We start from the raw sequence: 56735 nt of genomic DNA on the forward strand, positions 1-56735 counted from the left end.
GGCGTCGGCAAGACCTCGCTCGGCCGCTCGATCGCCAAGGCCACCGGCCGCGAGTTCGTGCGCGTCTCCCTGGGCGGCGTGCGCGACGAGGCCGAGATCCGCGGCCACCGGCGGACCTACATCGGCTCGATGCCCGGCAAGGTCATCCAGTCGATGAAGAAGGCCAAGTCGACCAACGCCTTCTTCCTGTTGGACGAGATCGACAAGATGGGCGCCGACTGGCGGGGCGACCCGTCCTCGGCCCTGCTCGAGGTGCTGGATCCGGCGCAGAACTCCACCTTCGCCGACCACTATCTGGAGGTCGATTACGACCTGTCGCCGGTGATGTTCGTCACCACGGCCAACAGCCTGAACATGCCCCAGCCGCTGCTGGACCGCATGGAGATCATCCGCATCCCCGGCTACACCGAGGACGAGAAGGTGGAGATCGCCAAGCGGCACATCCTGCCGAAGGTGACCAAGGACCACGGGCTGAAGCCCGAGGAGTTCGTGGTGCCCGATCAGGCGATCCGCGACCTGATCCGCTACTACACTCGCGAGAGCGGCGTGCGGTCGCTGGAGCGGGAGCTGGGCAACCTGGCGCGCAAGACTGTTCGGGACATGGCGCGCGAGCACCTGCTGACCATCACCGTCGACGACGAGCGGCTCGGCAAGTACGCCGGCGTGCGCAAGTACAAGTATGGCGAGATGGACACCGAGGATCAGGTCGGGATCATCACCGGCCTAGCCTACACCGACTTCGGCGGCGACATCCTGACCATCGAGGCGGTGAAGATGCCGGGCAAGGGCCGCATGACGGTCACCGGCAACCTGAAGGACGTGATGAAGGAGTCGATCTCGGCGGCGAACAGCTATGTCCGCAGCCGCGCGACCAAGTTCGGGCTCGAGCCGCCGATGTTCGAGAAGACCGACGTCCACATCCACGTGCCGGACGGCGCCACGCCCAAGGACGGCCCGTCCGCCGGCGCGGCCATGGCCACCGCCATCGTCTCGGTGCTGACCGGCATCCCGATCAAGAAGGACATCGCCATGACCGGCGAGGTCACGCTGCGCGGCCGGGTCACCGCCATCGGCGGCCTGAAGGAGAAGCTGCTCGCGGCCCTGCGCTCCGGCGTCAAGACCGTGCTGATCCCGACGGAGAACGAGAAGGACCTGGCCGAGGTGCCGGACAATGTGAAGTCGGAGATGAAGATCGTTCCGGTCTCCACCATGGACGAGGTGCTGAGCCACGCGCTCACGCGGATGCCAGTGGCGATCGAGTGGTCGGAAGCCGATGCGCCGCCGGTTTCGATCCCGGACGACACCGATCAGGAGTCCATGCTCACCCACTGATTGGCGATCACCCGATCGTGCTGATCACAAGTTGTGTCATCGGGCGGCGCGGGAGCGATTCCCGCGCCGCTGCCGTTTGACGGCCACGCTCGGACATGCGTTGATTCGAATTTGGTGAGGGGCTGCCGGGGGGCCTTTCCGCCTAGAACAAGAACCGGGTGGGAGAGACGGACATGACCAAGGCCGAACTCGTCGCTGAGGTGGCCGACAAGACGGGCTTGAATCGGGCGCAGGCCAAGGCGGCCATGGACGCCTTCATCGCCTCGGTGTCGACCTCGCTCAAGGCGGGCCAGGAAGTGCGGCTGGTAGGCTTCGGCAGCTTCGTGCCGATCAAGCGGCCCGCCGGCACCGCGCGCAACCCGCGCACGGGCGAGACTGTGAAGCGCAAGGCCCAGCAGACCTGCCGCTTCCGGGTGGGCGACACGCTGAAGGAGACGCTGAACTCGTAGGGCCGCCCCTCTTCCGCCAGGGCTTCGAAGGGCATCCTGCTTCGCCAACAACTCGAGGATCTGTCCTGCGAAGCCCGCGGGGCGAAGCAGGATGGTGGGCGGCGAGGGATTCGAACCCCCGACCCTCTCGGTGTAAACGAGATGCTCTAACCAGCTGAGCTAGCCGCCCGTCATCGCGGCTTCTAGACCAGACCCGCCACGATCTGAAGACGGACGGAGCGACACATGCTCAGGTGGGCGACGCTGCTTGGGATGCTATTGAGCGCGACCATGGCCGCCGCCGAGCCCGCTTCGCTCAACGACTACATGCGCCAGCCGCGCCATGCGCCCGACGCGCAGGTGCGCTACGGCCCTGCGCCGGCGCAGGTCGCCGAACTCTTCCTTCCGAAGGCGAAAGGCCCGCATCCGGTCGTGATCCTGCTGCACGGCGGCTGCTTCCTGAAGCAGTACGAAGGCTTCCCGCAGACCAGCGCCATCGCCGCCGACCTGGCGGGCCACGGCTATGCGGTCTGGAATGTCGAGTACCGAAAGCTGGGTGAGGCCGGTGCGGACTATCCCGGCACCTTCCTGGACGTGGCCGCCGCGATCGACGGCCTGCGCGACCAGGCGGCGAAGTACGACCTCGACTTGAAGCGCGTCGTGGCGGTCGGCCACTCAGCGGGCGGGCACCTGGCGCTGTGGGCGGCGAGCCGCGCGCGTATCCCGGCCGCAAGTCCGCTGCACGCCGCGAACCCCCTGAAGATCGGGGCCGTCGTCAGCCTGGCCGGCATCGGCGACCTGGACGGGCAGGGCCGCGTGTTCGCCTTGCCCTGCGGCGACGACACCATCGCACGGCTGGTGGATTCCGCGCATCGCCGCGACCCCTTCGCCGACACCTCGCCCGCGGCCCTGCTGCCCAGTGGCGCGCGGACGGTGATGGTCCACGGCGCGTTCGACGCGGTGATGCCGCCCTACACCGGACGCGACTATGCGTTGCGCGCGCGCCAGGCTGGTGACGCCGCCGAGGTGGTGGTGATCCCCGACGCGGCCCACTTCGACCTGGTGATCCCGACCACGGCCGCATGGGCGCGGATCGTCGGCGTCATCGACCGTGAAATGAAGGCGCTCGCGCCCTGAGGGCTGGAGGCGCGCCTAAGAATGCACACTTCCGCTCACCTCAGCTTTCATGCCTAACTCCCGGCGTCGCGAGGGGATTCCATGAGCGAAGTTACCTCCGTAACGGACGACACTGCCTTCTTCGGCCATCCAAAAGGCCTGGCCTATCTCGCCTTCACCGAGGCCTGGGAGCGGTTCTCCTACTACGGCATGCAGACCCTGCTGGTGCTCTACATGATCCACCAGCTGCTGCTCCCCGGGCATGTGGAGAACATCGCGGGCTTCGTTCCTTTCCGCGCGGCCATCGAACACGGCCATCCGATGAGCGACCAGGCGCTCGCCTCGGCGGTATTCGGCATCTACACGGCGCTGGTCTATCTCACGCCCTTCTTCGGAGGGCTGCTGGCCGACCGGGTGCTGGGCCGCACGAAGACCATCGTGCTGGGCGCCTGCCTGATGGCGCTCGGTCACTTCCTGATGGCTTTCGACCAGTCGTTCCTGGCGGCGCTGCTCTGCCTGATGCTGGGCACCGGCTGCTTCAAGGGCAATATCGCAACCCAGGTGTCGCAACTCTATTCCGAGACGGACGGCCGCCGCGCCGACGCCTTCCAGATATTCTACATCGGCATCAACGCAGGCGTGATCGTCGCGCCGGCGGTGACCGGCTTCCTGGCCCATGAGGTGGCTTGGCACTGGGGCTTCGGAGCCGCCGGTGTCGGCATGCTGATCTCGCTGGTGATCTACCTGTCTGGGCGCCGCTTCCTGCCGCCAGACGAGGCGCGCAAGACCCGCGAAACCCGGGTCGCGCGCGCGCCGCTGACCGGACGAGAAATCGGTGTTTCGGTCCTGCTGATCGCCCTGTTGCCGGTGCTCTCGGCCTCGGTCGTCGGGAACCAGGAAATTTTCAACGCCTATCTCGTCTGGGCGGAGCGCAGCGCCGATCTGCAGATCTTCGGACACAAGATCCTCACAGAGCTGCTGATCTCGGTGGACGCCTTCGTGTCGGTCTCCACGATCGCCTTGATGGTGGTGTTCTGGCGGTGGTGGGCGAAGCGCTGGGCCGAGCCCGACGAACTGGGAAAGCTGATCATCGGCTGTCTGATCGGCGCCTTGGGACCTATCTGCCTCGCCCTAGGCGCTTCGTTGACGCCGGCGGGCGGTAAGACGTCTCTAGGCTGGCTCCTGGCCTTCCATCTGTTCAACGACATTGGCTTCGCCAATGTCCTGCCGGTCGGGCTTGCCTTCTATGCCCGCTCCGCGCCGCGGGCGATCGCAGGTTCGATCGTCGGCCTCTACTATCTGCACCTCTTCGCCGGGAACCTGTTCGTGGGCTGGCTGGGCGGTCAGTTGGAGAAGATGCCGGCGGCGCAGTTCTGGCTGGTGCATGCCGCCCTGGTCGCCGGCGCGGCCGTCGTCTTCCTCGTGGTTCGGTTCGCGTTCGGCCACCTCCTGCGGCCCGCCGCCTCCTTCGAGGACGATCTGGCGACCGATCTCGCCCAACCGACAGCGCGCTAGGGGCCATGCTCTACCGCCCGCTCGGCCGGACGGGGCTCATGGTCTCCGAGATCGGCTTCGGCGCCGCGAGCTGGTGGGGCAAGCCGCAGTTCTCCGAGCGCGAGGCCCTGGGCCTCGTCCACGCCGCCATCGACGGCGGCGTGAGGTTCTTCGACACCGGCGCCAGCTATTCCGGCGGCCATGCCGAGCCGCGCCTGGGACGGGCGCTGAAGGGGCGCGACGTCTCCGGCCTGGTGGTCGCCACCAAGGCCGGCACCTTCGCGAAGGGCGGGCGCGTGGGCCGCGATTTCTCGCCCGCCGCCATCATCGCCAGCGCCGAGCGCAGCCTGAAGGCCCTGGGCCTGGAAGTCCCGCCGCTGCTGCAACTGCACGGGCCATCGGTCGAAGAGCTCGACCGGCTCGCCGACACCATGGCGGGCCTGAAGGGCAGGGGCGTGGCGCGGGCGGTGGGGGTCAACAGCTTCGACCCGGCGGTGATCGACCAGGCGCTCGGCCTGCCGCAGATCGACGTGGTGATGGTCGACTACAACGTCCTGCGTCCGGAGCGCGAGCCGCTGATCGCCCGCGCGGCGGCGGCGGACAAGGGCGTGCTGGCCGGCATGCCGCTGGCCATGGGTCACCTGACGCCGCGAAAGGTCCGCGCGCCGCGCGACCTCTGGTACGCCGCCCGCGGCCGGCTGCGGCATCGACGGGAGATGGAGGCCGCCGCCCGCTTCGGGTTCCTGAACGGCTTGCCGCAGATGACCGCCGCCCAGGCGGCGCTGGCCTATGTGCTCGCCAATCCCGGCGTCGCCTGCGCCGTGGTCGGCGCGACGCGGCTGGGGCACCTGCGGGAGAACCTGGCCGCCAGCGGCCTGGCGCTGCCGCCGCAGGCCCGCGAGGCGATCCGGGCCGCCCAGCGCGCGCTTTCGAGGTGACATCCGCCGCGGGCCGGAGTCATGGTTGTGAACAACGATAACCTGGCGGGAAACGACCATGAGCAGCGATCTCGATCAGGCCCTTGAAACCGCCCACCTGCCGGCCTTGCTGGCGGCTCTGGTGCATGTGACGGGCGACGCCTCGTGGCTGAAGCCAGAGTGGACGCCGGTCTATGTTCCGCTGTCGCGCGGCGACACGGGCCTGCCGCCGCAAATGCAGGATGAAATCCGCGCGAAGGCCAAGGCCGCCATCGAAGCCTACCTGAAGGACGGCCTGGTGAAGGCTGCGACCCCCGACCTTCCCACCCTTCGCAAGATGATGGACTTCGTGGCCGGCGCCCCGATCCCGGAGGAATATGCCGACTTCCTGCTGGACGAGCTCGCGATCTCCGGCCGCTCGAGCAAAGACCCGCAATTCGACCAGCCGCAGTTGCGGGCCGCCGCGCGCAAGCTGAAAGTCCTGGTGATCGGCGCCGGCATGTCGGGCCTTTTGGCCGGCATCCGCCTCAGCCAGGCCAGCGTGCATTTTGAGATCGTGGAGTCGAACCCCGACGTCGGCGGCACTTGGCTGGTCAACACCTACCCGGGCTGCCGGGTGGACAATTCCAACCACCAGTACAGCTATTCCTTCGAGCCGAACCACAACTGGCCGCAGCACTTCTCGCCCCAGCCGGAGCTGCTGAAGTACTTCCGTGGAATCGCCGACAAGTACGACCTGAAGAAGCACATCCGCTTTGAGACGACGGTGGAGCGTCTGGCCTGGGACGAGGCGCACGCCGCCTGGCGCGTGGAGCTGAAGCACAAGGACGGGCGGCGCGAGACGGTCGAGGCCAATGCGGTGATCACCGCGGTGGGCCAGCTCAATCGGCCGCGTATCCCGCAGATCGAGGGCGTCGGGACTTTCGAGGGGCCGGCCTTCCACTCCGCCGAATGGCGTCACGACGTCGACCTGACCGGCAAGCGCGTCGCGGTGATCGGCACGGGCGCCTCGGCCTATCAGTTCGTGCCGGAGATCGCGCCCAAGGTGGCCCACCTGACCGTCTTCCAGCGCACCCCGCCTTGGGGCCTGCCGGTGCCGCACTATCATGAGGACGTGCCGCCCGGCATGCCGTGGCTGCTGGAGAATCTGCCCTACTACGACAAATGGTACCGCTTCTGGCTGTTCTGGATGACCACCGAGGGCTTCCTGCCGATGGTCAAGGCCGACGAGGGTTGGAACGGCCCGTCCACCGCCGTGGGCGCCATGAACCTGGGCCTGCGCGAGATGGCCGCCGCGGCGCTCGCCGCCCAGGTGGAAGACCGCCCGGACCTGTTGCCCAATGTCGTGCCGACCTATCCGGTCGGCGGCAAGCGCGCGGTGCTGGACAACGGCGTCTGGCTGGGCGCGCTGAAACGACCCAACGTCGCCCTGGTCACCGAGGCGATCAGCAAGATCACGCCGAAAGGCGTGGTCACCGCAGACGGCGTCGAGCACCAGGTCGACTTGCTGATCTACGGCACCGGCTTCACCGCCTCGAAATTCCTGTCGGGGCTGAAGGTCGTCGGGCGCGGCGGAACGGAACTGCACGAGGCCTGGTCGGGCGACGCGCGCGCTTACCTGGGCATGACGACGCCGGGCTTCCCGAACTTCTTCATGATCTACGGGCCCAACACCAACATCGTCGTGAACGGCTCGATCATCTTCTTCTCGGAGTGCGCGGTCCGCTACATCGTGGGCTGCGTCAGGCTGTTGGCCGAGACCGGCGCGCGGGCGCTGGAGGTCAAGAAGGGCGTGCACGACGCCTTCAACGTCCGGGTGGACGAGGCCAACAAGGGCTGGGCCTGGGGCTCGGCTGGCGTGACAAGCTGGTACAAGAACGAGTTCGGGCGGGTGAGCCAGAACTGGCCCTTCGGCCTGATTGACTATTGGCGCGCCACGCTCGCGCCGAACCCCGAGGACTTCGTGCTGATGAAACAGCCCGAGCCCGTGGCCTGAGGACGCTGCGATGAGCGCTTCGCGCCACCGGACCCGCGGGTTTTACCCGCAGGCCTGATTCCGCACCGCCCCTTCGGGCGGCCTGCCGGGCCAACCGGCGGTGTCACAGGGCTCGATTCCGATACCTGAGGGACCGCGGTTATGTCTCTTTGGCGCCACGCTCGATTGCGCCTGTCACGCGAAAGGTTTCCGTAGCGAAACACGGTCCTTGCCAAGCACGAGCTTGTCTGTACGCTTCTCCCTCTAGGCGCCATTGCCTACTGTTCCATCAGGACTTGGCCTGAGAGCCGAGCCGGAACACAAAGGGAGGATAGGGGAATGAAGCACAGCCATTTCTGTGGCGGCTCGGCGTTGGTGCTGGCCGCGAGTCTCTTTTCGGTCCAGGCCTATGCCCAGTCGGCGCCGGCGAAAGCCGCCGCCGCGGACGCTGCGACCACCACCACATTGTCCGACCTCGTCGTCGTCGCGCAAAAGCGTGAAGAGAAGCTGGAGTCCGTGCCGGTCGCGGTCACCGCGTTCAGCGCCGAGCAGCGCACCCTGGTCGGCATCGAGTCGGTTCAAGACCTGACCAACTTCACGCCGGGCTTCTCGTACAACGCCAACACCGACCGCCCGTACATGCGCGGCATCGGCCGCAACACCGACAACCTGGCCGTCGCCTCGGCCGTGGCGACCTACTACAACGGCGTCTACGACGGTGCGAACGCCACCATCCTGCTGCAGCACTCCGACCTGTTCATCTCGACGGTTGAAATCGATCGTGGCCCGCAGAACACCCTGCACGGCGCGAACGCCGACGGCGGCTCGATCAACTACACCTCCCAGAAGCCCACCAAGGACTACTACGCCGAGGGGCGCGTGGGCGTCGCCAACAACCAGCGGTACTGGGGCGAGGCGGTCGTCTCCGGCCCGATCAACGACTGGCTGCGGTTCCGGCTGGGCGGCAATGTCACCCAGGAGAACGGCGGCTACTTCAAGAACCTCGACGGTCCCCGCCAGGGCGGCGGCCTGCCGCAGCTCGGCGCCGGCCAGTCGCAATACTGGGAAGCGCAGCTCGACGCGAACCTCGGCGAGCACCTCGACGCCTGGGCCATGGCGTCCAGCGGCCGGTTCGAAGCCGACTATCACCAGCTCGCCAACCGCGCCTCGATTCCGAACAACTACCAGCTGAACGGCGCCTTCTCGCCGAGCAACTTCTTCGGCCTCTGCGGCTTGCCTGGCGTGGCGACGAGCCCGGGCGGCGCGGCGGGTTGCACGGGCGCGACGGCGCTGGGCCAGTCGGTCGTCCCGGGCTCCGTGACCGGCGGTCCGGTGTTCGCCAACGCCTTCCCGGGCAACAACCCGACGATCGGCGACCCGCGGACCTTCATCCAGGAAGCGACGTCGACCAATAAGCAGCATGGCGACATCGCGCTCGCCACCAACCTGACCTACCACTTCCCGAGCTTCGACCTGACCTACCTAGGCGGCTATCAGAAGTTCAACTACGTGCTGAACTTCACCGGCTACGCCGACTCCGGGGTCACCTCATACCAGCTGGCGGGTCAGCCGGCCGGTACGGTGGGGCTCTGCGAACTCGACGCCGCCGGCGGCGGCTACAGCGCTGCGGCCTGCAGTCAGCCGCTCACCATCCACGCGCCGCCCACCACCACGTTCTTTCAGGAGAACGACGCGTTCTTCAGCCACGAGATCGACCTGACCTCGACGGACCAGAGCCCGCTGCAGTGGATCGCCGGCGCCTACTACTATCACGAAGCCTATGACCAGCCGGTCGATGCGGGCGTGCAGCCCAACCAGCCCCAGTTCGCCCATCCTGACCTCCTGAACCTGGCCACGGGCGCGCTGACACCGGCTCCGGTCAACCCGATGAGCGCGGCGTCGACCTCCGACACCCGGCTTCTCTACGACTCCGTCGCCGCCTTCGGTCACATCGACTACAAGTTCAGCGACGAGTGGAAGGCCCACGTCGGCGTCCGCTACACCTACGACCACAAGTTCGGTGAGCAGTTCTGGCGTTTCGAGCAGTTCGCTGTCCCGCTGGGCGGCGGCACCACCTTCATGCCGAGCAATTTCGGCGCGGCGACGCCGGCGCTGGACATCACCTCGCTCGCCGCAGCCGCCAGTTTGGGGGTCAGCTTCCCCGGCGCGGGGCCTGCGTCGATCAATCCTGCCACCGGCTTCGCCCACCGCCTGCTCAATGCGCAGTGGAACGCCTGGACCGGCGATCTGGGCGTCGACTGGACGCCGGACGCGAACACCCTGGTCTACGCCAAGTACAGCCGGGGCTATAAGGCCGGCGGCTTCACCACCTTCACGATCGGGGCCAATCCCGAGACCGGGTTGGAGACGGTGGACGCCTATGAGATCGGCCTGAAGAAGACCTTCGCCAATCAGTTCCGACTGAACGCGGCGATCTTCTATGACAACTACAAGAACGACCAGATTCCCCTGAACGTGCAGAACGCCCAGGGCCTGATCTCGGCCCAGCTGTTCAACCTCAAGGACGTTCACATCAGCGGCGAGGAGCTGGAAGCCACCTGGCAGCCGAACGACGCCTTCGTCCTCAGCGCCCAGTACGCGCACCTCGACGCCGAGGTGAACGACGCCGGCGCCTGCTTCGAAGACACGGTCGACCCGGCGGCGGCTCTGCCCGGCGCGAACACCTCGGGCTGCAACAACGCAGTCGGGGCGACGGCGGTCACCCAGAACCTGAAGGGTGAGAAGCTTCCGGAATCGCCGCCGAACAAGGTGTCGGTCAATGCGATCTACACCTGGCAGTTCGATCCCGGGAAGCTCGCGCTTTCGGGCACCTACGTCTGGAAGGACGCGACCTACGGTGGCCTGTTCAACCGGTCCTATGACCTCGCGCCGGCCTACACGCAGGTCAACCTGCGGGCCGTCTGGACCGACGCGAAGAACCGCTACAACGTGATCGGCTACGTCAACAACGTCTTCGACAGCAACGGCTTCGATGGCGCCGTTGGGGCCCTGGTGGCGCCGGGGAACATCGGCACCAGCTTCAGCCTGCTGAACCCGCGCACCTTCGGGGTCGAGTTCCGCTACCGCTGGCAATAAAAGGCGACGGCCGCGTCTCTCGGGGCGCGGCCGCCCTTCCTGGCGCGGCGCGTGAGGCGCTACCATCGGCTCATGCCTCGCAGGCCCGTCAGATCATGACATCCTCCCCACGGCCGGGTTTGCGGCGCGGGCGGCGCGGGTCGCCGTCCGAACCCGCGGATCCGGCTACTTTTTCGCGGGCGCTGGATGAGGCCGCGGCGCACTTCCGAGCCGGCCGCCTGGACGTCGCCGCCCAGGTCTACCGCCGCCTGGAGCGCGAAGCCCCCGACGACCTGCGCGCGCCCTATTCCCTGGCGGTCATCGACCTGAACCAGGGTCGGCTGGAGCGCGCGCGCGCGCGGCTGGAGGCCCTGGCTCAACGCGCGCCGGACTTCGCGCCCGCCCAGCACAACCTGGCCGCCGTGCGCCAACAGCTGAGCGACTGGGCCGGTGCGGCGGAGGCCTATGCCCGCGCCGTCGACCTGCAGCCCGCCGCCGAAAGCCGAGTGGGACTGGCGGGAGCCCTGGCGGCGCTCGGCCGGTCCGCCGAGGCCATCGCCCAGAACCGCGTCCTGGCCGCCGAGCCGCTGCAGCGCTGGGCGGCGCTCACCCGCATCGCCCTGATCGATCCGGCCGCCGTCGATGACGCCGACCTGGCCGCCATGCAGGCCGCGGCCGCCGACCCGACGACGGAAACCGGCGCGCGGATCGGGCTCTGGTTCGCCCTGGGCGAGGTCCTGGGCGGCCGAGGCCGCGAAACCGAGGCCTTCGACGCCTACGAGGCCGGCAACCGCGCCCAGTGCGCGCGGCTGGACGTGGCCGGCGCGGCCCGCGCCAACGCCCAGGCGTCCGACCAGGTCCGCGCCGCTGCGACGCCCGAGCTGATCGCGCGCCTGAGAGGGCAGGGGAGTGCGACCGCCGCGCCGATCTTCATCGTGGGTTTCCCTCGCTCGGGCTCGACCCTGGTCGAACAGATCCTGGCCAGCCATCCGCAGGTCCAGGGCCTGGGCGAGACCGGCGTCCTGCCCCGCCTGCTGGAGACCGGCTACCCGAAGACCGCCGCGGCCGCCCGAGGTCTCGCCGTCCGCTACCTGGAGGCCATGCGGGCTCGCGGCTGGGACGGGCGTTCGCGGTTCGTCGACAAGACGCTGGAGGACTATCTGCACGCCGGGGTGATCGGCGCCCTGTTCCCGAACGCCGTCATCCTGCACAGCCTGCGAGACCCGATCGACACCGGCTTCGCGTGCTGGCGCCAGCTGTTCGCCCGCGGCGAGGAGACCCTCTACGACCTGGCCGACATTGGCGCCGAATATGTTCGCTACCGGGCGATCATGAACCACTGGGCCGCCCTCACGCCGGGGCGGGTGGTCGAAGTGAGCTATGAGGCCCTGGTCGCCGATCCCGAATCCACGAGCCGCGCCCTGCTGGCGGCCGTGGGCCTGGCCTGGGACCCGGCCGTGCTGGACTTCCATACGCGCCGGGGCGCCGTGGCCACCGCCAGCGCGAGCCAGGTGCGACGGCCGATCTACGCCAGTTCGGTCCGCCGCTGGGCGCGCCACGCCGAACGCCTGCGGCCGCTGATCGACGCCCTGGGCCCCTATGCGCGGTCCGGCCCCTAGAAGGCGGTGACGGCTGCGGCGATCCTCATGACTTGGCCATCCCGCTCCACCGTGAGGGTTCGCCGCTCGCCCGGGCGACCGTGAAGGGCGGTGAAGATGGCCCCCCATGAGGCGTCTTTCAGGGCCATTCCGTCGACAGCCAGCAGCTTGTCGCCGACCCGCGCGGCCGGGACGCTGAGGCAGTCGTTCCGCCTGGCGACCGCAGCGATCAGATAGTCTGCGCCCCGCCGCCGCAACGTCACGCCGACCTGATCCAGTTCATGCCGGTCCGGCGGCGACTCGGCCAGCCAGTAGAGTTCGCGGTGCGGATAGTCGATAGTCAGGCGGTAACGCTTCAGGACATTGCCGCCCAGCCAGCCCAGCACGGGCCGGGCGTTCTTCCGCGAATACCAATCGAAGAGCTCGAACGGGAAGGCGGTGGTCGGTCCAGGACCCAGGACATCGACACTCGTCAGCGAAACGGCGCCCACCGCCATCGTCGGCACCCGTGCGAGCAGGCCCGTCGCCTCGAGATCGCCGACCATCATCATGTTGCTGGCGCCGACGGCGCCAACTCCGTGGGCCCAGGTGGGATGCCGGCTTTCCCAGTCTCGCACCGCGTCCTGCCGCAGCCAGGTCCACGCCGAGCCGTTGTCGATCGTCAGCGCGTAACGGCTTCCGTCGATAATGGCGTCAACCGAGATGATTCCAGTCGCCTCATTGATCCGGAACGGCGTCGCCACCCCAACCGGCTTGAGCACGCCGGGCCGGGCGAGCGTCAAACGCCGCGCGCGATAGTCGATCACCACCTGGTAGGTCTGCAGCACGCTGGCCGGCAGCGTCGCCTCCACGCTCTCGCCGGCAAGACCCTGCGGCCGGCCATGGGTCTGCTGCACCGAGGACGCTGGGACCCTGACAGTCAGGCCGCCAACTTTGAAAGCCAGCGGTTGATCAGCGCCCAGGTGGAGATCTTCGTGCAGCGCCTCATTCACCGTCATGTCCGGCGCGCCCATGTCCACAAAAGCCAGGGCTCGATGCACCGACCCATCCGGCCTCAAGAAGTCCAACTCGGCGTAGACCCGGTTGCCGTCGAGTATGAACCGCGTCGTTCCAGACGCCGGCTCCGCGGCGGCCGTGTGAGAGGACAGGATGGCGGCGCATCCTGCGAGGATTCCGATCGCCTGCCGGACCGCCTGCATCGCTGCGCCTCCCAGGTTGACCTCGGGGCAGCTTAGCAGGGCGAGGCTATCGCGTGACCAGGCTTGATTGTCGGGATCTGGGAGGGTGGCGCGAATGACGGGACTTGAACCCGCGACCTCCGGCGTGACAGGCCGGCGCTCTAACCAACTGAGCTACATCCGCACATGTAGAGGCCCGCGCCGAAACGCGAGGCGCGTCTGATATGTCCCGGGTGGAATCGTGTCAACGGAAGATGCTGTCGCAGGCCGCGTAACACCGGCATTTTTCGTGAGCCTGCGGCGACGCCTCCGTGAGCTTTCCGCGCCGCAACACGCCCCTGTTTGAAACCGCCGGATGTGTGGTCTAGAACGGCCCGCGACTCCCCGACCGCCTCCCTTGTAGGGAGCTCCGACTCGGGGCTGCAAGGACCACCATGAACGCCTTCCTGCTCCAGTACCTGCCCATCGTGATCTTCCTGGGGATCGCGGCGGCGCTGGGGGTCATCTTCATCCTGTTCGCCGGCGGGCTGGCGCCCAGGGCCCCGGACCCTGAGAAGCTCTCAAGCTACGAGTGCGGCTTCAACGCCTTCGACGACGCCCGGATGAAGTTCGACGTCCGTTTCTACCTGGTCTCCATCCTGTTCATCATCTTCGACCTCGAAGTCGCCTTCCTGTTCCCCTGGGCCGTGGCGCTGATGAAGCTGCCGGCGGCGGTGGGCCAGTTCGCATTCTGGTCGATGATGAGCTTCCTGGGCGTGCTCACGGTGGGCTTCATCTATGAGTGGAAGAAGGGAGCCCTGGAATGGGAGTGACCGTCCCGCCGGGCTCCGGCGCCATCGTCCCTGCGGGTTCCGCCGGGCGCACCACGGTCGAGGGCTACAATCCGCAGGCGCATGACCCGTTCTTCGACGGCGTCAGCCAGCAATTGGCCGACAAGGGCTTCATCACCGCCGGCGTCGACGATCTGATCACCTGGGCCCGCACGGGCTCGCTGATGTGGATGACCTTCGGTCTGGCCTGCTGCGCCGTGGAGATGATGCAGGCGTCGATGCCGCGCTACGACCTGGAACGCTACGGCTTCGCCCCGCGCGGCAGCCCGCGCCAGAGCGACGTGATGATCGTCGCCGGCACGCTGGTGAACAAGATGGCTCCGGCGCTGCGCAAGGTCTACGACCAGATGCCGGAGCCCCGCTATGTGATCTCCATGGGCTCCTGCGCCAACGGCGGCGGCTACTACTACTTCAGCTACTCCACCGTTCGCGGCTGCGATCGGATCGTGCCGGTGGACGTCTATGTGCCTGGCTGCCCGCCCACCGCCGAGGCCCTGGTCTACGGCGTGCTGCAGCTGCAGAAGAAGATCCGCCGCACCGGGACGATCCTGCGATGACCTGGCCAGCCACTCCGGCCGCCTTGGACAAGCTGGGCAAGGGCCTCGTCGCCAAGGGCAAAGGCCCCTTCACCCGCCATCAGGTCGCGTTTGGCGAGCTGACCCTGTGGGCGAGCCCGGACACCGTCGTGGCCGCGCTCACCCGCCTGCGCGACGATGAGGCCCTGCGCTTCTCGATCCTGATCGATGTCTGCGGCGCGGACTATCCGGAGCGGGCGAAGCGCTTCGACGTGGTCTATCACCTGTTGTCGATGACCCGGAACCTGCGCTGTCGGGTGAAGGTCGAGACCGACGAGGACACCGCCGTCCCCTCGGTGACCGGTGTCTTCCCGAGCGCCGACTGGTTCGAGCGCGAGACCTTCGACATGTACGGGGTGTTCTTCGACGGCCACCCGGACCTGCGGCGCATCCTCACCGACTACGGCTTCCACGGCCATCCGCTGCGGAAGGACTTCCCGATGACCGGCTACGTCGAGGTCCGCTACGACGACGAGCTGAAGCGGGTGGTCTATGAACCGGTTAAGTCGGTGGAGTGGCGCAACTGGGACTTCCTGAGCCCCTGGGAAGGCGCCGAGCCCGGCTATGCGCCGCTGCTTCCCGGAGACCAGAAGGCGCTCCCTGCCGCGAAGGAGCCTGGCAAATGACCGGCGCGGCTTCCCCGGCTGAGGACAGCGACTTCTTCGCCCCGGAACACCCGGGCGAGACCAAGGTCCGCAAGTTCAACATCAACTTCGGCCCTCAACATCCGGCGGCGCACGGCGTGCTGCGCATGGTGCTGGAGCTGGACGGCGAGGTGGTCGAGCGCGTCGACCCGCACATCGGCCTGCTCCACCGCGGCACCGAGAAGCTGATGGAGGCCCGGCCCTATCAGCAGACGATCCCCTATTTCGACCGCCTCGACTACGTCGCCCCGATGAACCAGGAGCACGCCTATGTGCTCGCCATCGAGAAGCTGATGGGCGTCGAGATCCCGATCCGCGCCCAGCTCATCCGGGTGCTCTATTCGGAAATCGGGCGGATCCTGAACCACATCCTGAACGTCACGACCCAGGCCATGGACGTCGGCGCGCTCACGCCTCCGCTGTGGGGCTTCGAAGAGCGCGAGAAGCTGATGGTGTTCTACGAGCGGGCCTCGGGCGCGCGCATGCACGCCAACTACTTCCGCGTGGGCGGCGTGCGCCAGGATCTGCCGCCGGAGCTGGTTCGGGACATTGCGGACTGGTGCGTCAAGGTGCCGAAGGTGTTCGACGACATCGAAGGCCTGATCACCGGCAACCGCATCTTCAAGCAGCGCAACGTCGACATCGGCAAGGTGACCAAAGACGAGGCCCAGGCGTGGGGCTTCTCCGGCGTCATGGTGCGCGGCTCGGGCATCGCCTGGGAGCTGCGCCGTTCCCAGCCCTACGAGTGCTACAACGACCTGGAATTCGACATTCCGCTGGGCGTACACGGCGATTGCTACGACCGCTACCTCTGCCGCATGGAGGAGATGCGCCAGTCGGTGAAGATCATGGCCCAGTGCTGCGAGCGGCTGATGAAGACGCCGGGCCCGGTGCTCGCGCCCGACAACAAGGTCACCCCGCCCAAGCGTGGCGAGATGAAGCGCTCAATGGAGTCGCTGATCCACCATTTCAAACTGTTCACCGAGGGCTATCGGACCCCGCCCGGCGATGTCTACGCTTGCGTCGAGGCGCCCAAGGGCGAGTTCGGGGTCTATCTGGTCTCCGACGGGACCAACCGGCCCTATCGCTGCAAGATCCGCGCGCCGAGCTACCCCTTCCTGCAGGCGATGGACTGGATGAGCCGCGGCCACATGCTGGCCGACGTCTCCGCCATCCTGGGTTCGCTGGACATCGTGTTCGGGGAGATCGACCGTTGAGCGTCCGCCGCCTGGCCCAGGTCCAGCCCGCCAGCTTCGCCTTCTCCCCCGCGAGCCTGAAGCGCGCCCGCGAGGTGATGGGTCATTTCCCGGCCGGCCGGCAGCAGTCGGCGGTGATCCAGATCCTGTGGCTGGTGCAGAAACAGGAGGGCTGGGTCTCCGAGCCGGCCATCCGCGCCACAGCCGAACTGCTCGGCATGCCGGTGATCCGGGTGCTGGAGATCGCCACCTTCTACACCATGTTCATGCTGGAGCCGGTGGGAAGCGTCGCCCTGATCCAGGTCTGCGGCACCACGCCCTGCCAGACCCGCGGCTCGGAGGGCCTTCTGGCCGTCTGCCGGCGCAAGTTCGGCCCGTCGAACCATCGCAGCAAAGACGGCAAGTTCTACTGGCAGGAAGTCGAGTGCATGGGCGCCTGCGCCAACGCACCGATGGCCGCCATCAACGACTACTACTACGAGGACCTGACGCCGGAGAGCTTCGAGAAGCTGCTGGACGACTTCGCGGCCGGCAAGAAGCCGAAGCCCGGTTCGGCGATCGGCCGCCAGGGCTCGGCGCCGGAGGGCGGCGCCACGACCTTGACCGACGCCAGGCTCTTCGACGGCTCGCTGGCCAAGAAGATCAGGATCCCGAACCTGCCCGAGAAGCCCTCCAAAACGAAGGCCCCGGCATGAGCGCGGATATCGCCAAGATGAAACAGCGGCTGGCGCTGATGCTGGTGGTCAGCGCCGTGGTCTTCGTGGCGGCCGGCGCGGGCTTCTACCTCTACTTCGGACAGGGGCAGAGCTGGGGCCGGTGGGTCGCGGTTGTCGCCCTGGCCATTGGATTTGCCGGACAGATCGGGCTCGTCCTGAGCCTGCGCCGTGACAGTAAGGGGGCGTGACGGTGGCCGGTTTGCTCGCGGACAAGGACCGCATTTTCCTCAACATCTACGGCGTCCACGACTGGGGCCTGGAGGGCGCCAAGGCGCGCGGCTGCTGGAACGGGACGGCAGACATCGTCGCCCAGACGCCGGAGTGGATCTGCGACCAGGTCAAGGCGTCGGGCCTGCGCGGCCGCGGCGGCGCCGGCTTCGCCACCGGCCTGAAGTGGACCTTCATGCCCAAGCAGGAGAGCGAGCGGCCGCACTACCTGCTGGTCAACGCCGACGAGAGCGAGCCGGGCGCGTGTAAGGACCGTGAGATCCTGCGCAACGACCCGCACCTGCTGATCGAGGGCTGCCTGATCGCCTGCAAGGCCATGCGGGCGCGCACGGCCTACATCTATATCCGCGGCGAATACGTCTTCGAACGTGAGCGCCTGACGGCGGCGATCAAGCAGGCCTATGACGCCAAGCTGATCGGCAAGGGCAACGTCCACGGCTGGGACTGCGACGTGCGCGTGACGCATGGCGGCGGCGCCTACATCTGCGGCGACGAGACCGCCTTGATGGAGAGTTTCGAGGGCAAGAAAGGCCAGCCGCGGCTGAAGCCCCCGTTCCCGGCCGGCGCCGGCATCTATGGCTGCCCGACGACGGTCAACAATGTCGAGACCATCGCGGTCGTGGGCACCATCCTGCGCCGCGGCGCGGAGTGGTTCGCGGGCTTCGGCACGGAGAAATCCACCGGCACCAAGCTGTTCGCCGGCTCCGGCCACCTGAACAAGCCCTGCGTGGTCGAGGATGCGGTCGGCATCAGCGTCAAACAACTGATCGAGGACCACTTCGGCGGCGTGCGCGGCGGCTGGTCGAACCTGAAAGCGGTGATCCCGGGCGGCATCTCGGTGCGCATGATCCCGGCCGACCAGTGCGACGAAGCGATCATGACCTACGAGGACCTTCAGGCCCGCGGCTCGGGCCTCGGCACCGGCACCATGATCGTGTTCGACAAGGACGCCGACCTGGTGAAGGCGATCGCCCGGGCGGCCTATTTCTACAAGCACGAGAGTTGCGGCCAGTGCACGCCTTGCCGCGAAGGCACCGGCTGGATGTGGCGGGTGATGGAGCGGATGGTCACCGGCGAGGCCGAGATGGCCGAGATCGACCTGTTGCTCGACGTCGCCAGCCAGGTCGAGGGGCACACCATCTGCGGCCTGGGCGACGCAGCCGCCTGGCCGATCCAGGGCCTGTTCCGCCATTTCCGCCACGAGGTGGAGGAGCGGATCAACCTCTACCGGGCCGGCAAGCCCCATGTGCAGGGCCATTCCCTGCAAGCGGCGGAGTAGGGCGCATGCCGATTTGCAAGGTCGACGGCGTCGAGGTCGAGTTCGAGCAGGGCATGAACGTCCTGCAGGTGGCCGAACTCGCGGGCAAGGAGATCCCGCGCTTCTGCTACCATGAGCGGCTCTCCATCGCCGGCAACTGCCGCATGTGCCTGGTGGAGGTGAAGCCTGGCCCGCCGAAGCCGCAGGCCTCCTGCGCCCTGCCGGCCGCCGAGAATATGGAGATCTTCACCGACACGCCGATGGTGAAGAAGGCCCGCCACGGGGTGATGGAGTTCCTGCTCATCAACCACCCGCTGGACTGCCCGATCTGCGACCAGGGCGGCGAGTGTGACCTGCAGGACCAGGCCATGGGCTATGGCCGCGACGATAGCCGCTATGCCGACAACAAGCGGGCTGTCGAAGAGAAGTTCATGGGTCCGCTGATCAAGACAGTGATGACCCGCTGCATCCAGTGCACGCGCTGCGTCCGCTTCATCACCGAAGTGGCGGGCGTGCCGGAGATCGGCCTCATCTCCCGCGGCGAAGATGTTGAAATCACGACCTATCTCGACAAGGCGGTGACGTCGGAGCTTTCGGCCAACATCATCGACCTGTGCCCGGTGGGCGCGCTGACGTCGAAGCCCTACGCCTTCAACGCCAGGCCGTGGGAACTGAAGAAGACCGAGAGCGTCGACGTGATGGACGCCCTGGGCTCCGCGATCCGGGTGGATGCGCGCGGCGCGGCCGTGCTGCGGGTGCTGCCCCGGGTCAACGAGGACGTCAACGAAGAGTGGATCTCCGACAAGACGCGCTATGCGGTCGACGGCCTGGCGCGCCAGCGGCTGGATCGGCCCTACGTCCGCGAGGGCGGCAAGCTGCGGCCCGCGACCTGGAACGAGGCGCTGAGCCTCGTCGCCGACAAGCTGAAGGCCACCGCGCCTGATCGCGTCGGGGTCATCGCCGGCGACCTGCAGGACACGGAGTCCATGAAGGCGGCGCTGGACCTCTTCCGGTCGCTGGGCGTGCGGTCCACCGACTGCCGCCAGGACGGCATGCAGCTGGGCGCAGGCCCGCGGGCGAGCTGGCTGTTCAATTCGTCGATCGCCGGGATCGAGGCGGCCGACGTGGTGCTTTTCGTGGGCGTCAATCCGCGCCTGGAGGCGCCGGTGCTGAACGCGCGGCTGCGCAAGCGCTGGCTGGCCGGTGCGCTGAAGGTGGGCGTGGTCGGCGAGGCGGTCGACCTGACCTATCCCTATGAGCACCTGGGCGCGGGGCCGAAGAACCTGGCGGGCCTCGGCAAGGCCAAGAGCGATTTCAACCACGCCCTGCGCGGCGCGAACTCGGCGGCTATCGTCATCGGCGCGGGTGCGCTCAACCGCCCCGACAGCGCCGCGGTGCTGAAAGCGGCAGGCGCGCTCGCCAAGACCTTCAAGATGAGTTGGAACGTGCTGCACAGCGCGGCGTCCCGCGTCGGCGGCCTGGACCTGGGCTTCGTCCCCGTCGCCGGCGGCAAGACCGCGGGCGAGCTGGCCGCCAAGGGCGGCGCGGACCTGCTGTTCCTGCTGGGCGCCGACGAGATCGACACTGCCGCGTCGAAGGCCTTCAAGGTCTACCTCGGGACCCACGGCGACCGTGGCGCGCACGGCGCCGACGTGATCCTGCCGGGCGCCGCCTACACCGAGAAGGATGGCCTTTACGTCAACACCGAGGGCCGGGTGCAGCGAGGCTTCCGCGCCGTCTTCCCGAAGGGCGAGGCGCGCGAGGACTGGGCGATCCTGCGGGCGCTCTCCGAACGCCTCGGCCACAAGCTGCCCTATGACAACCTCGACCAGCTCCGCGCGAAGCTGTTCGCCGACCACCCGACCTTCGGCCGCATCGACCACGTCGACGGCCCGGCCGGCGCGGACGGCTTTGACGTCTCGACGCTGGGCGGGAAGGGCGAGGTTTCCGACGCTCCGTTCAAGAGCGCGGTGGCCAACTTCTACATGACCAATCCGGTAGCCCGGGCCAGCGTCACCATGGCCGAATGCGCCGCCCAGGCCGGCGTCTCAACCAAGATCGCGGCGGAGTGAGCATGCCCACACACGCCGTAATCAACGCCGACAATCCGCTGATCTGGTTCCTGCTGACCGTCGGCCAGATCCTGGTGATCACCATCCCGCTGCTGCTGGTGGTGGCGTTCGTGATCTACGCCGACCGCAAGATCTTCGCCGGCGTGCAGATGCGCAAAGGCCCCAATGTGGTGGGCCCGTTCGGTCTGCTGCAGTCCTTCGCCGATCTCGGCAAGTTCCTGATCAAGGAGCTGGTGGTCCCGGCCGGCGCCGACAAGTTCGTCTTCCTGCTGGCGCCGTTGATCAGCGTGACCCTGGCGCTGGGCTCCTGGGCCGCGATCCCGCTGGCGCCCGGCTGGATCGTGTCGAACATCAACGTCGGCATCCTCTACCTGTTCGCCGTCAGCTCCATGGGCGTCTACGGCATCATCATGGGCGGCTGGGCGTCGAACTCGAAGTACCCGTTCCTGGGCGCCCTTCGCTCAGCGGCGCAGATGGTTTCCTACGAGGTCTCCATCGGCTTCGTGATCATCACGGTGATCCTGCTGTCGGGCAGCCTGAACCTGACGACCATCGTCGAGAAGCAGGGCGGCGGCTTCTGGAACTGGAACCTGCTGGGCGGCGCGGGGCTGCACAACCTGCCGCTGGCGCTGGTGATGATCCCGATGTGCGTGATCTTCTTCATCTCCGGCCTGGCGGAGACCAACCGCCCGCCATTCGACCTGCCCGAGGCGGAGAGCGAGCTGGTGGCCGGCTACGCCATCGAATACGGCTCGACGCCCTACATGTTGTTCTACCTGGCGGAGACATCGAACATCATCCTGATGTCGAGCCTGCTGGCGGTGCTGTTCCTGGGCGGCTGGCAGGCGCCGTGGCCGACGCCCTATCTGGACCACCTGCCGAACTGGGTGGCCAGCGTGCATGGCCTCATCATGCTGATGGCCAAGGCGTTCTTCGTCTTCTTCATGAACGCCATGGTCCGCTCGGTCGTGCCGCGCTACCGCTACGACCAGCTGATGCGCCTGGGCTGGAAGGTGTTCCTGCCGACCTCGCTTGTGGCCGTGGCCCTGGTGGCCGGTTGGCGCGTCTACGCCAACGGGGTCATCGGGTGAGGGCGGTCCTCGCCATAGGCCTGACGGCCCTGCTGCTCGGAGCCTGCGAGACGGCCGGCAACAACGTCGCCGGCACCGCCGACTACGACGCCCTGAAGCAGGCGCACGACAAGTGTGCGGCCCAGGGCGGCGAACTGGTGCTCAAGGACCAGGGCGACCCGACCTACATCCAAGACTACGTCTGCAAGGTGAAATGATGTTCAACCGGATCGGCCAGGCGATGAAGGGCGCGGCGTTGATGGACTTCGCCGGCGCCCTGGGCCTCGGCCTGAAGTACATGGTCCGCCCCAAGGCGACCGTGCAGTATCCCCACGAGCGCAACCCGCAGAGCCCGCGCTTCCGCGGCGAGCATGCGCTGCGCCGCTATCCCAACGGCGAGGAGCGCTGCATCGCCTGCAAGCTCTGCGAAGCCATCTGTCCGGCCCAGGCCATCACCATCGAGGCCGAGCCGCGCGAAGACGGGTCGCGCCGCACCACCCGCTACGACATCGACATGGTGAAATGCATCTACTGCGGCCTGTGCCAGGAGGCCTGCCCGGTGGACGCCATCGTCGAGGGACCGAACACCGAGTTCGCGGTCGAGACCCGCGAGGAGCTCTACTACGACAAGCAGCGGCTGCTGGATAACGGCGACCGCTGGGAACGCGAGATCGCGAAGAATCTGGAACTGGATGCGCCCTATCGCTAAGACCCGCCCGGGGTCTTTCGAAGACGCGAATCCGCAAGAGTTTGGACGGGAGCTGACCCAGCCGATGGCCCTGCAGGCGATCGCATTTTACCTGATGGCGGCCACAACGATCGCAAGCGCGATCGCCGTGGTCTCCGCGCGCAACCCGGTGCACTCGGTGCTGTTCCTGATCGCGAGCTTCTTCTCCGCGGCCGGGCTTTTCGTGCTGCTCGGGGCCGAGTTCCTCGCCATGCTGCTGGTGGTCGTCTACGTGGGCGCCGTCGCGGTCCTGTTCCTGTTCGTGGTGATGATGCTCGACGTGGACTTCGCCGAGCTGCGCCAGGGCTTCGCCCGCTACATGCCGCTGGGCGGGCTGATCGCCGGCGGCCTTGCGGTCGAGATGGTGATCGTGTCCACGACCGTCGCCACCAAGGGCGCGGCCCGGCTGTCGGAGACGCCGATGGCCTCGGGCGCCTCGGGCCCCAGCGTGCCCAATGCCGAGGCGATCGGCGGGGTGCTCTACACCGACTACGTCTACTTCTTCCAGGCGGCGGGGATGGTGCTGCTGGTGGCGATGATCGGCGCCATCGTGCTGACCCTGCGCCACAAGCCGGGCGTGCGCCGCCAGGTGATCATGGACCAGGTGCTGCGCACGCCGAAAAGCGGCATGCGCATGGCCCAACCCAAGCCCGGCGAAGGGGTCGACCTATGAGTATCGGGCTTCCCCACTATCTCGCGGTGGCGGCGATCCTGTTCACCATCGGGGTGTTCGGCATCTTCGTGAACCGCAAGAACATCATCGTCATCCTGATGTCGGTGGAGCTGATCCTGCTCGCCGTGAACATCAACCTGGTGGCGTTCTCGGCCTACCTCGGCAACGTCACCGGCCAGGTGTTCGCCATGTTCGTGCTCACCGTCGCGGCCGCCGAGGCCGCCGTAGGCCTGGCGATCCTGGTGACCTTCTTCCGCAACCGCGGCGACATCGCCGTGGACGACGCCTCGATGATGAAGGGCTGAGCATGGACGCGAAGCTCCTCGTCACTATCATCCTCTATGGCCCCCTGCTGGGCGCGATCGTCGCCGGCCTGTTCGGCCGCCGCATCGGCAATGTCGCCTCGCAGACGATCACCACGGGTCTGCTGTTCCTGTCGGCGATCCTGTCGTGGGTGGTGTTCGCCCAGTGGACCTGGGGCGGCTTGCAGCCCTTCACCAACACCTATGCGCCCTTCATCCAGGTGGGGAATTTCGTTTCCAACTGGTCGTTCCGCCTGGACGGCCTGTCGGCGGTGATGCTGGTGGTGGTGACCACGGTCTCCAGCCTCGTGCACCTCTACAGCTGGGGCTACATGGCCGAGGATCCGGGCAAGCCCAGGTTCTTCGCCTACCTGTCGCTGTTCACCTTCGCCATGCTGAGCCTGATCAGCGCGGCCGACTTCATGCAGCTGTTTTTCGGCTGGGAAGGCGTCGGCCTGGCCAGCTACCTGCTGATCGGCTTCTGGCACCACAAGCCCAGCGCCAACGCCGCGGCGATCAAGGCCTTCGTGGTCAACCGGGTGGGCGACTTCGGCTTCGCGCTCGGCATCATGACCGTGTTCTGGTCGGTAGGCTCGATCCAGTTCGCCGAAATCTTCCCTCAGGTGGCCGCCCACGCGGACAAGACCTGGCTGTTTATCGGTCAGGACTGGCGGCTGATGGACCTGGCCTGCACCCTGCTGTTCGTGGGCGCCATGGGCAAGTCGGCGCAGTTCTTCCTGCACACTTGGCTGCCCGACGCCATGGAGGGCCCGACGCCGGTCAGCGCCCTGATCCATGCCGCGACCATGGTCACCGCCGGCGTCTACATGGTCTGCCTGCTGTCGCCGATGTTCGAATACGCGCCGGTCGCCAAGGACATCGTGGTCGCCATCGGCGCCATCACCGCCCTGTTCGCCGCCACCGTCGCCCTGGTGCAGAACGACATCAAACGGGTGATCGCCTATTCGACCTGTTCGCAGCTCGGCTACATGTTCATGGCCGCGGGCGTCGGCGCCTACCAGGCCTCGATGTTCCACCTGTTCACCCACGCCTTCTTCAAGGCGCTGCTGTTCCTGGGCGCCGGCTCGGTGATCCACGGCATGGCCCACGAGCAGGACATGCGCCGCTATGGCGGCCTGATGAAATACCTGCCGATCACCTGCGCAGTGATGGTCGTCGGCACCATCGCCATCACCGGCCTGGGCATCCCCGGCGTGGAGCTGGGCTTCGCCGGCTTCTACTCCAAGGACTCGATCATCCATGCCGGCTACATGGCCGGGCAGGCGGGCGACCCGATGGGCTACTTCGCCTATGTGATCGGGGTCCTGGTGGCGGGCCTGACGGCCTTCTACTCCTGGCGTCTGGCGTTCTTCACCTTCAACGGCCACGCCCGCTGGACGAGCGAGGATCTCGAGCACCACTGGCACAACCGCGACCACGACCACGCGGCGGACCAGGAGCCGCAGGCGGCGCACCCGGACGCCCACGCCCATGAAGACCACGGGCATGACGACCACGGGCACGGCCACCATGGCCCGGCCTTGCCGCACGAGAGCCCCTGGAGCATGCGCCTGCCGCTGCTGCTGCTGGCGCTGGGCGCGATCGCCTCGGGCTTCCTCTTCGTGGAGAAGTTCATCGGCGCGGAGCAGCACGAGTTCTGGCGCGGCGCGATCTTCACGGCCGCCAACAATCACGTCCTGAAGGAATCCGAAGCGCCCTGGTACCTGGCCCAGGCGCCGCTGATCTTCTCGCTGGCCGGCTTGGCCTTCGCCTTCTGGGTCTACATCACGAAGGAAGGCATCGCCGCGCGCTGGGCGGCGAACAAGGGCCCAGTCTATCTTTTCCTCTACAACAAGTGGTTCTTCGACGAGTTCTATGACGCGACCTTCGTGCGCGCGGCCAAGTTCCTCGGTGACCTGTTCTGGAAGGGCGGCGACCAGAAGATCATCGACGGCCTCGGGCCGGACGGGGTCTCGGCGGTCTCCATGCAGGTGGGCAAGGGCGCCGGCAAGCTGCAGACCGGCTTCCTCTACCACTACGCCTTCGTGATGCTGCTGGGCGTCGCGGCCATCCTGACCTACGCCCTCTGGGCCTGGAACGCCTAGGGAGCGACGGACACATGCCCATTCTCTCCCTCATCACCTACGCCCCACTGATCGGCGTCGCCGCGATCCTGGCGCTGCGCTTCTTCGGCAAGGCCGAGGATCCCGGCACGGTGCGCGCCGCCAAGTGGATCGCGCTCGTCACCACCATCGCGACCTTCGCGCTGTCGGTGCTGCTGGTCGTCCAGTTCAACCCGGCGACCTCGGGCTTCCAGTTCGTGGAGGAGGCGCCATGGTTCGCCGGCCTCCACTATCGCATGGGCGTGGACGGGATTTCCGTCCTCTTCGTCTTGCTGACCGCCTTCCTGATGCCGCTCTGCATCGCGGCGTCCTGGACCTCGATCCAGAAGCGAGTGCTCGAATATCTGATCGCCTTCCTGATCCTCGAGACCCTGGTGATCGGCGTGTTCTGCGCGCTGGATATCATCCTGTTCTACATCTTCTTCGAGTTCGGCCTGGTCCCGATGTTCCTGATCATCGGCATCTGGGGCGGCCAGCGGCGCGTCTACGCGGCCTTCAAGTTCTTCCTCTACACCTTGCTGGGTTCCGTGCTGATGCTGGCCGCGATCCTGGCCATGATCGGGGTGAGCCACACCAGCTCGATCCCCGAGCTGATGACCTATCACTTCAGCCCAGGGCTCCAGACCTGGCTGTGGCTGGCCTTCTTCGCCTCCTTCGCCGTGAAGATGCCGATGTGGCCGGTCCACACCTGGCTGCCCGACGCCCACGTGGAGGCGCCGACCGCGGGCTCAGTGATCCTGGCGGGCATCCTGCTGAAGCTCGGCGGCTACGGCTTCATGCGCTTCAGCCTGCCGATGTTCCCGCAGGCTTCGCAGATGTTCACCCCGCTGATCTTCGCGCTCAGCGTGATCGCGGTCGTCTACACCTCGCTGGTCGCCTTCCGGCAGGTCGATATCAAGAAGCTGATCGCCTATTCGTCGGTCGCCCACATGGGCTTCGTGACCATGGGTATCTTTTCCGGCACGGCGGTCGGCGAACAGGGCGCGATCTTCCAGATGCTGAGCCACGGGGTGATCTCCGGCGCGCTCTTCCTCTGCGTCGGCGTGGTCTATGACCGTATGCACACCCGCGAGATCGCCTTCTACGGCGGGTTGGTGAACCGCATGCCCTGGTACGCGGCGACCTTCATGCTGTTCACCATGGGTAACGTCGGCCTGCCGGGCACCTCCGGTTTCGTGGGCGAGATCCTGACCATGACCGGGACTTATCACGTCTCGACCTGGACGGTGTTCGTGGCCGCCACCGGGGTGATCTTCTCGGCGATGTACGCGCTCACCCTCTATCGACGCGTGGTGTTCGGCACGATCACCAACCCGAAACTCCAGACCATTGCCGACCTCGACTGGCGCGAGGTGGCGATCTTCGCTCCGCTCATCGCCTCCACCCTGGTGCTGGGCGTGCAGCCCGGGACCGTCTTCAACCTGACCCAGGCCTCCGTCGACCATCTCGTTGCGGCCTACCAAGCGGCCATCGGAGGCTGATGCAGATGGGGTTTTCCGCCGATCTCGGCCTCGCCGCTCCGGAACTGGTCCTGGCGATCGGAGCCCTGGTCCTGCTGGTCGCCGGCGCCTTCGCCCCCAAGGCCAGCCAGGCCGTGGGTTGGGCGTCGGTGCTGGTGCTGGCCGCCGCCGCCTTCGAGGCCGCCACCGGCCCGTTTGGCCGGGCCTTCACCGGCGGGCTGATCGCCGACCAGGCCTCGGCCTTCGCCCAGGTGGCGATCTTCGCCTCCAGCGCCATTTCGATCCCGCTCGGCCAGCGCTGGTTCAAGCGCCAGGGCGTCGACAATTTCGAGTTCCCGGTGCTGATCGTGCTGGCCGCGCTTGGCATGGGCATGATGGTGTCGGCCGGCGACCTGATCTCGCTCTACGTCGGCGTCGAGCTGCATTCGCTGGCGCTCTACGTCCTGGCCGCCATGCACCGTGACAACGCCAAGGCCTCGGAAGCGGGGCTGAAGTACTTCGTGCTGGGCGCGCTGTCCTCGGGCCTGCTGCTCTATGGGGCGAGCCTGGTCTACGGCTTCGCCGGCTCGACGGTGTTCAGCGACATCGCGCTCGCCGTAAAGGGCGGCGCCTCCACCGGGGTGCTGTTCGGCCTGGTGTTCCTGATCTGCGGCCTGGGCTTCAAGGTCTCCGCCGCGCCGTTCCACATGTGGACGCCGGACGTCTACGAGGGCGCGCCGACCCCAGTCGTGGCCTTCTTCGCCGCCGCGCCGAAGCTGGCGGCCATGGTGCTGTTCGCACGCCTGCTGAGCCAGGGCTTCGGCGGGGCGATCGTCCAGTGGCAGCAGGTGCTGGTCGCGCTGGGCCTGATCTCGGTGGGCGTCGGCGCGTTCGCGGGCCTGGCCCAGAGGAACCTGAAGCGCCTGTGGGCCTATTCCTCCATCGCCAATGTCGGCTACGCGATCATCGGGCTTTCGGCGGGCACCGCCGACGGCGTCCAGTCCATGCTGATGTTCATGATCCTCTACATGATCGACGTGACCGGCTTCTTCGCCTGCCTGACCGCACTAACCCGCAAGGGCCGGGCCATGGAGACGATCGACGACATGGCGGGGTTGTTCAAGGAACAGCCGGGAATCGCGCTGGCCATGACCGCCTTTTCGCTCTCGGCGCTCGGCCTGCCGCCGTTCTCCGGCTTCTTCGGCAAGTTCTACGTCTTCAAGGCGGCGCTGGAGGCTGGCGTGCTGGACGAAGTCGCCGCGGTGATCGGCCTGGTGGGCTCCGTCGTGGCCGCCTTCTACTACCTGCGGCTGATCAAGGTGATGTGGTTCGATGAGGCCAAGTCGGCCACCGACGCCCCGCCGGTCGAGGCCAAGGCCATCGGCGTGGGCTTGGCGCTGTTCACCTTCCCAGTGGTGATGATCGCGCTGCACTGGCTGGACGGCGCCGCGGTCAACGCCGCCCACGCCTTCGGCCTCACCTAAGCGCTTGGCGGACCACCCGCCGATCGAGGCGTACGAAGAGCTCGACTCCACCAACGCCGAGGCCCGCAGGCGCGCCGAGGTGGGGCAGGGCGGCCCGGTCTGGATCACCGCCAGGCGGCAGACCGCCGGGCGCGGCCGTCGTGGGCGGGCTTGGTCCACCGAGACCGGCAACCTGGCGGCCACCTTGCTGACCACCACCGACGTCACCGCCGCTGAGGCCGCCCAGCTCTCCTTCGTGGCCGCGCTCGCCGCCTGCGATCTGGCCGACGCCTGCCTGGGCCCGGGCGCAGCGCGGCTGAAGTGGCCCAACGATGTGCTGGTGTTCGGCAGGAAAGCCGTCGGCATCCTGGTGGAAAGCGGATCGCGCCCGGACGGGCGGTTGTGGCTGGCTGTGGGCGTCGGGGTGAACCTGGCGCACGCACCTGCCGACACCGAGCGGCCGGCCACTAGCTTCGCCGAGCACATGGCCGCCCCGCCGCCAAAGCCCGCCGACGCCGTCGAGATCCTGGCCACTCGTTTCGAATCCTGGCGCCGGCTGTGGGCCACCCAGGGCTTCGCGCCGATCTCCGAGGGTTGGACCGAGCGCGCCCAGGGCCTGGGCCAGCGCTGTGAGGCGCGCCTGCCCAACCGCACCCTCCTGGGCGTCGCCGAGGGCATGGATCCGGACGGCGCCCTGCGGCTTCGGCTGGACGACGGCGGCCTGGAGCGGATAACGGCAGGCGACGTCTTCTTCGGCGCGGGAGTCTAGGCGATGCTGCTGGCCATCGAGCAGGGCAACACCAACACCCTTTTCGCCGTCTATGACGGAAAAACCTGGATCGCCCAGTGGCGCACGGCGACCCATTCCACCCGCACCGCCGACGAATACGCCGTGTGGCTATCGCAGCTCCTGGGCATGGCCGGACTGCAGCTGGGCGTGTTCAACGGCTGCATCATCTCCAGCGTCGTGCCGCAGTCGATCTTCAACCTGCGCAACCTGGCGCGCCGCTACCTCAGGGTCGAGCCGATGGTGATCGGCGAGAACGTCGACCTCGGTATCGAGGTGCGCATCGACAAGCCGTCGGAGGCGGGCGCCGACCGCCTGGTCAACGCCGTGGGCGCGCACGTGGAATACCCGGGCGACCTGATCGTCATCGACAGCGGCACGGCCACCACCTTCGACATCATCGCCGGCGACGGCGCCTTCGAGGGCGGTGTGATCGCGCCCGGCATCAACCTGTCCATGGAGGCGCTGCACCAAGCCGCCGCGCGCCTGCCCCGGGTGGCGATCCAGAAGCCGCAGCAGGTGGTCGGCAAAGACACGGTGGTGGCCATGCAGTCTGGCGTCTTCTGGGGCTATATCGGCATGATCGAGGGGCTGGTGGCCCGCATCAAGGCCGAGTGGGACAAGCCGCTTACCGTCATCGGAACCGGCGGCGTCGCCTCGCTGTTCCACGGGGCGACGATGTCCATCGACAAGTTCGATCCTGACCTGACCATCCGCGGCCTGCTCGAAATCTGGCGGCGAAACACCAGATAGAGGCCCATGCCCAAGAAAAAGGACGACGAGCTCGTCTTCCTCCCGCTCGGGGGGTCGAACGAGATCGGGATGAATTTCAATCTCTACGGCTATGGCCCGGCGCACGATCGGCGCTGGATCGTGGTCGACCTGGGGATCACTTTCGGCGACCAGACGACGCCCGGCGTCGAGATCATCCTGCCGGACCCCGAGTTCATCGAGCAGTACGCCGACCGGATCCTGGGAATCGTGCTGACCCACGCCCATGAAGACCACATCGGCGCGGTGGCCTGGCTGTGGCCCAGGTTGAAGGCGCCCGTCTATGCGACGCCCTTCACCGCCTTCATCCTGCGCGAGAAGCTGCGCGAGGCCGACCTGCTGAACGAGGTGGAGATCACCGAAGTGCCGTTGGGCGGGCAGATCTCGCTGGGTCCTTTCGAGCTTGAGCTGATCACGCTCACCCATTCGATCCCGGAGCCGAACGGCCTGGCGATCCGCACGCCGCTCGGGACCATCCTGCATACCGGCGACTGGAAGATCGATCCTGACCCGCTCTTGGGCGCGCCTACCGATCGCGACGCCATCGAGCGCCTGGGCGACGAAGGCGTGCTGGCCATGGTCTGCGATTCGACCAATGTCTTCGTCGACGGCCACGCGGGGTCCGAGGCCGGGGTGCGCGCCACGCTGACGCCGCTGATCGCCAGCCTGAAGGGCAAGGTGGCCACCGCCTGCTTCGCCTCCAACGTGGCGCGGATGGATAGCATCTGCCGCGCAGCCGAGGCGGCGGGGCGACGCGTCTGCCTGGTGGGCCGCTCCATGCACCGCATGTCTTCGGCGGCGAAGTCTGTGGGCCTGATGCAGGGCCTCCAGCCCTTCCTGGACGACGGCGAGGCGCGCCACCTGCCGCCGGAACGCGTGCTCTACCTCTGCACCGGGAGCCAGGGCGAGCCGCGCGCGGCGCTCTCGCGCATCGCCGACGGTTCGCACCCGCTGGTCAATCTGGGCGCCGGCGACGCCTGCATCTTCTCCAGCCGCGTGATCCCCGGCAACGAGATCCCGATCCGCAACCTGCAGGACCGGCTCGCCGACCGCGGCGTGCGGCTCTACACCGAGCGCGACCACCCCGGCATTCACGTCAGCGGCCACCCGTGTCGCGACGAACTGGCGGAGATGTACCGCTGGGCCCGGCCGCAGATCTCGGTGCCGACCCACGGCGAGCGCCGTCACCTGCTGGAGCACGCCGCCTTCGCCCGCGACCTGCAGGTGCCGCAACAGGTGACTCCCCGGAACGGCGACATGGTGCTGCTGGCGCCCGGGCGCGCCCAGATCATCGACGAGGTTCCGGCCGGCCGGCTCTACGTCGATGGCGGCATGGTCACGCCGGAGAACGGCGATGCGCTCCGCGAGCGCCGCCACGCCGCCTATAACGGCATGCTCAGCGTCTCCGTCGTCCTGGACGGCAAGAACAAGGTCGCCTCTGGGCCGCAGGTGCGGGCGCTGGGCCTGCCCTCGGAGCCCGACTATCCGCTGGAAGACATCCTCGACGACCTGGCCGAGGAGGCGGAACGCGCGCTGGAGCGCCTGCGCGGCGAGGAACGTGAGTTCGATGAAAGTGTCGAGTCCGCCATCTCGCGGGCCGTGAAAAAAGCCAGCCACCGCATCTGGGGCAGGCGGCCCGTGGTGGAGACGACGGTGCTACGGCTCTGATCAGAAGAGCTCTAAGACCTCTCCGACCACATAGGGCTCGCGATGCGTCAGGCTGAACCGGTAGCCGACGTCGATGCACGGATATTCGACCATTCCTCCCCAGCGGCCGTTTCCATGTCCGTTCGCTTCGCGCAGCCAGGCAAAATCGCGGACGAAAAGGCGCTTGAAGGAGAGGGCGAGCGAGTGGGCGTACTCCTTGAAGAGCACGCCATCGATGTCTTCGGCCTGGACAATCTGCAGCCTGGTGCGCACGCCGATGGAATTCAGACGGTCAGCCAGCCGCTGCTTTTCCTCCGGCGGCGTTATCTCGTCCTTCGCGCAGTTCACCATCGAGACGGCCATGGCGGCGCCGTCGGCGGCGTCAGCCATGATCTTCAAATGCCGAGGGTAGGCGATGTCGCGGATGAGGTCCCGGTTCCGATCGTAGAAGTTCCGGTCCAGCCGGTGATCGTATGACCACGCCCCCTCCACATGGCACATCAAGGTGACGCCGTTGTAGTTGGCGGCGTATTCGGCCCTGGCTCCAAATCCCAGGTAGCTGATCGGAGGTTGGGTGTAGCCCGAGTTGTCGACAATGCCGGCCAAGACGCCCGGGGCCATCTTGGCGATCATGTGCGCGATGTAGCCTCCGTGCGAACCGCCAAGGGCGAAGATCTGGGTCGTGTCGAACGCTCCGCCCTGCGCGATCAGGTGCCCGACGACGGCCAGATGATCCATCGCCTGCAAGACGCCGAAATTCTGGTACTCGCCGCGGCCTGGCTTGATCTTGGCGTAGGCCGCGACCGCGTTTCCAGACTTTCCCAGCGCCGTCGTCAGAGCGCCGATATCCGTGGCGTTCTGGAGCGGAAGACCCGCCACAGCGGCCATACCGATAAGCGCATAGTGTTCCTTGGCGTTGATATCGATCGAGCCGCCGTTCCAGGTGCGGGTCTGGATGCAGTGATAGTCGACGGTGACCGCGGCCAGGCCGCAATTGGCGGTGATATATTCTCGGGTATTGCGGCTGCGGCCTTCGGACGTCTCACCATCTCCGCCGCAACCGCCGATCACCAGCGCAAGCCCCGGCGCGGGCAGGATATCCGGCCAGGTGATCGTATAGGTCAGAGGGTGATCGCGGTCCCGATCCAGCTCGAAGTCCCGGGGGCCTTCAATCGTGACCGTTTCCTGCCGCATGCCCAGAGGGTAGCTGATTCCATCTGAGCGTGGTTTTAAAGAATTATCGTTTTGCAGAAATAAATTGATGCGATACGGTTAGTCTGCCTTCTTAGGGAGACCGCGTCATGGCCTCTGTCGTCGATATCGCGCCGCCGCGTCCGGCGCCCAGCCCGAGCGTCCGCAAGATCCGCGGGACCAGTCGAGCGTTCGAGGTCCTCTTCACCGCTCTGTGCGCGCTCAACGTCGCCTTCGTCATCTTCAGTCTCTGGGTGATCTTCTTCTATCGGGGGGAGAATTTCGCCGTAGGCCCGCGCGGCGGCCTGATCACCAGTGAGCCGCTGCCGCCGGATTTCGTCCCGTTCCATACGTGGCGGCTCGCCCAGAAGCTGGCCTATGTGCCGGACGTGATCGTCAGAGGCCTCCCGGTGATCGTGCTGTTCTGGGCGCTGCGTGAACTCTTCCGTCTCTATGGGCGCAGCCAGGTGTTCACCGCGCGCAACGCGCAGCTCATCCAGATCATGGGCGTCTGCCTGATCGCCGACGCCGCCGCGCCGTTCCTCTGCCACCTGGTGCTCAGCGCCACGGGCTACGAGATCGACAAGATGTGGGCCCACATGACCTCGGTGCAGGAACTGATCCTGGGCGCGGTGGTCTTCGTGATCGCGCTGGTCATGCAGGCAGGTCACGAGATCGAGGAAGACCGCGAAGGGTTCATCTGATGGCCATCGTCCTGCGGCTCGATGTGGTGATGGCCCGGCGCAAGGTGCGTTCGAATGTCCTGGCCCGCGCCATCGGCATCACCGAGGCGAACCTCTCCCTGCTCAAATCGGGCAAGGTGAAGGGACTGCGGTTTTCGACCCTGGAGGCGATCTGCCGGTTCCTGGACTGCCAGCCCGGCGACATCCTCGAATTCATCCCCGACGAACGCGCTGAAGGCGCGGAGCCGCTGCGCGAAGCCAGCTGATCTGATCCACCTCTGAGACCGTACGAAGGAGAACGACCGATGATCGGGCGAATGATGGCGCTTGGGTTAAGCCTGGCGCTGGCAGCGGGCGCGGCGCGGGCCGCCATGGTCGACGTGGACGGCGGCCAGATCTACTACCAGACCTGCGGCAACGGACCCCAGGCCATCGTCCTGATCCACGACGGGGTGGTGAATTCGGCCAGCTTCGACGACATGTGGCCGATCCTATGCAGCGACTTCCGCGTCGTCCGCTACGACCGGCGCGGCTATGGCAGGTCGCCGGCCGCCAAGTCGCCCTATTCGCCGCAGGAGGACCTGGCCGCCGTGATGGCGGCGGCGAAGATCGACCACGCCAGCCTGGTCGGCTTCTCGTTCGGCGGTGGCCTCGCGGTCAGCTACGCCATCCTGCATCCGGACCAGGTCGACCGGCTGGTGATCTCCGGGCCCTCCTTGAACGGCTTTCAGCCCACCAAGGCCTTCAGCAAGGCGGTCACCCACATCATGATGCCAATGATCCTCGGCAACTTCGACGCGGTGGTCGACAACGCCGCCAAGTCCGGCTGGGTGATGGCGCCCGGCCACGACGCCGCCAAGGCCAAGGCGCTGGCGATCCTGAAGGCCAGCCCCCAGGACCTGCGCCACCAGATGAAGGATCCGATCAAGCCGTGGCCGTCGGACTTGCCGAAGATGCAGGGCCTGAAGGTCCCGACCCTGATCCTGATCGGCGACCACGACATCGCCGACAACCAGGCGACCAGCGGCGCGGCCCAGGCGCTGATCCCAGGGTCGCGGCGTGAGGTGATCGAAGACGCCGGCCACCTGATGCAGTTGGAGCACCCGAAGGAGATCGCCGAATTGGTCGCCGAGTTCGTGAAGAAGGGCCGCTAGGCCTTGGCCAGCCCCAGGGCGTCGATCGCGGCGACCTGCGCCGCCTCCAGCGGGCCGGCGGCTTCCCCGGCCAGGCACTGTGTGAGCTCGGCGCGGTTCTTCACGCCGAGCACCACGGTGTCGATGTTGGGCATGCCCAACGCATAGCGATGCGCGACGACGGCCGGATCCTCGCCCCATTGGACGCAGAGGGCGCGAAAGCCGGCGGCGCGGGCGAAGTCGGTGTTGTCCGGATTGTTGGGCGACAGCGGCCGGTCGACGCCGGCGGTCAGCGCCCCGGCCTGCACTGCACGGATGCCCATGACGCCGATCCCGCGGGCCTTGGCCGCGGCGGCGATCTCCCGCGGCCGGGCCGGCTCGGCATAGCGCCGCAGCGCGCCGGGACTGTCCATCAGGTTGGCGATGGCCTGGACGGCGTCGGGCCGGGGCGAATGGTCCAGGGCCGCCAGCGCCGCGGTCGGAACCCCGATGCCGGTGATCCCCCAGGCGCCGATCCGCCCCTGCGTCTTCAGCCGCTCCATCGCCGGCGCCACCTCATCGGCATAGAGCGACCAGGCGGTGGAAAAGGCGTCCTTGTGCGCATCGCCATGGGCGTAGCTGAAGCCGTCCAGGTGGATGTTGGAGTGCAGGAAGAACAGGTCCACGCGCTTGAGCTTCATAGCCGCCAGGCTCTCGGCCAGCGATGCTTCCAGCCGCGCGCCCACCTCCGGCGCCGGCGGTGAGCCCAACTGGTGCTTGGTGGTGATCTTCACACCCGCCGGCAGCCGCCCGCCAAACACCTCGCCGATGAATGCCTCGCAATTGCGGTACATGGGCGCGGCGTCCAGCACGGTGATCCCGCCGTCGATGGCGGCGGCGAGCGTGGCCAAGGCCTCATCCTTGGTGTTCTCGCCCCAGATCTGGCCGATGCCGCCGCCGCCCAGGGTCAGCCGGCTGACCTCGCCCAAGGGGCCCAATGTCGCGGTTCTCATGGCGGCTGGTCCCTCGATCCGTAGGCAGTAGGGCTTGTCGATCCGCCCCGTCCTGGCTTTCATAGCCGCCGGGTCAGGGAGGCCCAAGCTTTGTCCGCCTATCGAGGACTCCGCGTCGCTGACTTCAGCCAGGGGATTTCCGGCCCCATGGCGGCGATGTTCCTTGGCGACTTCGAGGCCGAGGTGGTCAAGCTCGAACCGCCCGGCGGCGACCGGCTGAAGGACCATCCCGGCTACCAGGTTTTCAACCGCAACAAGCAGGTCGCGACCCTGGATCTCGACACGCCGCGCGGCCTGGCCGACGCCCTCGATCTGATCGCCGGCGCCGACGTCGCGATCTTCAGCGATCCGCCTGGCCGGCTGGAGACGCTGGGCCTGGACGCTACGACCCTGACCAAGACCCATCCCGGCCTGGTCCATGCCTGGTTGCCGCCCTATGGCGTGCGCGGCGAATGGAGCGGGATCGCGCCGCACCACAGTCTGCTGACCGCGCTGAGCGGCGTCGCCTTCCGGCAGGGCGCCTATTCGGACCAGCCGATCCACCTGGTCCTGCCGCTGATCTGGTATGGCCAGGGCGTGCTCGGCGCCGCGGCGATCGGCGCGGCTCTGCTGGAGCGCCGAAAGAGCGGCAAGGGCCAGGCGGTGACCGTCAGCGGCCTCAACGCCCTGTCCGAGGTCTCCGGCCCTGTGCGTGTCCTGGCCGCGCCGCCGCTGCCACGCGGCCAGCCGCTCGGAGCCTCGCCCAGCTACCGGCTCTACGAATGCGCCGACGGCCAGTGGTTCTTCCTGGGCTGCCTGTTCGCCAGCTTCTACCTCAAATGCTTCGAGGCTGTCGGCCTCGCCGATCACTTCGAGGCGCTGGCGCTCGATCCGCCACGCGCCCGCGAACTGCTGCAAACCGTCTTCCACGCCAAGCCGCGCACCGAATGGCTGCAGATCCTGCAGGATCACGGCGTGCCCTGCGCGCCCGTCGGCTCGCGCGAGGCCTGGTTCGCCGGCGAGACCATCGCCAGTGGCGAGCTGCGCCAAGTGTTCAGCCACCCGACTCTGGGCGAGGTGGCGATCCCTGCGCCGCCAGCCCGGCTCTGCGAGACGCCGGGCTCGATCCGCGGCCTGGCCCAGCCGATCGACAAGCCACCCGAATGGCCGCCGCGCGATCCGCCGGTGGCCAGTGGGGAGGGCGAGGCCGCGACCCCGCTCGATGGCGTGCGTGTGCTGGACCTGGGCACGGTGATCGCCGGCGCCCATGGCGGCGGCGTGCTGGCCTGCCTCGGCGCCGACGTCATCAAGGTCGAACCGCCGGAGGGCGACCCGTTCCGCTCCGAGAACGGCGGCTTCATGGCCTACAACCGCGGCAAGCGCGGCCTGGGCCTCGACCTGAAGCAGCCGGCGGCGCGCGAGCTGTTCTACGACCTCGTCCGTCAAGCCGACGTGGTGCTGGACAACTACCGTTATGGCGTCCGCAAGCGACTGGGCGTCGACTACGCGACCCTTAAGGGTATCAACCCGCGGATCATCTCCTGCTCGATCAATGCCTATGGCGACAAGGGACCGCGCATGACCCTGCCGGGCTTCGACCCCCTCCTACAGGCCGAGGGCGGAATGCAGCAGGCGCAGGGCGGCGACGACGAGCCGATCCTGCATACCGTCCCGGTGAACGATGTCGCGACCGCGGCCGTCGTTTCGATGTCGGTCGTGGCTGCGCTGAACGCCCGTGAGCGCACCGGCGAGGGCCAGGAGATCATCACCAGCCTGATGGCCCAGAGCCTGACCTTCCAGCTCGCCGAGGTGGTGGACTACGCCGGCCGGCCGCCGAACGACCTGGGCGGCCGCGACTGCCTGGGCCCGCGCGCCCTGCATCGCTTCTACGAATGCGCCGACGGCTGGCTGGCGCTGGTCTGCGACCGCGCCGAGGCGGCCCGCGCGCTCGGCAAGACGCTCGGGATCGATCTCGGCGACGACCCCTTGACCGCGCCGCGCGATGGGGAACTCGCCGGCGTCATCGCCCGCGCCCTGATCGCCTGGCCGCGGGACATCGCGGTCCAGAGCCTGCTCGGGGCCGGGGTCGCCGCCGCGCCCGCCCTGCGCGCCGCCGAGGCGCTGGAGAGCGAGTGGCTGTGGGACAATGGGACTTTGGAGATTTGGCGCCACCCACGGCTGGGCGATATCTGTGGGGTGCGGAGTTACGCCGACTTCTCCCGCACGCCCGCCGGCTTCCGCCGCCCGACGCCGGACCTGGGCGAGCACTCCTCCGAGATCCTGCGCGAGCTGGGTGTGGCCGAGGACCGGATCGAGGCTCTTTTCGCCACCGGCGCGGTCTTCGAGCCCTTTCACATCGATCCCAGCCGCGCCAAGTCCGCCCGGGCCGGCAACGACAACGCGGCGCTTTCGACCCAATGACGGTGGCGCAGTAGCGGCCGGCGGACAGCGGGCCTATACCCGCCTCATGATCGGCAAATTGAACCATGTGGGCGTCGCCACGCCCTCCATCGGCGCCTCGGTCGCCATGTACCGCGACGTGCTGGGCGCGACCTCCTTTTCCGACCGCTTCGCCATGCCGGAGCAAGGCGTCTGGGTCTGCTTCGTCAACCTGCCCAACAGCCAGATCGAACTCATCGAACCCTACGGGGACGCATCTCCGATCACCGCCTTCCTGGAGAAGAACCCGAAGGGCGGCCAGCACCACGTCTGCTTCGAGGTGCCCGACATCATCGAAGCGCGCGACGCCATGCGGGCGAAGGGCGCGACCGTGCTGGGGACCGGAGAGCCGCGCATCGGCGCCCACGGCGTGCCGGTGATCTTCCTCCACCCCAAGGACATGGGCGGCGTGCTGGTCGAACTCATGGCCGAGCCGAAAGCGAGTCACTGATGGGCGGCCCGATCACTCTCATCGCAATCTACTTGACCATCTGGTGGACAGTGCTGTTCGCCATCCTGCCGATCGGGGTGCAGAGCCGCGCCGACGCCGGCCTGCCCAACGACGGCTCCGATCCCGGCGCGCCGGTCGATCCCAAGCTGAAGCGCAAATTCATCACCACCACCTGGGTCTCGGCCATCGTCTTCGCCGTGCTGTGGCTGGTGGTCCACTTCCACCTGGTCGACCTCAGCAAGCTGCCGGGACCCCACAGCTAAGCTCAGGCGTTACGCCTCAAGCCGTTTGCAAAGCCGCCAACCCGTTTGCAAAACAAGGGGGGCGAAGGCTATCAGGACCGTCCGCCTAAGGTTCTTCCTGGCCCAAGCGTCCTATTTGGAAAGCGTCTGACCCCATGCGCCTGTCGCGCTACTTCATGCCCACCCTGCGCGAGGCGCCCGCCGACGCCCAGATCGTCTCCCACCAGCTGATGCTGCGCGCCGGCCTGATCCGCCAGGAGGCGGCCGGCATCTACGCCTGGCTGCCGCTGGGCCTGAAGGTGCTGAAGAAGATCGAGCAGGTGGTGCGCGAGGAGATGAACCGGGCCGGCGCCATCGAGGTGCTGCTGCCCACCCTGCAACTCGCCGACCTGTGGCGCGAAAGCGGCCGCTACGACGACTACGGCGACGAGATGCTGCGCATCAAGGATCGCCACGACCGCGACCTGCTCTACGGCCCCACCGCGGAAGAGGTCATCACCGAGATCTTCAGAGCTTACATCAAATCCTACAAGGACTTGCCGAAGAACCTTTACAACATCCAGTGGAAGTTCCGCGACGAGCGGCGTCCCCGCTTCGGAGTCATGCGCGGCCGCGAGTTCCTGATGAAGGACGCCTACAGCTTCGACATCGACGAAGCGGCGGCGCGCAAATCCTACAATCGGATGTTCCTGGCCTATCTCAATGTCTATGCGCGGCTGGGGTTGAAGGCGATCCCGGTGAAGGCCGATCCCGGCCCGATCGGCGGCGACCTCAGCCACGAGTTCATCATCCTGGCCGACACCGGCGAGAGCGAGGTCTTCGCCCACGGCGATCTCGTGGAGATGGGCGCGCCGGGACCGGATATCGACTGGGACGGCGACCTGGAGCCCCTGGTGACCCAGCGTTCGAGGCTCTACGCGGCCTCCGACGAGATGCACGATGCCGCCCGCTTCGAGGCCGAGGTTCCGGAAGCCAAGCGGATGACCGCTCGCGGCATCGAGGTCGGCCACATTTTCTACTTCGGCGAGAAGTACTCCAAGCCCATGAAGGCGCTCGTCACCGGCCCGGACGGCAAGGACGTCCCGATCCACGGCGGGTCCTATGGCGTCGGCGTCTCGCGCCTGGTGGGCGGCATCATCGAGGCCAGCCATGACGAGGCCGGGATCGTCTGGCCTGACGCAGTGGCGCCGTTCGGCGCGGCGGTCGTCAACCTGCGGGTCGGCGACGGCGCTTGCGACGAGGTTTCCGAGCAGGCCTACAAGGCGCTGACCGACCTGGGCCTGGACCCGCTCTACGACGACCGGGACGATCGGCCGGGCGCAAAATTCGCCAGCCTCGACCTGGTGGGCATCCCATGGCAGCTGATCGTCGGCCCCAAGGGCGTCGCCGAGGGCGTCGTGGAGATCAAGCGCCGCGCCACCGGCGAGCGCCTGACCCTGCCGCTCGACGCCGCCTTGAAGGCGATCGCGGGTTGAGCCAGGCCCAGGGGGTAGCTTCAGGGCCAACAGGCTCCGCGCCGCCCTTCGGCCTGTGGGAGCGGATGCTGGCCGGCCGCTATCTGCGCGCCAAGCGCAGCGAAGGCGGCGTAGCCCTGATCTCGATCATCTCCTTCGTGGGGATCACCCTGGCCGTGGCCGTGCTGATCATCGTCATGTCGGTGATGAACGGCTTCCGCGACGAACTGCTGGGCAAGATCCTGGGCTTCAACGGCCACGTCTTCGTCACCGGCGGCCTGCTGGACAACGCCCAGGCGCGCGACCTCGCCGTCGAAAAGATCGCCAGGGTGCCCGGCGTGGTGCAGGACTTCCCGGTGATCGACGCCCAGGCCATCGCCATGGGCCCCAGCCAGGTCACCGGCGCCATGGTCCGGGGCCTGACGCCCAAGGACCTGGCGCGGACGAAGATCGTCGCCGGCAACATCACCAAGGGTTCGATCAAGGGCTTCGGCGCCGGCGACTATGGCGGCGACGTGGTTGTGGTGGGCGACCGGCTGGCCGAGCAGCTGGGCGTGCGGGTAGGCGACAATATCACCCTGATATCGCCCAGCGGCGGCGCCACGGCCTTCGGCGGCACGCCGGTCCAGAAGGTCTATCAGGTGGGCGCGCTGTTTTCCGCCGGGATGAGCCAGTACGACCAGGCCTACATCTTCATGCCGCTCGCCCAGGCCCAGCTGTTCTTCGGCCGCGAAGGCTCCGTCGACGCCATCGAGATCCGCGTGACCGATCCGGACAAGGCGCCCGACATGAAGGCCGCGATCAACCGCGCCGCCGGCCCAGCGGCCCTGGTCAACGACTGGACCCAGCGCGACGCCTCCTACTGGGGCGCGCTGAAGGTCGAGCGCAACGTCATGCGCCTGATCCTCATGCTGCTGGTGGTGATCGCGGCGCTGAACATCATCTCCAGCCTGGTGATGCTGGTGAAAAACAAGGGCCGTGACATCGCCATCCTGCGCACCATGGGCGCGGGGCAGGGCGCCATCCTGCGCATCTTCGTCATGGCCGGCGGCGCGATCGGCGCGCTGGGCACGGCGGCGGGCCTGGCGCTAGGGGCGCTGGTCTCGATCTACATCACCCCGATCCAGGACTTCGTGGAGTACGTCACAGGCCAGTCGGTGTTCTCCTCCGACGTCTATTTCCTCAATCACCTGCCGGCCAAGGTCGACTGGACCGAGGTGTCGATCATCGTCGCCTTCTCGCTCGCCGCCTCCCTGCTCTGCACCCTGCCGCCGGCGCTCAGGGCCTCGCGTCTCGATCCGGTGGAGGCGCTCCGCTATGAGTGAGCCGGTCCTGTCGATCCGCGGCCTGGAGCGGACCTATGTCACCGCCGCGGGCGGTTTGCCGGTGCTGCGCGGCGTCGATCTCGATGTCCAGCCGGGAGAGATCGTGGGCCTGATCGGCCCTTCGGGCTCCGGCAAGTCCAGCCTGCTGCACGCCGCGGGCCTGCTGGAGCATCCCAACGCCGGGCGGATCACCATCCTCGGCCGCGACTGCTCCGACATGAACGACCGCGACCGCTCGCGCGTGCGGCTGGGGGCGATCGGCTTCGTCTACCAGTTCCATCATCTGCTGCCCGAGTTCAGCGCGCTCGACAACGTGGCCTTGCCGCTGATGATCGCCGGCATCCAGCGCGCCAAGGCGCAGGGGAGGGCGGCGGAGATCCTTGCCGAGCTGGGCCTGGCCGGGCGCGTCCAGCATCAGCCGGCTCAGATGTCCGGCGGCGAGCAGCAGCGGGTGGCCGTGGCCCGGGCGCTGGCCAATTCACCGCGGCTGCTGCTGGCCGACGAGCCCACCGGCAACCTCGACCCGCACACCTCCGACGCCGTGTTCCAGAGCCTCTACGGGCTCGCCAAGCGCACCGGCGTCGCCGCGCTGATCGCTACCCACAACCTCGATCTGGCCCGCCATATGGACCGGGTTTTCGCGCTCAGGGACGGCCATCTCGAGGAACGTGAGCGGACTGTTTCGCCGGCGTAACGCTGTAAGCCCAATTGTGACGGAACCCTTTGTAAGAAAGTGGCTTTTCCGATAGGCCGAGCCGTCTTATCTTGGCTATGGGACGCTGAACCGTTGGCCTCGAAGGCCTCGGCCTCTGTAGGAGGTCATGTTGAAGATCATTATTGCGGCGCTTGGCAGCGTCTCGCTTCTGACCGCCGCGGTCCCGGCGGCTGCGGAATCCTCACAGCATGGCGGCTGGTCCCACGCGGGCGGCTCCAGTTCCAGCGGCGGCGCGCCGTCATCCGGTGCATGGAGCCACGGCGAATCGAGCCACGGCGGATTTGGTCATAGCGGTTTTGGCCATAGTGGTTTTGGGCAGAACGGTCTCGGTCGCGCCGGCTTCGCGCCGGGCTTCGCCGGCCATCCCGGCTTCAACCACTTCCACCACGGCAGGCCGTTCTTCCCGTTCTATGGCGCGAGCTTCGGCCTGGGCCTGGCGGTGGGGCTCAGCTTCTATGATCCGTGGTTCTACGGCTTCTATGACGGGCCGTACCCGTACTACGGCTACTACAGCGCCTACCCGCCCTATCCGCCGCCGGGATATGGACCGCCGCCGCCCGGCGGGCCGCCGGTCGCCGGCCCCTCCGGCGCGCCACCGGCCGCCGCCCCTGGCGCAGCCCCGCCGGCCGCGGCCTGCGGCTCCTGGTCATGGGACTCCGCCAAGCAGGTCTACAACTGGATCCCCTGCGCCGCGCCGTCGGCCTAGCCACCGACTGAAAGCCGAGAAAATGCCCCAGGCTAGCGCCTGGGGTCGTCGTCCGTCGGCAGGGTGTCGCGGTCGAACACCTTCTGCTGCTCAGGGGTGAGCTTGCCGTAGAAGGCCTTCACCGCCTCGCCCTGGCGGCGGAAATCCATATCGTCCTGCTGCATGGTCGCCTCGATCAGGGCGATCCGGCGCGGGGTCGGCACCATGGGCAGAAGCTCCTGCGTCGCCCTGTGGCGCGCCTCGACGTTCGGGTCGGGGGCCACCGCCATCACATAGTCATGCCACGCCGGCTCCTGGCCGGGGTTGAGGCGCAGGTCGTCATGCAGCCGGATCAATTCGGCGTTCACCGGCTCGGTCGCAGCCGCCGCCAACCCCGCCGCGCCCACCATCGCCGCGGCCACAGAAAACCCAAGAACAATCCGACGCATAACCAGGAACCCTAAGGACGCATCCCTCTCGCCGGCGATTATCGCACGCGGATGTTCGGCTGGGAACGAGTCAAGACCTCGCGCGAGGGACAGGGCTTGACTATGAGAACAAAAGGCGAATAAGAACGAAAACGGAACGAGTGAGCGCTATCCACAGCGCGCCCACAGGAAGGATGCGAGCGATGGTTCGTCTGGCCCGGGAATCACTGGCCTTTGTGTCGGTGGCGAGCTTTGTCTGGATGGTGTGCGCCGTGGCGGCTCACATGGGATGACGCCGCCATGCGAATGGGAGAGGCGGCGATCGTGGCGGATGGAAGCCCAGCCGGGCCTGGCGACGGCGTCTCTGGCGGCGGCTTCGTCCACCTCCGGGTCCGTTCCGCCTATTCGCTGCTGGAGGGCGCCATCAAGGCCGACAAGATCGGCGCGCTGGCGGCGGCCAGCGGCATGCCGGCCGTGGCGATCGCCGACCGGGCCAACCTGTTCGGGGCGCTCGAGTTCTCGGTCACGGCCAAGGAGGCCGGCGTCCAGCCCATCCTGGGCTGCGCGCTGCCCGTCACCGGGATCGGCGAGGGTTCGTCCGAGCGCTGGGCGCGCACGCCCACCGTCGTGTTGCTGGCCCAGAATGCGCAGGGCTACGCCAACCTCTCCGAACTGTCCTCGGCCGCCTACCTGGAAGTCGATCCCTCCGAGGAGCCCAATGTCGCCTGGGCGAAGGTCTGCGAGCACGCCGAGGGCCTGATCCTTCTGTCCGGCGGCCCGGACGGCCCGATCGACCCGCTGTTCGTCGCCGGCAAGCCCAAGGAAGGCCGCGCGGCGCTCGCCGAGATGAGCCGCGTGTTCGGCGAACGCTTCTACGTCGAGCTGCAGCGCCACGAAAGGCCGGGCGAGGCCGCCGCCGAGCCTGAGCTGGTCGGCTGGGCCTACGAGGCCGACGTCCCGCTGGTCGCCACCAACGACGTCTACTTCAAGACCGCCGACATGCACCTGGCGCACGACGCCCTGCTGTGCATCTCCGACGGCGCCTTCATCGGCCAGGACGAACGCCGCCGCGTCACGCGGGAACACTGGTTCAAGCCGGCCGCCGAGATGCGCGCCCTTTTCGCCGACCTGCCGGAGGCCTGCGACAACACCCTCGACATCGCGCGGCGCTGCGCCTTCGCCGCGCCCAAGCGCGATCCGATCCTGCCACGCTTCCCGACCGAGGGCGGCCGCTCGGAGGCGGACGAGATGGCCCACCAGGCGCGCGAGGGGCTGAAGGCGCGCCTGAAGGTCAATGGCGCGGCCCAGCCGATCGAGGCCTATGAGGAGCGGCTGGAGAAGGAGATCGAGGTGATCACTTCGATGGGCTTTTCCGGTTACTTCCTGATCGTCTCGGACTTCATGAAGTGGGCGGTGGCGCACGGCGTGCCGGTGGGGCCGGGCCGCGGGTCCGGCGCGGGCTCCCTGGTCGCCTGGTCGCTGATGATCACCGGCCTGGATCCCCTGAAATATGGCCTGATCTTCGAGCGCTTCCTGAACCCGGAGCGGGTGTCGATGCCCGACTTCGACATCGACTTCTGCCAGGAACGTCGCGACGAGGTGATCGCCTACGTCCAGCAGCGCTACGGCCGTGACCGGGTGGCGCAGATTATCACCTTCGGCACCCTGCAGGCCCGCGCGGTGCTGCGCGACGTGGGTCGGGTGCTGCAATTGCCGCTGGGCCAGGTGGACCGCCTCGCCAAGATGGTGCCGGCCAACCCCGCCAATCCGGTGACGCTCGCCAAGGCCATCGAGATCGAGCCGCGCCTGCAACAGGCCCGCGACGAAGACGAGGCGGTGGCGAGGCTGCTGGATATCGCCCTGCAGTTGGAAGGTCTCTACCGCAACGCCTCGACCCACGCGGCCGGCATCGTGATCTCCGACCGGCCGCTGACCCAGCTTGCGCCCCTCTATCGCGATCCGCGCTCGGAGCTGCCGGCGACCCAGTTCAACATGAAATGGGTGGAGAGCGCCGGCCTGGTGAAGTTCGACTTCCTGGGCCTGAAGACGCTCACCGTCGTCGATCGGGCGATGAAGCACCTGGAGCGGCGCGGCGCGGGCTTTCCGCTGGAAACCCTGCCGCTGGACGATGGCCCCGCTTACGAGGTGATGGCCTCGGGCCTGACGGTCGGCGTGTTCCAGATGGAAGGGCAGGGCATGCGCGACACCCTGCGCCAGCTGCGCCCGCAGTCCCTGGAAGAGGTCACCGCGCTGATCTCCCTCTATCGGCCCGGCCCGATGGATTCGATCCCCGCCTATGTCGACTGCAAGATGGGCCGCAAGCCCCTGGACGTCCTGCACCCGCTGCTGGCCCCGGTGCTGACGCCCACCTACGGCGTGATCGTCTACCAGGAACAGGTGATGCAGATCGCCCAGATCCTGGCCGGCTACTCCTTCGGCGAGGCCGACCTCCTGCGCCGCGCCATGGGCAAGAAGAAGAAGGAGGAGATGGACAAGCAGCGGGCGCGCTTCATGGCTGGCGCGGCCGAGCGCGGGGTGGAGAAGGGGCTCGCCGACCTGCTGTTCGGCCTGATGGAGAAGTTCTCAGGTTACGGCTTCAACAAGTCGCACGCCGCGCCCTACGCGCTGATCGCCTACCAGACCGCCTGGCTGAAGGCGAACACCCCGGTGGAGTTCTTCGCGGGCTCCATGAGCCTCGATCTGGCCAATACCGACAAGCTTTCGGTCTTCTATCAGGACGCCAGGCGCTGCGGCGTGAAGATCCGCAGTCCCGACGTGAACCTCTGCGGCGCGGACTTCGAGGTGGAGAACGGCGAGGTGTTGTACGCCCTGGGCGCGATCCGCAACGTCGGCCTGCAGGCCATGGAGCATGTGGTCGCCGAGCGTCGCGAACATGGGCCGTTCCGCGACGTCTTCGACTTCGTCGAGCGGGTCGATCCCAAGCAGGTCAATCGCCGGACCTTCGAGACCCTGGCCCGGGCCGGCGCCTTTGACAGCCTCGATCCGAACCGCGCGCAGCTCGTCGCCGCCGCCGATGTGCTGGTCGGCCACGGCCAGGCGCTCGCCGCCGACCGGGCCGAGGGCAAACGCAGCCTGTTCGGCGATGACCCGGGCGGGGCGCATCGTCCGCGCCTGCCCAAGACCGACGCCTGGACGCCGGTCGAGCGACTGGATCAGGAACTGGCCGCGGTCGGCTTCTACCTTTCCGGCCACCCGCTGGAGGACATGATCGAGGCGCTGCGGCGTCGCCGCACCGACCTCTACGTCGACGCGGTCGCCAAGGCCGAAGCCGGGGCGGAGGCCCTGCGCATGGCCGGCGTCGTGCGCCGCCGCCAGGAGCGTGCGGCCCAGGGCTCCGGCGAGAAGTTCGCCTTCGTGACCCTGTCGGATCCCACCGGCGAATACGAGGTGCTGTTCCCGCCGGAAAGCTGGCGGCGCTGCCGCGACCTGCTGGAGCCCGGCGCGGCGGTGGCGATCACCGTGCGTGCGCGAGCCAAGGACGGGGAGGTGCGCTTCTTCGGCGACGGCGCCGAGCCGGTGGCCAAGGCGGTGGAGAACGTGGTCGCCGGCCTGCGGGTCCACCTGGCGCCGCGCAGCGCCGAGATCGAGGCGCTCAAGAAGCGCCTGGAGGGCGTCGGCAATCCGCGCGGCGGCGAGATCGTGCTGGTGGCGGGCGTCGGCGGCGGGCGTGAGATCGAGCTGAAGCTGCCCGGCCGCTTCACCCTGGACGGGGCGGTGCGCGGGGCGATCAAGACCGCGCCCGGCGTCACCTTCGTCGAGGACCTCTAGGGCCTAGTTCGGATTGTAGTAGGGGCTGTTGAGCGCCGCATCGCGCTTGGCCTGGGCCCGGGCCCGCGCAGCCTCGCCAGCCGGCGAGAACGTCCCGCCCGCTTGCCGCTGGGCCGCTTCCCGCTGCCGACGCTCCGCGGCCTGCGGCGACAGAGGATCGGACGCAGGGTTCGGCGGCGCGTAGGGCTTGAACGGCTGAACCGGTTTGACGCCTTCGTAGGGATGGTACGTCGGCTGCGTCGGGCTCGGGCTCGGGGCGCCGGGCAGCTTGGGTAGGCCCGGCAATTGCGGGGGCTCGATCTGCGCCGCCGCCGCGCCGGCGATGAGGCTGAACACCGCCGTGGCGGCCAGGACATGTCGCATCGGACCCCTCCAGGTTGCTGCGGCCAAGCTTACAATGATCGCCTGAGTTCTCAATATGTTTCGCACGCCCCTTTGGGGGCTGGTGAGCGAGCGGTTGATTTTTCCCGGCCGACCGCCTATTTGCGCGGCTCCAAATCCACACGCAGGTGTTTGGCGACGTGGCGGGGAGACATCCCGCCCGCTTCCATTCCGGTCCCCAACTGGGGGTTTGCCTGCGGCGGTCAACCGGAAGAAGGACTTAGATACCCATGGCTCTGCCAGAATTCTCCATGCGTCAGCTCCTGGAAGCTGGCGCGCACTTCGGCCACCAGACCCATCGCTGGAACCCGAAGATGGAGCGCTACATCTTCGGTAGCCGCTCGAACATCCACATCATCGACCTGTCGCAGACCATGCCGCTGCTTCACCAGGCCCTGGTGAAGGTGCGTGAAGTCGCCGCCGGCGGCGGCCGGGTGCTGTTCGTCGGCACCAAGCGCCAGGCCTCGGAGCCGATCGCCACGGCCGCGCGCCGCTGCGCCCAGTACTATGTGAACCACCGCTGGCTGGGCGGCACGCTCACCAACTGGCGCACTGTCTCTGGCTCCATCGCGCGCCTGCGCGAGCTGGAAGGCGTGCTGGAAGGCGAGAGCGGCCGCACCAAGAAGGAGCTGCTGCAGCTCACCCGCGAGCGCGACAAGCTCGAGCTCTTCCTGGGCGGCATCAAGGACATGGGCGGCATCCCCGACCTGATGTTCGTGATCGACACCAACAAGGAAGCGATCGCGATTCAGGAAGCCCGCAAGCTGAACATTCCGGTGATCGCCATCCTCGACACCAACTGCAGCCCCGACGGCATCACCTTCCCGATTCCGGGCAACGACGACGCCGCGCGCGCCATCCAGCTCTACTGCGACCTGATGGCTGACTCGGTGCTGGACGGCCTGGCCGCCGGCCAATCGGCCGCGGGCGTCGATCTGGGCGCGGCGGAAGCACCGGTCGAGCCGGCCTTGGCTCGTGCGGACGCCCAGCCGAAGGACGTCCAGCCGAAGAAGGCGAAGGCGGCCCCCGCCGCTGAAGCCCCGGCCGCGGCTGAGGCCGCGCCTGCGGAAGCCCCCGCCGCGGAAGCTCCGGCGGAAGCGCCCGTGGAAGCCGTGGCCGAGGCCGCCCCCGAAGCCACGCCTGAGCCCGAGGCCGTGCCGGAAGCCGCCGCCGAGGGTGAGGCCGAAGCCACCGCCGAGGCGACCAGCGAGGAACAGGCCGGCTGAGGCGCAGTCAAAGCGTCTCACAGGCCGACTAAGACCAATAGAAAGGGGCGGAGTCCGCGAGGTCTCCGCCCGACCCCAAGAACTTTGAAGGAGCTGACCATGGCGGAGATCACCGCTGCGCTGGTCAAGGACCTGCGCGAACGCACTGGCGCCGGCATGATGGATTGCAAGGCCGCCCTGACCGAGAATGGCGGCAATGTGGACGCATCCATCGACTGGCTGCGCGCCAAGGGCCTCTCGAAGGCCGCCAAGAAGGCCGACCGCGCCGCCGCGGAGGGCCTGGTGGCCGCCCGCATCAGCGACGACGGCAAGACCGGCGTGCTGGTCGAGCTGAACGCCGAGACCGATTTCGTCGCCAAGAACGACACCTTCCAGGCCGCCGCCCGCGAGATCGCGCGCGTGGCGCTGGGCGTGGACGGCGGCGTGGACGCCATCACCGCGGCCAAGACGGCCAAGGGCGAGAGCGTGGCCGACATGGTCACCAACATGATCGCCACGATCGGCGAGAACATGCGCCTGCGCCGCGCGGCCAAGCTTTCCGTGAGCCAAGGCGTGGTCTCCCTCTACCTGCACAATGCGCAGGGCGAGGGGGTCGGCAAGCTGGGCGTGCTGGTGGCGCTGGAAGGCACCGGCGACCAGGCGCTGCTGAAAGACGTGGGCCGCAAGATCGCCCTGCATGTGGCCGGTACGCCGACCCCGCCGCTGGCGCTCACCCCGGCCGACCTGGATCCCGCCGCCGTCGAGAAGGAAAAGAAGTTCCTGACCGATCAGGCGATGGAGTCCGGCAAGCCGCGAGAGATCGCCGAGAAGATGATCGAGGGCCGCATCCGCAAGTGGCAGGAGGAAGTCGTCCTCCTGAAACAGCCTTTCGTGATGAACCCCGACCAGACGATCGAGCAGCTGGTCGCAGAGACCGCCAAGCAGGCGGGCTCCGCGGTGACCCTGAAGGGCTTCATCCGCTTCCAGCTGGGCGAGGGCGTGGAGAAGACCGAAGGACCTGACTTCGCCGCCGAAGTGGCCTCGATGACCGGCCAGCGCTAAGCTCGCCGGCGATTCCTAAGACGGGGGCGCGGTGCGTTCGACGCGCCGCGCCCTCAGTGTATGTTGCGTTCAAGACCAGAAGGAGCGGGAACCCGCCCATGCCCGACGCCCAGCCGCGCTACCAACGCATTCTCCTGAAGCTGTCGGGAGAGGCGGGCGTCGGCGGCGACGGCTTCGGTATCGATCCCAAGACCCTGGCGGCGGTTTCCGAGGAAATCGCCGAGGTGGTTCGCGCCGGCGTGCAGGTGTGCGTCGTGGTCGGCGGCGGCAACATCTTCCGAGGCGCCGCCCTGGCCGAAGCCGGCATGGAACGCGCCAGCGCCGACTACATGGGCATGCTGGCCACCATCATGAACGCTCTGGCGGTTCAGGCGGCGCTGGAGAAGATCGGCATCTTCACCCGGGTGCAGTCGGCCATTCCGATGGCGGCGGTCTGCGAGCCCTACATCCGCCGCCGCGCCCTGCGCCACCTTGAAAAGGGCCGGGTGGTGATCTTCGCCGCCGGCGTCGGCGCGCCCTTCTTCACCACGGATTCCGGCGCCGCCCTGCGCGCCGCCGAGATGGGTTGCGACGCCCTGCTGAAGGGCACCAGCGTCGACGGCGTCTATACCGCCGACCCCAAGAAGGATCCCTCAGCCGAGCGCTACGAGACCCTGACTTACAAGGAGGTCCTGGCGAAGGACCTCAGAGTCATGGACGCTTCGGCCGTGGCGCTGATGCGCGAAAATCATATCCCGATCGTGGTCTTCTCGATCCGCGAGCGGGGAAACCTGTTGAAAGTGGTGAACGGCGAAGGGGTCTTCACGACCATCGCCTGAAGCCATGGGGCAGGGGTCCGGAACCCCGCCCGCGACGACGAGGGAGCGAACATCATGGCCACTGTGGAAAAGCCGGTTCTGTCCAAATACCGCGACCGCATGGACAAGGCCGTCGCCGCCTTGAAGGAGGAGTTCGCCAGCCTGCGCACCGGCCGGGCTTCGGCGAGCCTGCTCGACCAGGTGCATGTAGAAGCCTACGGCTCGACCATGCCGATCAATCAGGTTGGGGCCGTCTCGGTGCCCGAGCCCCGGATGATCACCGTCAACGTCTGGGACAAGGGGCTGGTGGTCGCCACGGAAAAGGCGATCCGCTCCGCGGGCCTTGGGCTCAACCCTGTGGTCGATGGCCAGAACCTGCGCATCCCGATCCCGCCGTTGACCGAGGAACGCCGCAAGGACCTGGTGAAGGTGGCCCACAAGTACGCCGAGCAGCAACGCATCGCCGTGCGCAATGTGCGGCGTGAGGCCAACGACGATCTGCGCGCCGCAGAAAAGGCCCACGTCATCAGCCAGGACGAGGAAAAGCGGATGGAGGCCGAGGTCCAGAAGCTGACGGATGAGGCGATCAAGCGCGTGGACGAAGCCTTGAAAACCAAAGAACAAGAGATCATGCACGTTTAGCCGGCCCCGCCGGACCTCGTAAGGACGCCGACCCAAGCCATGGCCGCCCAAGAGTCCACGCCATCTCCGGCCGGACCTGATCCGCAGGATCGGGCTGGGCTGCATGTGGCCCTGGTCATGGATGGCAACGGCCGTTGGGCCAAACGCCGCGGCCTGCCCCGCACCCTGGGGCACCAGGCCGGCGTCGAGGCGCTGAAGCGCATCGTCCAGGCCTGCCCGGACCTCGGCATCCGCTGGCTGACGGTGTTCGGCTTCTCCACGGAGAACTGGAGCCGGCCGGTGGCCGAGGTCGCCGAGCTGATGGCCTTGCCGCAGCGCTACTTCCGCAGTGACCTGCCCAGGCTCGAACGCGAAGGCGTGCGAGTCCGCGTGGTGGGCCGCGAGCAGGGGCTGTCGCGCGAACTGCTGGGCATCTGCCGCGAGGCCGAGGCGCGGACGGCGCACAACAAACGCCTGTTCCTCACCGTTGCGTTCAACTACGGCGGCCAGGCCGACATCGCCGACGCCGCGCGCAAGTTCGCCGAGGACGTGGCCGCCGGCCGCGCGCATCCCGGCGATCTCGATGAGGCGACCTTCGCCCGCTATCTTTCCACCGCCGAGCTGCCGCCGCCGGACCTGATCGTTCGGCCGTCCGGCGAGCAACGGCTTTCCAATTTCGTGCTCTGGGAGGCAGCCTACGCCGAGTTCGTCTTCCAGGACGTGCTGTGGCCGGACTATGGGCCGGAGCACCTGAGGGCCGCTATCGCCGAGTATCACACGCGTGATCGCCGATACGGCGCCGTGGTCGCCGATGACGTCCTTGCCGCAGGCTAGACGCTTCGACTGGTCGAACCTCGGCCTCCGTGTCGCTTCCGGCTTCGTCCTGGTTCCGACGGCCCTCTACGCGACCCTGGGGGCTCACCAGCCCTGGATCATCGCCCTGCAGGGCCGGCACGAGGCGCTGCCCTATCTCCTGATGATTTCCGTGGGCGTGGCCCTGCTGGCGATCGAGTGGGGCGGGATGAGCGCGCCGCGTTCGCCCGTTCGGGTCGCAGCCGCGGTGACGGCGGCGATTCTGGTCGTAGTGTTCTTGGGCTATCGTGGCGACTTTCCCGAGCATTTCATCTGGGCGTGGCTGGCGCTGCCGGCGGGGGCCCTCGCTGCTGCCCTAGTGGCTCGAGGGGTTGCTGAGCGTCCGGCGGACGCCGCCTATGGCGTGGCCTATATCGCCCCCGCGGCCCTGTGTCTGATCTGGCTGCGGCAGACCAACCAGGGCGTCTGGTGGACGCTGATGCTGTTCGCCTGCACCTGGGGCGCCGACATCGGGGCCTTCGCCATCGGCAGCCTGATGAAGGGGCCCAAGCTTTGGCCCCGGTTCTCGCCCAACAAGACTTGGTCAGGCTTCTTCGGCGGCCTCATCACCGCCATGGCGGCGGGCACGGCCATGGCCTCGTTGCCGTATTTCGAGCTCAGCCTGTGGGCGGCCGCCTTCATCGGCCTGGCGGTGGGCCTGGCGACCATGGCGGGCGACCTCTGGGAATCGGCGCTGAAACGGCGCTTCGGCGTGAAGGATTCCGGCGACCTGATCCCCGGGCACGGCGGCTTACTGGACCGGGTCGACGGCCTGATGTTCGCCGTGGTGGTGATGGCCGGCGCCCGCCTCGCCAACCACCTGGGATGGGGACATTGAGCCTGCCGCGCAAGGTCAGCATCCTGGGCTCCACGGGGTCGGTGGGCCTGTCGACGCTCGATCTGTTCGACAAGGCCCGGGCGGAGGTCGAGATCGTGGCCCTGGTGGCCGGCCGCAATGTCGAGCGGCTGGCCGAACAGGCGCTGCGCTGGCGGCCGCGGATGGCGGTGATCGAGGACGAGACCGCCCTGCCGATCCTGCGCGAGCGGCTGGCCGGTTCCGGCGTCCGCGCCGCGGCCGGGAAGGCGGCGGTGATCGAGGCGGCCTCCGCTGACGCCCAATGGGTGATGTCGGCCATCGTGGGCTTCGCGGGCCTGGCGCCCACCCTGGCCGCGGCTCAGGCGGGCGCGATCGTGGCGCTGGCCAACAAGGAGAGCCTGATCTGCGCCGGGCCGCAGCTGCTGCGCACCGCCAAGCTGGCGGGTGGGACGGTGATCCCGGTCGATTCGGAGCATTCGGCGATCTTCCAGGTATTCTCGCCGGCCAACGCCCAGCATGTGACGCGACTGATCCTCACCGCCTCCGGCGGGCCGTTCCGCAATTGGACCCGCGACCAGATGGCCCGCGCCACGCGGGAGCAGGCCCTGGCCCACCCCAACTGGAGCATGGGCGCGAAGATCTCCATCGATTCCGCCACCATGATGAACAAAGGGCTGGAAGTCATTGAGGCGGCCTATCTTTTCGCCATGCCGCCGGAGCGTGTGGACGTCCTGATCCACCCGCAGTCCATCGTCCACTCGATGGTGGAATATGCCGACGGCTCGACCCTGGCCCAGCTCGGCCCCCCGGACATGCGCGCGCCCATCGCCTGCGCCTTCGCGTGGCCCGAGCGCCTGCCTTGGCCGGCAAAGCCGCTCGACCTGACCCGCGAACCGCTGACCTTCGAGGCGCCCGACCCTGAGCGGTTTCCGGCCCTGCGCGTCGCCAAGGCGGCGCTGGCGGCCGGTGGCGCGGCGCCCGCGGCCATGAACGCCGCCGACGAGGTGGCTGTCTCCGCCTTCCTGAAGGGTCGGATCGGCTTCCTTGATATTGCCGAAGTTGTCGAAGAGACCCTGGCGCGGATGGATCGCCAGAACCTGCTCAGCCCGCCTCAGAACGATCCGGTCGAGGCCGCGCGCATCACCGATGCGACCGCGCGCCGCGTGGCGGACGAGGTAGTAAGCAGCCTTATGGCCCCGGCGCACGCATGAGGTCGGAGACGGGCATGGCTGCAATCGCTGGGAATGGGGAGGTCTAGGCCGGCATGCTCAGCATCCTGCTTCATGTCGCGCCCTATCTGGTGGTGATAGGCCCCGTGGTGGTCATCCACGAGTTCGGCCACTTCCTGGCCGGCAAGGCGGTCGGCGCGAAAATCGACCAGTTCTCCATTGGCTTCGGAAAGCCGATCCTCCAACGGACCGACAGGTCCGGCGTCCAGTGGCGGCTGGGATGGCTGCCGATCGGCGGCTATGTGCGCTTTGCCGGCGACGATAACGCCGCCAGCGTGCCTGACACCGACGATCTGGACGCCCTACGTCGCGACGTCGTCGCCCGCGAGGGCGAAAAAGCCCTGCAACAATACCATTATTTCAAGCCCATCTGGCAGCGCGCGATCATCAGCGCCGCGGGGCCGATCGCCAATTTCGTGCTGTCGATCGCCATTTTTGCCGGCTTGCTGATGGCCTTGGGCGAGCCGATCTCGCCGGCCCGGGTGGGCGCGGTGTTCCCGAACACGCCCGCCGCGCGCTCCGGAATGCAGGCCGGCGACCTGATCGTCGCCGCCGACGGCAAACCGGTGAAGTCGTTCGATACGGTGAGGGAGCTGGTGGTCCTGCGCACTGGCGTTCCGATCACCTTTGTCGTCGAGCGGGCGGGCCGCCAGGTCGCGCTGAACGTAATCCCGGTGCGTGGCCAGGTGGCCGACGCGGTGGGTCACTATCATCAGCTCGGGACCATCGGCGTGCGGTTCGAAAGCCGTCCCGAAGACCAGAAGCTGATCCGCTATGGCCCCGTCGAGGCCTTACGCAAGGGGACGGCCAAGACCTATGATGTGATCCAGACCACGATCTACTACGTGGGCCGGATGATCGCCGGCAAGGAAAGCGCCGACCAACTCTCCGGGCCAGTGGGCATGGCCCAGTTCTCCGGCGACCTCGTCAAGCAGGTCGCCGATTCGTCTCCGGACGCGCGGACCTTGGCCATCAATGTCGCGCTCATGGTCCTGCAGCTGGTGGCCAACATCTCCGTGGGCATCGGATTCCTCAACCTGATGCCGATTCCTGTGCTCGATGGGGGACACCTGCTGTTCTATGCGTACGAAGCCGTGGCGCGGCGCCCACTTGCTGCCAAGGTTCAGGCGGCAGGCTATCGCGTGGGCCTTGCACTCGTTCTCGGATTGATGTTGTTCGCCACCTGGAACGATCTGCAGCGGCTGCGTGTGTTCAATTTCCTCGGCGGTCTATTCTCCTGACCCCCGCTTTCCCCAAACGGCTGATTCGATGCAAAGACACTGCGCCCGTAGCGCTGCGCTAGTTTCCGGTCTTGCCGGCTTGATGGCGACGACCGCACTGGCGGCGCCAGGCTTGGCGTTCGCGCAGGGTCAGCCCTCAGCGGCCGCGCCTGCACCCGCCCAGCCCACCGCCTCGGCCCCGGCCGCGCCTGTGGCCACCGCGCCTGCGCCCGCGCAGCCCAGGCCGCCTGCTCCCACCCCGACGGGGGTCATCCAGCGCTTCGTGGTGCGCGGGAACGAGCGGATCGAGCCCTCGACGGTCATTTCCTACCTGCCCCTGCAGGTGGGCGACACCGTGGACCCGGCCAAGGAAGACCTCGCGCTCAAGGCCCTGGCCCGCACCGAACTCTTTTCCGACGAATCGATCGAGCTGAATCCCAACGGCGACCTCGTCGTCACCGTGGTCGAGAACCCGATCATCAACCGGGTGATCTTCGAGGGGAACAGCTCGATCAAGGAAGACAAGCTGAAGGACGAGGTGACGGTGCGCCCGCGCGGCATCTTCACGCGCGCCAAGGCCCAGGCCGACGTTGGCCGGATCATCGAGCTCTACCGCCGGGCGGGCCGGATCTCGGCCAATGTGACGCCGCAGATCGTCGAGCTGCCGCAGAAGCGCGTGGACCTGATCTTCAAGATCGACGAAGGCCCGAAGAGCGGGATCCTGCGGGTCAACTTCCTGGGCAACAAGGCCTTCTCGGACGACGAACTGCGCGACGTGGTCGTGACCGAGCAGAGCCACTGGTACAAATTCTTCTCCTCCAACACGAACTTCGACCCGGACCGGCTGGAGTACGACAAGGAACAGTTGCGCAAATACTACCGCAACCGCGGCTTCTACGACTTCCGCGTGGTCTCCGCAGTGGCCGAACTGTCGCCGGAAAAGAACGGCTTCGTGGTCACCTACACGGTGGAGGAAGGGCCCGAGTACAAGTTCGGCAAGATCAGCGTCGAGACCGACCTGAAGAAGCTCGACAAGAACGTCCTGGAGGCCCTGGTCCCGTTCAAGCGGGGCGACATCTACCAGGACGAGAAGATCGAGCAGGCCACCGACTCGCTGACCTTCGCGGCGGGCGCCGCCGGCTTCGCCTTTGTGGACGTGCGGCCGCGCTACACGCCCAATCGCGCGAACGGCACGGTCGACGTGGTCTTCGACGTCAAGGAAGGCCCCCGCGTCTACGTCGATCGCATCGACATCGTCGGCAACACGCGGACCCTGGACTATGTGATCCGCCGCGAGATGAACGTCACCGAGGGTGACGCCTACAACCGCGTGCTGGTCGACCGCTCCAAGAACCAGATCAAGGCCCTGGGCTACTTCAAGGACGTCGACATCACCGAAACGCCAGGCTCG

Annotated in this window: 52 protein-coding genes, 2 tRNA genes and 1 pseudogene (1 of these 55 running past the window's edge); 48 read left to right on the plus strand and 7 right to left on the minus strand. The window is 67.6% G+C overall.

Annotation, left to right across the window (positions count from 1 at the left end; all coding sequences use genetic code 11):
* On the plus strand, nt 1-1332 hold a 1332-nt coding region (gene lon, locus VGL85_RS18870), incomplete at its 5' end, for an endopeptidase La (protein ID WP_331590556.1).
* A gap of 173 nt (nt 1333-1505) precedes the next feature.
* Nucleotides 1506-1781 (plus strand): HU family DNA-binding protein, encoded by a 276-nt coding sequence (locus VGL85_RS18875; protein WP_331590557.1) that lies wholly within the window; start codon nt 1506-1508, stop codon nt 1779-1781.
* A 92-nt stretch (nt 1782-1873) separates the two neighbouring features.
* On the opposite strand, the gene VGL85_RS18880 is transcribed toward VGL85_RS18875, so the two are convergent.
* Nucleotides 1874-1950: transfer RNA gene (locus tag VGL85_RS18880), tRNA-Val, on the minus strand.
* Nucleotides 1951-2039: 89 nt separating this feature from the next.
* Here VGL85_RS18880 and VGL85_RS18885 point away from each other — a divergent pair.
* The 6 genes from VGL85_RS18885 to VGL85_RS18910 all read left to right on the plus strand — a co-directional run bounded on the left by VGL85_RS18885 (nt 2040) and on the right by VGL85_RS18910 (nt 11956).
* Complete coding sequence (locus VGL85_RS18885; protein ID WP_331590558.1) at nt 2040-2897, plus strand: alpha/beta hydrolase; 858 nt, start codon at nt 2040-2042, stop codon at nt 2895-2897.
* Between the two features lie 81 nt (nt 2898-2978).
* On the plus strand, nt 2979-4391 hold the full coding sequence (locus VGL85_RS18890; RefSeq protein ID WP_331590559.1) for a peptide MFS transporter: 1413 nt from the start codon (nt 2979-2981) through the stop codon (nt 4389-4391).
* Nucleotides 4392-4396: 5 nt separating this feature from the next.
* The gene (locus VGL85_RS18895) at nt 4397-5308 is read left to right on the plus strand and encodes an aldo/keto reductase (RefSeq protein ID WP_331590560.1); all 912 of its coding nucleotides are present in this window, start codon (nt 4397-4399) and stop codon (nt 5306-5308) included.
* Between the two features lie 58 nt (nt 5309-5366).
* Complete coding sequence (locus tag VGL85_RS18900; protein ID WP_331590561.1) at nt 5367-7283, plus strand: NAD(P)/FAD-dependent oxidoreductase; 1917 nt, start codon at nt 5367-5369, stop codon at nt 7281-7283.
* Between the two features lie 318 nt (nt 7284-7601).
* Nucleotides 7602-10358 (plus strand): TonB-dependent receptor, encoded by a 2757-nt coding sequence (locus VGL85_RS18905; RefSeq protein ID WP_331590562.1) that lies wholly within the window; start codon nt 7602-7604, stop codon nt 10356-10358.
* Nucleotides 10359-10453: 95 nt separating this feature from the next.
* Entirely contained in the window at nt 10454-11956 is a 1503-nt protein-coding gene (locus VGL85_RS18910; protein ID WP_331590563.1) for a tetratricopeptide repeat-containing sulfotransferase family protein, read from the plus strand.
* On the opposite strand, the gene VGL85_RS18915 is transcribed toward VGL85_RS18910, so the two are convergent.
* Together VGL85_RS18915 and VGL85_RS18920 are read right to left on the minus strand one after the other, a co-directional pair.
* Nucleotides 11953-13134, minus strand: a complete 1182-nt coding sequence (locus VGL85_RS18915; RefSeq protein ID WP_331590564.1) for a hypothetical protein — start codon at nt 13132-13134, stop codon at nt 11953-11955. The genes VGL85_RS18910 and VGL85_RS18915 overlap by 4 nt on opposite strands.
* 86 nt (nt 13135-13220) lie before the next feature.
* A tRNA-Asp gene (locus tag VGL85_RS18920) sits at nt 13221-13297 on the minus strand.
* 250 nt (nt 13298-13547) lie between these two features.
* Here VGL85_RS18920 and VGL85_RS18925 point away from each other — a divergent pair.
* The 19 genes from VGL85_RS18925 (at nt 13548) to VGL85_RS19015 (ending at nt 31655) form a co-directional block, all read left to right on the plus strand.
* Nucleotides 13548-13925: an NADH-quinone oxidoreductase subunit A gene (locus VGL85_RS18925; RefSeq protein WP_331590565.1), complete on the plus strand. Its 378-nt coding sequence runs from the start codon at nt 13548-13550 to the stop codon at nt 13923-13925.
* Nucleotides 13895-14500, plus strand: a complete 606-nt coding sequence (locus VGL85_RS18930; protein WP_331590566.1) for an NADH-quinone oxidoreductase subunit B — start codon at nt 13895-13897, stop codon at nt 14498-14500. Before VGL85_RS18925 ends, VGL85_RS18930 begins: the two co-directional genes overlap by 31 nt.
* The gene (locus tag VGL85_RS18935) at nt 14497-15144 is read left to right on the plus strand and encodes an NADH-quinone oxidoreductase subunit C (RefSeq protein WP_331590567.1); all 648 of its coding nucleotides are present in this window, start codon (nt 14497-14499) and stop codon (nt 15142-15144) included. The genes VGL85_RS18930 and VGL85_RS18935 overlap by 4 nt, the downstream gene beginning before the upstream one ends.
* Nucleotides 15141-16379, plus strand: a complete 1239-nt coding sequence (locus VGL85_RS18940) for an NADH-quinone oxidoreductase subunit D (protein WP_331590568.1) — start codon at nt 15141-15143, stop codon at nt 16377-16379. The genes VGL85_RS18935 and VGL85_RS18940 overlap by 4 nt, the downstream gene beginning before the upstream one ends.
* Nucleotides 16376-17053 carry an NADH-quinone oxidoreductase subunit NuoE gene (gene nuoE, locus VGL85_RS18945; protein ID WP_331590569.1) on the plus strand — a complete coding sequence of 226 codons (678 nt, stop codon included), beginning with the start codon at nt 16376-16378 and terminating at the stop codon, nt 17051-17053. Before VGL85_RS18940 ends, nuoE begins: the two co-directional genes overlap by 4 nt.
* Nucleotides 17050-17262 (plus strand): hypothetical protein, encoded by a 213-nt coding sequence (locus tag VGL85_RS18950; protein ID WP_331590570.1) that lies wholly within the window; start codon nt 17050-17052, stop codon nt 17260-17262. The genes nuoE and VGL85_RS18950 overlap by 4 nt, the downstream gene beginning before the upstream one ends.
* Nucleotides 17263-17264: 2 nt before the next feature.
* Nucleotides 17265-18581, plus strand: coding sequence for an NADH-quinone oxidoreductase subunit NuoF (gene nuoF / locus VGL85_RS18955; RefSeq protein WP_331590571.1), 1317 nt, complete (start codon nt 17265-17267; stop codon nt 18579-18581).
* A gap of 5 nt (nt 18582-18586) precedes the next feature.
* A complete protein-coding gene (gene nuoG / locus VGL85_RS18960; RefSeq protein WP_331590572.1) occupies nt 18587-20632 on the plus strand; it encodes an NADH-quinone oxidoreductase subunit NuoG in 2046 nt (681 codons plus the stop codon).
* Nucleotides 20633-20634: 2 nt separating this feature from the next.
* Entirely contained in the window at nt 20635-21723 is a 1089-nt protein-coding gene (nuoH, locus tag VGL85_RS18965; RefSeq protein ID WP_331590573.1) for an NADH-quinone oxidoreductase subunit NuoH, read from the plus strand.
* Nucleotides 21720-21920, plus strand: a complete 201-nt coding sequence (locus VGL85_RS18970; RefSeq protein WP_331590574.1) for a hypothetical protein — start codon at nt 21720-21722, stop codon at nt 21918-21920. Before nuoH ends, VGL85_RS18970 begins: the two co-directional genes overlap by 4 nt.
* The gene (gene nuoI, locus VGL85_RS18975) at nt 21920-22411 is read left to right on the plus strand and encodes an NADH-quinone oxidoreductase subunit NuoI (protein WP_331590575.1); all 492 of its coding nucleotides are present in this window, start codon (nt 21920-21922) and stop codon (nt 22409-22411) included. The genes VGL85_RS18970 and nuoI overlap by 1 nt, the downstream gene beginning before the upstream one ends.
* Nucleotides 22412-22475: 64 nt before the next feature.
* The gene (locus tag VGL85_RS18980) at nt 22476-23102 is read left to right on the plus strand and encodes an NADH-quinone oxidoreductase subunit J (RefSeq protein WP_331590576.1); all 627 of its coding nucleotides are present in this window, start codon (nt 22476-22478) and stop codon (nt 23100-23102) included.
* Nucleotides 23099-23407, plus strand: coding sequence for an NADH-quinone oxidoreductase subunit NuoK (gene nuoK / locus VGL85_RS18985; protein WP_331590577.1), 309 nt, complete (start codon nt 23099-23101; stop codon nt 23405-23407). Before VGL85_RS18980 ends, nuoK begins: the two co-directional genes overlap by 4 nt.
* 2 nt (nt 23408-23409) lie before the next feature.
* Nucleotides 23410-25509: an NADH-quinone oxidoreductase subunit L gene (gene nuoL, locus VGL85_RS18990; protein WP_331590578.1), complete on the plus strand. Its 2100-nt coding sequence runs from the start codon at nt 23410-23412 to the stop codon at nt 25507-25509.
* 14 nt (nt 25510-25523) lie between these two features.
* Complete coding sequence (locus tag VGL85_RS18995) at nt 25524-27008, plus strand: NADH-quinone oxidoreductase subunit M (RefSeq protein WP_331590579.1); 1485 nt, start codon at nt 25524-25526, stop codon at nt 27006-27008.
* A 5-nt stretch (nt 27009-27013) separates the two neighbouring features.
* On the plus strand, nt 27014-28450 hold the full coding sequence (gene nuoN / locus VGL85_RS19000; RefSeq protein ID WP_331590612.1) for an NADH-quinone oxidoreductase subunit NuoN: 1437 nt from the start codon (nt 27014-27016) through the stop codon (nt 28448-28450).
* Nucleotides 28451-28454: 4 nt separating this feature from the next.
* Nucleotides 28455-29198, plus strand: coding sequence for a biotin--[acetyl-CoA-carboxylase] ligase (locus tag VGL85_RS19005; protein WP_331590580.1), 744 nt, complete (start codon nt 28455-28457; stop codon nt 29196-29198).
* Between the two features lie 3 nt (nt 29199-29201).
* Complete coding sequence (locus VGL85_RS19010; RefSeq protein WP_331590581.1) at nt 29202-29969, plus strand: type III pantothenate kinase; 768 nt, start codon at nt 29202-29204, stop codon at nt 29967-29969.
* 6 nt (nt 29970-29975) lie between these two features.
* Nucleotides 29976-31655, plus strand: coding sequence for a ribonuclease J (locus VGL85_RS19015; RefSeq protein ID WP_331590582.1), 1680 nt, complete (start codon nt 29976-29978; stop codon nt 31653-31655).
* Here VGL85_RS19015 and VGL85_RS19020 read toward each other — a convergent pair whose 3' ends face one another.
* Nucleotides 31656-32828, minus strand: coding sequence for a DUF2920 family protein (locus VGL85_RS19020; protein WP_331590583.1), 1173 nt, complete (start codon nt 32826-32828; stop codon nt 31656-31658). It abuts the gene before it with no gap.
* Nucleotides 32829-32935: 107 nt separating this feature from the next.
* On the opposite strand from VGL85_RS19020, the gene VGL85_RS19025 reads away from it, so the two are divergent.
* The 3 genes from VGL85_RS19025 to VGL85_RS19035 are packed head-to-tail and all read left to right on the plus strand — an operon-like array spanning nt 32936 to nt 34662.
* Nucleotides 32936-33529, plus strand: a complete 594-nt coding sequence (locus VGL85_RS19025; protein ID WP_331590584.1) for a DUF2975 domain-containing protein — start codon at nt 32936-32938, stop codon at nt 33527-33529.
* Entirely contained in the window at nt 33529-33774 is a 246-nt protein-coding gene (locus tag VGL85_RS19030; protein WP_331590585.1) for a helix-turn-helix transcriptional regulator, read from the plus strand. The genes VGL85_RS19025 and VGL85_RS19030 overlap by 1 nt, the downstream gene beginning before the upstream one ends.
* Nucleotides 33775-33813: 39 nt before the next feature.
* Complete coding sequence (locus VGL85_RS19035; protein WP_331590586.1) at nt 33814-34662, plus strand: alpha/beta hydrolase; 849 nt, start codon at nt 33814-33816, stop codon at nt 34660-34662.
* Here the strand turns inward: VGL85_RS19035 and VGL85_RS19040 are convergent.
* Nucleotides 34659-35633, minus strand: a complete 975-nt coding sequence (locus tag VGL85_RS19040) for an aldo/keto reductase (RefSeq protein WP_331590587.1) — start codon at nt 35631-35633, stop codon at nt 34659-34661. The genes VGL85_RS19035 and VGL85_RS19040 overlap by 4 nt on opposite strands.
* 90 nt (nt 35634-35723) lie before the next feature.
* Between VGL85_RS19040 and VGL85_RS19045 the strand changes: the two genes are divergently transcribed.
* The 7 genes from VGL85_RS19045 (at nt 35724) to VGL85_RS19075 (ending at nt 42944) form a co-directional block, all read left to right on the plus strand.
* Nucleotides 35724-38033, plus strand: coding sequence for a CoA transferase (locus VGL85_RS19045; protein ID WP_331590588.1), 2310 nt, complete (start codon nt 35724-35726; stop codon nt 38031-38033).
* A 46-nt stretch (nt 38034-38079) separates the two neighbouring features.
* Nucleotides 38080-38502, plus strand: a complete 423-nt coding sequence (gene mce, locus VGL85_RS19050) for a methylmalonyl-CoA epimerase (protein ID WP_331590589.1) — start codon at nt 38080-38082, stop codon at nt 38500-38502.
* On the plus strand, nt 38502-38765 hold the full coding sequence (locus VGL85_RS19055) for a DUF1467 family protein (protein WP_331590590.1): 264 nt from the start codon (nt 38502-38504) through the stop codon (nt 38763-38765). The genes mce and VGL85_RS19055 overlap by 1 nt, the downstream gene beginning before the upstream one ends.
* A 134-nt stretch (nt 38766-38899) precedes the next feature.
* On the plus strand, nt 38900-40219 hold the full coding sequence (gene proS, locus VGL85_RS19060; protein ID WP_331590591.1) for a proline--tRNA ligase: 1320 nt from the start codon (nt 38900-38902) through the stop codon (nt 40217-40219).
* Nucleotides 40220-40284: 65 nt separating this feature from the next.
* On the plus strand, nt 40285-41523 hold the full coding sequence (locus VGL85_RS19065; RefSeq protein WP_331590613.1) for a lipoprotein-releasing ABC transporter permease subunit: 1239 nt from the start codon (nt 40285-40287) through the stop codon (nt 41521-41523).
* Nucleotides 41516-42217, plus strand: a complete 702-nt coding sequence (locus tag VGL85_RS19070; RefSeq protein WP_331590592.1) for an ABC transporter ATP-binding protein — start codon at nt 41516-41518, stop codon at nt 42215-42217. The genes VGL85_RS19065 and VGL85_RS19070 overlap by 8 nt, the downstream gene beginning before the upstream one ends.
* Before the next feature lie 127 nt (nt 42218-42344).
* Complete coding sequence (locus tag VGL85_RS19075; protein WP_331590593.1) at nt 42345-42944, plus strand: hypothetical protein; 600 nt, start codon at nt 42345-42347, stop codon at nt 42942-42944.
* A 32-nt stretch (nt 42945-42976) separates the two neighbouring features.
* Here VGL85_RS19075 and VGL85_RS19080 read toward each other — a convergent pair whose 3' ends face one another.
* On the minus strand, nt 42977-43345 hold the full coding sequence (locus VGL85_RS19080; protein ID WP_331590594.1) for a Spy/CpxP family protein refolding chaperone: 369 nt from the start codon (nt 43343-43345) through the stop codon (nt 42977-42979).
* Between the two features lie 209 nt (nt 43346-43554).
* Between VGL85_RS19080 and sidA the strand changes: the two genes are divergently transcribed.
* Together sidA and dnaE are read left to right on the plus strand one after the other, a co-directional pair.
* On the plus strand, nt 43555-43644 hold the full coding sequence (sidA, locus tag VGL85_RS19085) for a cell division inhibitor SidA (protein WP_331590595.1): 90 nt from the start codon (nt 43555-43557) through the stop codon (nt 43642-43644).
* A 13-nt stretch (nt 43645-43657) separates the two neighbouring features.
* Nucleotides 43658-47140, plus strand: coding sequence for a DNA polymerase III subunit alpha (gene dnaE / locus VGL85_RS19090; RefSeq protein ID WP_331590614.1), 3483 nt, complete (start codon nt 43658-43660; stop codon nt 47138-47140).
* Between the two features lie 3 nt (nt 47141-47143).
* Here dnaE and VGL85_RS19095 read toward each other — a convergent pair whose 3' ends face one another.
* The gene (locus VGL85_RS19095) at nt 47144-47503 is read right to left on the minus strand and encodes a hypothetical protein (RefSeq protein WP_331590596.1); all 360 of its coding nucleotides are present in this window, start codon (nt 47501-47503) and stop codon (nt 47144-47146) included.
* 248 nt (nt 47504-47751) lie between these two features.
* Here VGL85_RS19095 and rpsB point away from each other — a divergent pair.
* From rpsB to bamA, 9 genes and pseudogenes are all read left to right on the plus strand, one after another.
* A pseudogene (gene rpsB, locus VGL85_RS19100) lies at nt 47752-48576 on the plus strand (30S ribosomal protein S2); the annotation flags it as partial.
* Between the two features lie 270 nt (nt 48577-48846).
* Nucleotides 48847-49788 carry a translation elongation factor Ts gene (tsf, locus tag VGL85_RS19105; RefSeq protein WP_331590597.1) on the plus strand — a complete coding sequence of 314 codons (942 nt, stop codon included), beginning with the start codon at nt 48847-48849 and terminating at the stop codon, nt 49786-49788.
* Nucleotides 49789-49886: 98 nt separating this feature from the next.
* Nucleotides 49887-50606 (plus strand): UMP kinase, encoded by a 720-nt coding sequence (pyrH, locus tag VGL85_RS19110; protein WP_331590598.1) that lies wholly within the window; start codon nt 49887-49889, stop codon nt 50604-50606.
* 54 nt (nt 50607-50660) lie between these two features.
* Nucleotides 50661-51227 carry a ribosome recycling factor gene (gene frr / locus VGL85_RS19115; protein WP_331590599.1) on the plus strand — a complete coding sequence of 189 codons (567 nt, stop codon included), beginning with the start codon at nt 50661-50663 and terminating at the stop codon, nt 51225-51227.
* Between the two features lie 39 nt (nt 51228-51266).
* Entirely contained in the window at nt 51267-52040 is a 774-nt protein-coding gene (gene uppS, locus VGL85_RS19120; protein ID WP_331590600.1) for a polyprenyl diphosphate synthase, read from the plus strand.
* Nucleotides 52018-52896 carry a phosphatidate cytidylyltransferase gene (locus VGL85_RS19125; protein ID WP_331590601.1) on the plus strand — a complete coding sequence of 293 codons (879 nt, stop codon included), beginning with the start codon at nt 52018-52020 and terminating at the stop codon, nt 52894-52896. Before uppS ends, VGL85_RS19125 begins: the two co-directional genes overlap by 23 nt.
* Nucleotides 52884-54086: a 1-deoxy-D-xylulose-5-phosphate reductoisomerase gene (gene dxr, locus VGL85_RS19130; protein ID WP_331590602.1), complete on the plus strand. Its 1203-nt coding sequence runs from the start codon at nt 52884-52886 to the stop codon at nt 54084-54086. Before VGL85_RS19125 ends, dxr begins: the two co-directional genes overlap by 13 nt.
* Nucleotides 54087-54139: 53 nt before the next feature.
* The gene (locus VGL85_RS19135; RefSeq protein ID WP_331590603.1) at nt 54140-55345 is read left to right on the plus strand and encodes an RIP metalloprotease; all 1206 of its coding nucleotides are present in this window, start codon (nt 54140-54142) and stop codon (nt 55343-55345) included.
* 82 nt (nt 55346-55427) lie between these two features.
* Nucleotides 55428-56735, plus strand: partial view of an outer membrane protein assembly factor BamA gene (gene bamA / locus VGL85_RS19140; protein WP_414695308.1) — the 5' portion only. The gene runs 1140 nt beyond the window's last position; 1308 of the gene's 2448 nt are visible here — the first part of the coding sequence; the start codon lies at nt 55428-55430; its stop codon lies beyond the right edge, outside the window.

Origin of the sequence: Phenylobacterium sp., assembly GCF_036501465.1 — a bacterium.
In the GTDB taxonomy this organism is placed as follows: domain Bacteria; phylum Pseudomonadota; class Alphaproteobacteria; order Caulobacterales; family Caulobacteraceae; genus Phenylobacterium.

Bases quoted from the DNA above. Each gene is read 5' to 3' on its own strand.
- VGL85_RS18875 (WP_331590557.1), top strand. From the start codon at position 1,506: ATGACCAAGGCCGAACTCGTCGCTGAGGTGGCCGACAAGACGGGCTTG.
- VGL85_RS18890 (WP_331590559.1), top strand. From the start codon at position 2,979: ATGAGCGAAGTTACCTCCGTAACGGACGACACTGCCTTCTTCGGCCAT.
- VGL85_RS18895 (WP_331590560.1), top strand. From the start codon at position 4,397: ATGCTCTACCGCCCGCTCGGCCGGACGGGGCTCATGGTCTCCGAGATC.
- VGL85_RS18900 (WP_331590561.1), top strand. From the start codon at position 5,367: ATGAGCAGCGATCTCGATCAGGCCCTTGAAACCGCCCACCTGCCGGCC.
- VGL85_RS18905 (WP_331590562.1), top strand. From the start codon at position 7,602: ATGAAGCACAGCCATTTCTGTGGCGGCTCGGCGTTGGTGCTGGCCGCG.
- VGL85_RS18910 (WP_331590563.1), top strand. From the start codon at position 10,454: ATGACATCCTCCCCACGGCCGGGTTTGCGGCGCGGGCGGCGCGGGTCG.
- VGL85_RS18915 (WP_331590564.1), bottom strand. From the start codon at position 13,134: ATGCAGGCGGTCCGGCAGGCGATCGGAATCCTCGCAGGATGCGCCGCC.
- VGL85_RS18925 (WP_331590565.1), top strand. From the start codon at position 13,548: ATGAACGCCTTCCTGCTCCAGTACCTGCCCATCGTGATCTTCCTGGGG.
- VGL85_RS18935 (WP_331590567.1), top strand. From the start codon at position 14,497: ATGACCTGGCCAGCCACTCCGGCCGCCTTGGACAAGCTGGGCAAGGGC.
- VGL85_RS18940 (WP_331590568.1), top strand. From the start codon at position 15,141: ATGACCGGCGCGGCTTCCCCGGCTGAGGACAGCGACTTCTTCGCCCCG.
- VGL85_RS18950 (WP_331590570.1), top strand. From the start codon at position 17,050: ATGAGCGCGGATATCGCCAAGATGAAACAGCGGCTGGCGCTGATGCTG.
- nuoG (WP_331590572.1), top strand. From the start codon at position 18,587: ATGCCGATTTGCAAGGTCGACGGCGTCGAGGTCGAGTTCGAGCAGGGC.
- nuoH (WP_331590573.1), top strand. From the start codon at position 20,635: ATGCCCACACACGCCGTAATCAACGCCGACAATCCGCTGATCTGGTTC.
- nuoI (WP_331590575.1), top strand. From the start codon at position 21,920: ATGTTCAACCGGATCGGCCAGGCGATGAAGGGCGCGGCGTTGATGGAC.
- VGL85_RS18980 (WP_331590576.1), top strand. From the start codon at position 22,476: ATGGCCCTGCAGGCGATCGCATTTTACCTGATGGCGGCCACAACGATC.
- nuoK (WP_331590577.1), top strand. From the start codon at position 23,099: ATGAGTATCGGGCTTCCCCACTATCTCGCGGTGGCGGCGATCCTGTTC.
- nuoL (WP_331590578.1), top strand. From the start codon at position 23,410: ATGGACGCGAAGCTCCTCGTCACTATCATCCTCTATGGCCCCCTGCTG.
- VGL85_RS18995 (WP_331590579.1), top strand. From the start codon at position 25,524: ATGCCCATTCTCTCCCTCATCACCTACGCCCCACTGATCGGCGTCGCC.
- nuoN (WP_331590612.1), top strand. From the start codon at position 27,014: ATGGGGTTTTCCGCCGATCTCGGCCTCGCCGCTCCGGAACTGGTCCTG.
- VGL85_RS19010 (WP_331590581.1), top strand. From the start codon at position 29,202: ATGCTGCTGGCCATCGAGCAGGGCAACACCAACACCCTTTTCGCCGTC.
- VGL85_RS19015 (WP_331590582.1), top strand. From the start codon at position 29,976: ATGCCCAAGAAAAAGGACGACGAGCTCGTCTTCCTCCCGCTCGGGGGG.
- VGL85_RS19020 (WP_331590583.1), bottom strand. From the start codon at position 32,828: ATGCGGCAGGAAACGGTCACGATTGAAGGCCCCCGGGACTTCGAGCTG.
- VGL85_RS19025 (WP_331590584.1), top strand. From the start codon at position 32,936: ATGGCCTCTGTCGTCGATATCGCGCCGCCGCGTCCGGCGCCCAGCCCG.
- VGL85_RS19030 (WP_331590585.1), top strand. From the start codon at position 33,529: ATGGCCATCGTCCTGCGGCTCGATGTGGTGATGGCCCGGCGCAAGGTG.
- VGL85_RS19035 (WP_331590586.1), top strand. From the start codon at position 33,814: ATGATCGGGCGAATGATGGCGCTTGGGTTAAGCCTGGCGCTGGCAGCG.
- VGL85_RS19040 (WP_331590587.1), bottom strand. From the start codon at position 35,633: ATGAGAACCGCGACATTGGGCCCCTTGGGCGAGGTCAGCCGGCTGACC.
- mce (WP_331590589.1), top strand. From the start codon at position 38,080: ATGATCGGCAAATTGAACCATGTGGGCGTCGCCACGCCCTCCATCGGC.
- VGL85_RS19055 (WP_331590590.1), top strand. From the start codon at position 38,502: ATGGGCGGCCCGATCACTCTCATCGCAATCTACTTGACCATCTGGTGG.
- proS (WP_331590591.1), top strand. From the start codon at position 38,900: ATGCGCCTGTCGCGCTACTTCATGCCCACCCTGCGCGAGGCGCCCGCC.
- VGL85_RS19065 (WP_331590613.1), top strand. From the start codon at position 40,285: ATGCTGGCCGGCCGCTATCTGCGCGCCAAGCGCAGCGAAGGCGGCGTA.
- VGL85_RS19070 (WP_331590592.1), top strand. From the start codon at position 41,516: ATGAGTGAGCCGGTCCTGTCGATCCGCGGCCTGGAGCGGACCTATGTC.
- VGL85_RS19075 (WP_331590593.1), top strand. From the start codon at position 42,345: ATGTTGAAGATCATTATTGCGGCGCTTGGCAGCGTCTCGCTTCTGACC.
- sidA (WP_331590595.1), top strand. From the start codon at position 43,555: ATGGTTCGTCTGGCCCGGGAATCACTGGCCTTTGTGTCGGTGGCGAGC.
- dnaE (WP_331590614.1), top strand. From the start codon at position 43,658: ATGGGAGAGGCGGCGATCGTGGCGGATGGAAGCCCAGCCGGGCCTGGC.
- VGL85_RS19095 (WP_331590596.1), bottom strand. From the start codon at position 47,503: ATGCGACATGTCCTGGCCGCCACGGCGGTGTTCAGCCTCATCGCCGGC.
- tsf (WP_331590597.1), top strand. From the start codon at position 48,847: ATGGCGGAGATCACCGCTGCGCTGGTCAAGGACCTGCGCGAACGCACT.
- pyrH (WP_331590598.1), top strand. From the start codon at position 49,887: ATGCCCGACGCCCAGCCGCGCTACCAACGCATTCTCCTGAAGCTGTCG.
- frr (WP_331590599.1), top strand. From the start codon at position 50,661: ATGGCCACTGTGGAAAAGCCGGTTCTGTCCAAATACCGCGACCGCATG.
- uppS (WP_331590600.1), top strand. From the start codon at position 51,267: ATGGCCGCCCAAGAGTCCACGCCATCTCCGGCCGGACCTGATCCGCAG.
- VGL85_RS19125 (WP_331590601.1), top strand. From the start codon at position 52,018: ATGACGTCCTTGCCGCAGGCTAGACGCTTCGACTGGTCGAACCTCGGC.
- dxr (WP_331590602.1), top strand. From the start codon at position 52,884: ATGGGGACATTGAGCCTGCCGCGCAAGGTCAGCATCCTGGGCTCCACG.
- VGL85_RS19135 (WP_331590603.1), top strand. From the start codon at position 54,140: ATGCTCAGCATCCTGCTTCATGTCGCGCCCTATCTGGTGGTGATAGGC.